The organism is Jeotgalibaca arthritidis (genome assembly GCF_011100465.1).
Taxonomy (GTDB): Bacteria; Bacillota; Bacilli; order Lactobacillales; family Aerococcaceae; genus Jeotgalibaca; species Jeotgalibaca arthritidis.
Genome location: NZ_CP049740.1, coordinates 1 through 57,671 on the forward strand (window position 1 = coordinate 1; position 57,671 = coordinate 57,671).

Here is a 57,671-nt window from a genome sequence, read left to right on the forward strand (position 1 = left end):
AATTACTAAGACTTAACTAGACTAATGACCCGTACGGGATTCGAACCCGTGTTACCGCCGTGAAAGGGCGGTGTCTTAACCGCTTGACCAACGGGCCTTGTTCTTTTAAAAACGGAGAAGGAGGGATTTGAACCCTCGCGCCGGTATGATCCGACCTACACCCTTAGCAGGGGCGCCTCTTCAGCCACTTGAGTACTTCCCCATTAAAAATATGGGCCTAAATGGACTCGAACCATCGACCTCACGCTTATCAGGCGTGCGCTCTAACCAGCTGAGCTATAGGCCCTACTTCCAAAAGCGGGTGAGGAGAATCGAACTCCCGACAACAGCTTGGAAGGCTGTAGTTTTACCACTAAACTACACCCGCATGGCGGTTCCGACGGGATTTGAACCCGCGATCTCCTGCGTGACAGGCAGGCATGTTAACCCCTACACCACGGAACCGTAAATCTTTTAACCATAATTCATTATGGAATGGAGACTAGCGGGATCGAACCGCTGACCTCCTGCGTGCAAGGCAGGCGCTCTCCCAGCTGAGCTAAGCCCCCATAATGTTGAAAATAAAATCGGGAAGACAGGATTCGAACCTGCGACCCCTTGGTCCCAAACCAAGTGCTCTACCAAGCTGAGCTACTTCCCGTAATTTTATGCACCCAGCAGGAGTCGAACCTGCAACCGCCTGATTCGTAGTCAGGTACTCTATCCAATTGAGCTATGGGTGCTTGTCAAAAAAATAAAAGCGGAAGACGGGGTTCGAACCCGCGACCCCCACCTTGGCAAGGTGATGTTCTACCACTGAACTACTTCCGCAGTTAATGCCGGCTAAAGGACTTGAACCCTCGACCCTCTGATTACAAATCAGATGCTCTACCAACTGAGCTAAGCCGGCAATATAAATAGTATTATGAAAATAATAACCATTTTATTTCATTTTTTTAAACAAAAAATGAGTCATGCAGGGCTCGAACCTGCGACCCTCTGATTAAAAGTCAGATGCTCTACCAACTGAGCTAATGACTCAACATTACGTTGATGTGTGAGTGTGACTCACTTTGTCATATTACTATGACTATGGAGGTTAACGGGATCGAACCGCTGACATCCTGCTTGTAAGGCAGACGCTCTCCCAGCTGAGCTAAACCTCCGAAATAAAAAAAATGCGCGGCAGCGTCCTACTCTCACAAAGGGAAACCCTTCACTACAATCGGCGCTAAGAAGCTTAACTTCTGTGTTCGGGATGGGAACAGGTGTGACCTTCTTGCCATCGCCACCGCACATATTGTCATGGCTGTTGCTGCTTTAGCAGTTTACAGACATGATACACTTGGGCTATGCCCACAGTGTTCTTTTGAGGTTGTTCCCTCAAAACTGAATAGTTAACACGAAACCTTTGGTTTGAAACCCATTTTACTTGATTACCGTTTTATTATTGGTTAAGTCCTCGACCGATTAGTACTAGTCCGCTCCATACATCGCTGCACTTCCACTTCTAGCCTATCTACCTGATCGTCTCTCAGGGGTCTTACTCATTTAAAATGATGGGAAATCTCATCTTGAGGGGGGCTTCACGCTTAGATGCTTTCAGCGTTTATCCCGTCCACACATAGCTACCCAGCAATGCCCTTGGCAGAACAACTGGTACACCAGCGGTGTGTCCATCCCGGTCCTCTCGTACTAAGGACAGCTCCTCTCAAATTTCCAACGCCCGCGACGGATAGGGACCGAACTGTCTCACGACGTTCTGAACCCAGCTCGCGTGCCGCTTTAATGGGCGAACAGCCCAACCCTTGGGACCGACTACAGCCCCAGGATGCGACGAGCCGACATCGAGGTGCCAAACCTCCCCGTCGATGTGAACTCTTGGGGGAGATAAGCCTGTTATCCCCAGGGTAGCTTTTATCCGTTGAGCGATGGCCCTTCCATGCGGAACCACCGGATCACTAAGCCCGACTTTCGTCCCTGCTCGACTTGTAGGTCTCGCAGTCAAGCTCCCTTCTGCCTTTGCACTCTACGAATGATTTCCAACCATTCTGAGGGAACCTTTGGGCGCCTCCGTTACATTTTAGGAGGCGACCGCCCCAGTCAAACTGCCCGACTGACACTGTCTCCCCACCCGATAAGGGTGGCGGGTTAGAGTGGTCCTGCTACAAGGGTAGTATCCCAATGGCGCCTCCATCGAGACTAGCGTCCCGACTTCAATGGCTCCTACCTATCCTGTACATGTAGCAGAAACAATCAATATCAACCTGCAGTAAAGCTCCATGGGGTCTTTCCGTCCTGTCGCGGGTAACCAGCATCTTCACTGGTACTATAATTTCACCGAGTCTCTCGTTGAGACAGTGCCCAAATCGTTACGCCTTTCGTGCGGGTCAGAACTTACCTGACAAGGAATTTCGCTACCTTAGGACCGTTATAGTTACGGCCGCCGTTTACTGGGGCTTCAATTCAAAGCTTCGCCGAAGCTAACCTCTCCTCTTAACCTTCCAGCACCGGGCAGGCGTCAGCCCCTATACGTCATCTTTCGATTTTGCAGAGACCTGTGTTTTTGATAAACAGTCGCTTGGGCCTATTCACTGCGGCTGACCTTGCGGTCAGCACCCCTTCTCCCGAAGTTACGGGGTCATTTTGCCGAGTTCCTTAACGAGAGTTCGCTCGCTCACCTTAGGATGCTCTCCTCGACTACCTGTGTCGGTTTGCGGTACGGGCAGTTGGTTTCTAACTAGAAGCTTTTCTTGGCAGTGTGACATCAGGAACTTCGGTACTTAAATTTCCCTCCCCATCACAACTTGTCCGTATAGTAGAAAGCATTTGACTCTCCACAAGACTTGTTGCTTGGACGTGCTCTTCCAATCGCACGCATTTCCTTAGCCTCCTGCGTCCCTCCATCGTTCAAACAAAAACAACTGGTACAGGAATATCAACCTGTTGTCCATCGCCTACGCCTATCGGCCTCGGCTTAGGTCCCGACTAACCCTGGGAGGACGAGCCTTCCCCAGGAAACCTTAGTCATACGGTGGACGGGATTCTCACCCGTCTTTCGCTACTCATACCGGCATTCTCACTTCTAAGCGCTCCACCAGTCCTCACGGTCTAGCTTCAATGCCCTTAGAACGCTCTCCTACCACTCAACCTATTGGTTGAATCCACAGCTTCGGTGATCTGTTTAGCCCCGGTAAATTTTCGGCGCAGGGTCACTCGACTAGTGAGCTATTACGCACTCTTTGAATGATGGCTGCTTCTGAGCCAACATCCTAGTTGTCTGTGCAACCCCACATCCTTTTCCACTTAACAGATACTTTGGGACCTTAGCTGGTGGGCTGGGTTGTTTCCCTTTCGACTACGGATCTTATCACTCGCAGTCTGACTCCCGGACTTGAATCCATGGCATTCGGAGTTTATCTGAATTCGGTAACCCGAGAAGGGCCCCTAGTCCAAACAGTGCTCTACCTCCACGATTCGTTTATCCGAGGCTAGCCCTAAAGCTATTTCGGAGAGAACCAGCTATCTCCAGGTTCGATTGGAATTTCTCCGCTACCCACACCTCATCCCCGCACTTTTCAACGTGCGTGGGTTCGGTCCTCCAGTGCGTATTACCGCACCTTCAACCTGGACATGGGTAGGTCACCTGGTTTCGGGTCTACGACCACATACTCATTCGCCCTATTCAGACTCGCTTTCGCTGCGGCTCCGTCTTTTCAACTTAACCTCGCATGGGATCGTAACTCGCCGGTCCATTCTACAAAAGGTACGCCATCACCCATTAACGGGCTCTGACTACTTGTAAGCACACGGTTTCAGGTACTATTTCACTCCCCTTCCGGGGTGCTTTTCACCTTTCCCTCACGGTACTGGTTCACTATCGGTCACTAGGGAGTATTTAGCCTTGGGAGATGGTCCTCCCGGATTCCGACGGAATTTCTCGTGTTCCGCCGTACTCAGGATACTGGTAGAGCTGCTTTAGATTTCGCATACGGGGCTTTTACCCTGTTTCGCGTGGCTTTCCAGCCAGCTTCTGCTATCCATTACAGTCTCACGTCCCAGTCCTACAACCCCAAAGAGCAAGCTCTTTGGTTTGGGCTTTTCCCGTTTCGCTCGCCGCTACTCAGGGAATCGAATTTTCTTTCTCTTCCTGCAGGTAATGAGATGTTTCAGTTCCCTGCGTGTACCTCAAACACGCTATGTATTCACGTGTTTGTAATATCCTATCAAAGATATTGGGTTTCCCCATTCGGAAATCTCCGGATCATAGCTTACTTACAGCTCCCCGGAGCATATCGGAGTTAGTCCCGTCCTTCATCGGCTCCTAGTGCCTAGGCATCCACCGTGCGCCCTTATTCACTTAACCTATGGTCAAGTTTCAGCCATTGCTGGCCTTTACTATCAAACTGTTTTCGTTAAAAAACTGTTCAACGTGTAACGCGGTAAAATGTTTTGGTTTCTTACTTTATATTTCATGTTATACTATTCAGTTTTCAAGGAACAATTGGTTTGAGAGTTAACCTCTCAAAACTGAACAAGAATGTGAACATCGGCAGGTTCCATATAATTTCCTTAGAAAGGAGGTGATCCAGCCGCACCTTCCGATACGGCTACCTTGTTACGACTTCACCCCAATCATCTATCCCACCTTAGGCGGCTGGCTCCCATAAGGGTTACCCCACCGACTTCGGGTGTTACAAACTCTCGTGGTGTGACGGGCGGTGTGTACAAGACCCGGGAACGTATTCACCGCGGCGTTCTGATCCGCGATTACTAGCGATTCCGGCTTCATGCAGGCGAGTTGCAGCCTGCAATCCGAACTGAGAATGGCTTTAAGAGATTCGCTTGCCCTCGCGGGTTTGCTGCTCGTTGTACCATCCATTGTAGCACGTGTGTAGCCCAGGTCATAAGGGGCATGATGATTTGACGTCATCCCCACCTTCCTCCGGTTTGTCACCGGCAGTCTTATTAGAGTGCCCAACTGAATGCTGGCAACTAACAATAGGGGTTGCGCTCGTTGCGGGACTTAACCCAACATCTCACGACACGAGCTGACGACAACCATGCACCACCTGTCACCTTGTCCCCGAAGGGAACGTCCTATCTCTAGGAGTGTCAAGGGATGTCAAGACCTGGTAAGGTTCTTCGCGTTGCTTCGAATTAAACCACATGCTCCACCGCTTGTGCGGGTCCCCGTCAATTCCTTTGAGTTTCAGCCTTGCGGCCGTACTCCCCAGGCGGAGTGCTTAATGCGTTAACTGCAGCACTGAAGGGTGGAAACCCTCCAACACTTAGCACTCATCGTTTACGGCGTGGACTACCAGGGTATCTAATCCTGTTTGCTCCCCACGCTTTCGAGCCTCAGCGTCAATTACAGACCAGAGAGTCGCCTTCGCCACTGGTGTTCCTCCATATATCTACGCATTTCACCGCTACACATGGAATTCCACTCTCCTCTTCTGCATTCAAGTTCCCCAGTTTCCAATGACCTTCCACGGTTGAGCCGTGGGCTTTCACATCAGACTTAAGGAACCGCCTGCGCTCGCTTTACGCCCAATAAATCCGGACAACGCTTGCCACCTACGTATTACCGCGGCTGCTGGCACGTAGTTAGCCGTGGCTTTCTGGTTGGGTACCGTCAAGGTAAGAGCAGTTACTCTCTTACTTGTTCTTCTCCAACAACAGAGTTTTACGATCCGAAAACCTTCTTCACTCACGCGGCGTTGCTCCGTCAGACTTTCGTCCATTGCGGAAGATTCCCTACTGCTGCCTCCCGTAGGAGTTTGGGCCGTGTCTCAGTCCCAATGTGGCCGATCACCCTCTCAGGTCGGCTACGCATCATCGTCTTGGTAGGCCGTTACCCTACCAACTAACTAATGCGCCGCGGGTCCATCTCCAAGTGACAGCACAAAGGCCGTCTTTCCTTCGGCTTCCATGCGGAAGCTGAAACTATGCGGTATTAGCACCCGTTTCCGGATGTTATCCCCCTCTTGAAGGTAGGTTACCCACGTGTTACTCACCCGTTCGCCACTAACGTCATAAGGAGCAAGCTCCTTAATCAATTCGTACGACTTGCATGTATTAGGCACGCCGCCAGCGTTCGTCCTGAGCCAGGATCAAACTCTCATGTTAAGTGTGGGCTCTTGTACAGAAACCCGACATGAAAAGCTGAATAGCTCTTTCTTGCTGACTTAATGTTTTTGCGATTACTATCGCGATTCGTTGTGTAATTCTTATAAATAAGAATTACCCTGCACGTTTGGTTCGTTCATTCTTTGTTCAGTTTTCAAAGGTCAAATCCGCTATCACGTGTTACGTTAAGTTCGTGTCGTGACAACTTCTATATATTAACACGGTGTTAATTATGTGTCAACAGTTTTTAAAAACTTTTTTAAAAAGTTTTTTATCGCTTGTTTGATAAGCTCTCGAAGCGACTTGAAAATAGTAACACGAAAGTAAAATAGTTGTCAACGATTTTCTTTCTTTTTTTCTTAACTCCCTGTAAGAAACACTATATCACAATAATGAAAGCCTTGTCAATTCTAAAAGTGATTAAAATAAAAAACATATCCGCTTCCTTATAAGCGGATATGTTCCTCTTCATTCTATTATAGACGTTCGTTTAATTCTTTAGCTAACTCTTCAAATCCAGGTTTACCTAATAGCGCGAACATATTTTTCTTGTAAGCTTCTACTCCTGGTTGATCAAATGGATTAACACCATTCAAGTAACCAGAAATACCTACAGCAATTTCAAAGAAGTAAATCATATATCCTAGCGTATAAGCGTTTTGTTCAGGAATTGTTAGAAGTAAGTTAGGAACATCACCATCAGTATGAGCTAATAGTGTTCCTTGGTATGCTTTTGTATTTACAAAATCAATTTCTTTTCCTTCTAAATACTTAAGTCCATCTAAATCTTCTTCTAAAGTAGGAATCGTAATGTTTTTACGAGCATTCTCTACTTTAATAACAGTTTCGAAAATGTTACGTTGCCCTTCTTGGATATATTGACCTAATGAATGTAAGTCAGTTGAGAAGTTAGCACTTGATGGGTAAATACCTTTCAAGTCTTTTCCTTCTGATTCTCCAAATAACTGTTTCCACCATTCTGAGAAGTATTGCATACTTGGCTCGTAGTTAATTAATAACTCTGTTACTTTCCCTTTACGGTATAACAAGTTACGAATCGCAGCGTATTGGTATGCACCGTTTTCTTTCAAATCTGGGTTTGAGTATGCTTCTTGAGCATCACGTGCACCTTCCATCATTGCATCAATATCCGCTCCGCTAACTGCAATTGGAAGTAATCCTACTGCTGTTAAAACTGTGAAACGTCCACCGATGTCATCAGGAATAACGAATGTTTCATAACCTTCTACATCTGCTTCGTGTTTAGCCGCACCTTTTGCTCGGTCTGTTGTTGAGTAAATACGTTTAACAGCTTCTTCTTTACCATATTTCTTAATTAGTAATTCTTTAAATACACGGAAAGCGATAGCAGGCTCAGTTGTAGTACCTGATTTAGAAATCATATTAACAGAAAAATCACGATCACCAATAACTTCAATAAGATCTGCTAGATAAGTAGAGCTAATGCTATTACCTGCAAAGAAGATTTGAGGTGTTTTACGATCAGCTGTATTTTGCACGTTGTAGAATGTATGGTTTAAGAAATCAATTGCAGCGCGAGCGCCTAAGTATGAACCACCAATACCGATAACAACTAACACTTCTGAGTCGTCTTGAATCTTTTTAGCTGCAGCTTTAATACGATCAAATTCTGCTTTGTCGTATTTTTCAGGCCACTCAATCCAACCAGTAAAGTCGTTACCTGCACCTGTACCTTCTCTTAATGCTTTATCAGCAGTTGTTACTTGATCTTGTAAATAATCAACTTCATGTTGACCGAAGAATTTCAATGCTTTTGAATAATCAAATTGAATATGTGCCATTCTTTTACTTCCTCCATCCATTTATACATTTATAAGTTATTGCAATTAACTTTTATACATTGGAACAATATTTGAATCACATTCGCTTAACAGTTCTGTTAAGTCTTTCGTTCTTCGCCATGTCACCAATCCCGATTGATTTAAGAGCGTCATTTCATCTTCAGGCCTTTCAACTAAATCAAAGACGAACAACGGTGATGTTTTATCTTGCCCTTTTATGTTAGTCAAATCCATCAATCGAATTGATTCTGAATCAACCGTTACAAACTCTAGCAAGGTTTCCATAATAATACCCATGGGAAGTTTCTCTGTTTCCTCAATTCGTTCATAAATAAATGAAGAAACACCATCGTTGTCTTTAACTAGAAAAAATGTTTCGCCTTGCTGGTTGGTTACCATAATCGTTCCAGCAACACGTTTGCTCTCTGTCATGCCTGTTCATCTCACTTCCATCAAATCTATTGGTTATCATTCATATTCGATAATCTATTTTTCTCATCAAGCTTCGCTTCTTCTATCCATTTCGGCATTTTATCTTGTAGGGTTTTAAATCCAATTTGAGGTGTATGCCGTCTTCGTCTTTGTTTCTTACGTTGCGGCTGTGTCGGTGCAATCAGTGTTTCCATCGCACGTAAGGAAAGACTTATTTTTTTAGTGTACTCATCAATATCAATGATTTTCGCCTCAACGTCGTCGTCCACTTGAATCATTGTATCTAAATCCGTTACAAACCCATGTTTGCATTCCGAAATATGAATAAGTCCTTGGGTATTTTTATCAAGAGCAACAAAGATACCATATGTCTGGATACCTGTTACTTTTCCCTTAATAATATCCCCTATTTTATAGTCCATAGTGATGTTACTCTCCTTTTTCATATATACATTCATTATAGCATGATTTTAGGAGAAAATGACAGACTGATATCGCCCTATCATTGAGTTGAAATAGTAAGACTCATTATAGTTCAATACCTAAAATGACAACATCTTCTACAGGCTTATCGTTTGCTCCTTTAGCGACACCTTCGATAGCATAAACAACATCCATACCAGCTTTCACTTGTCCAAAAACAGTGTGGCGATGATCTAACCAAGGTGTTCCACCATTTTCACGGTAATTTTCAACGATTTCTTCTGGCCAGCCGCCATCTTTCAGTTGACCTAACATATTTTCTTGAACATGTTTACTAGTCACGATAAAGAATTGGCTACCGTTTGTATTTGCACCAGCATTAGCCATTGATAAAGCACCATGCAAGTTAAACAAATCCATTGAGAACTCATCTTCAAAAGATTGTCCCCAAATACTTTCACCACCCATACCTGTTCCTGTTGGGTCACCACCTTGGATCATGAAGTCGCTAATAACACGGTGGAAAATTACGCCATCGTAATAACCTTTCTCAGCTAGTCCTAAAAAGTTCTCAACTGCTTTAGGTGCATGCTCTGGAAATAGTCTTAATTCAATGTCACCTTTTGTTGTTTTCATGATGACTGTTTTTTCATTCTCAATTGATTCTTGCAATTGTGGATATAAATTCATTATTTCTCCCCTTTAATTACCATTCTATCACATTGTATGAAAGTCATTCCACATCTTCTGTCATTTTTATTGTGTCAGTTAAAAGCTTTCGTGTTATCATATACCTATATTTCATTACTAGAGAAGGATGCTTATAAAATGATACTATTTAATAATTTCCCTTTAATATGTTCTTTAATAGCTATTATCTTTACCCAAGCAATCAAATATCCCATCGCCTTGTTACTGAAAGACAGTAAAACATCTGTTTCTATTGTCACAACAACAGGCGGCATGCCTAGCTCACACTCGGCTGGCGTAACGGCACTCATTACTGCTTTAATTTTAGAATATGGGTATTCTTCTGGTTATGTGGCGATTGCAACAACCTTTGGCGTGATTGTTATGTTTGACTCTATGGGGGTTAGAAGACAAAGTGGTGAACAAGGACTTGTTCTTGTTCAGATGATTAAGGAAATCCGAAACCTTTCGAATCAACAGGAGCACGGTTATGTTAAAGAGCCCATTCATGATACAAAAATGATTTTGAAGAAGTACCTTGGACATAAACCGTTGGAAGTCTTTGTTGGTTTACTAACAGGAGTTGCTGTGACTTTTGTTGTAAATATGATTTACGTTCGCCTAGGTTAATTGATAGATTTTGGAGGTTTTATTTTGACTAGTGAAAAAGAGATTTTTGATTTAACGATTATAGGTGGCGGTCCGGTTGGAATGTTTACAGCCTTTTATGCTGGACTTAGACAAGCAAAAGTAAAAATTATTGAAGCGCTCCCTCAAATTGGCGGTCAGCCAGGGATGCTTTACGCCGAAAAGAAAATATATGACATCGCTGGTCTGCCAGAAATTACTGGAGAAGACTTAATTAAGAACTTGAAAGAGCAAATGAGTCGCTTCGATACAACGATCCATTGTAATGAAGAAGCCTTTGACTTCCACAAGGATGAAGATGGGATTATCGAAATCCAAACTTCAAAACAAAAACATTATACAAAAGCAATTATTATTACTGCCGGGAATGGCGCATTCCGCCCCCGCAAACTTGAAATTAACCATGCAGACCAATACGAAGATGCTAACCTTCATTATTTCGTTAACAATATAGAAGGTTTCCGAGATAAAGTAGTCGCTATCTGCGGTGGTGGTGATTCAGCAGTTGACTGGGCTTTAACACTTGAACCAATTGCTAAAAAAGTCTACCTCATCCATCGTCGTCCGCAATTCCGTGCACAAGAACACAGTATTCACTTATTATCAAAATCTTCAGTTGAAATTGTAACACCTTTTGTTCCCATCGAAATAAAAGGAGACGGACAAACCTTATCCAGTGTCGTGCTACAAGAATCAAGAAAAGATAATACTCAAGAGATTGAAGTGGACGATTTCTTAATTAATTACGGCTTCTCTTCTTCAATTGGGGGATTAAAAAAATGGGGTTATGAGGTCAAAGGAAATTCGATTGTGGTCAACACTAAAATGGAAACGTCCATCTCAGGTATTTATGCTGTCGGTGATATTTGTACATACGATGGTAAAGTTAAACTTATTGCAACAGGGTTTGGTGAAGCGCCTACTGCTGTTAATAATGCCATGGCCTATATTAACCCTAACAATCGGGTTCAACCGATGCATTCAACCAGTTTATTCTAACTATGAAGGAGAGATCGATATGGTAAAAAGCGGTAGCGAATTACATCAACGTGCTCTGTTATTATTAAGTGAGCGTGGTGTGGAACTAGATGACATAGCAGAATTAGTATTATTTCTTCAAAAAGATTATGTAGAGGACATATCAATTGATTTATGTAGGGAAAATGTTCAGTCGGTTCTAACAAAACGTGAAGTTCAAAATGCTGTTATTACAGGTATCGAGCTTGATGTTCTAGCTGAAAAAGGTATTTTATCTCAACCACTTCAGGACATTTTAATTAATGATGAAGGGCTATACGGCATTGACGAAATCCTCGCCCTATCTATTGTTAATGTTTATGGCTCTATAGGCTTTACTAACTATGGCTACATCGATAAAGTTAAACCCGGCATCTTAAGCACTCTAAACGATAAAACTGATGAGCATTGTCATACCTTTTTAGATGATATTGTCGGTGCCATTGCTGCAGCTGCAGCAAGTCGTATCGCTCATGACGATCCCAATAAGAGTGACATTATGAAATAACAAAAACACCGTTCCTAAACAGAACGGTGTTTTTTGTTTGCTGACTTGGCCCAAAAATGAACAAACACTAGTCCAATTTCCAAGATAAGAAAGACAGCTATAAAACAATGCATGAAGAACTGCTGTGGCAAAGCGAGAATGATAGGATCTGTTCGCCAATCGAATAACCAGGCATCGTTATTAAAGAATAGTTCATGAAAAGTAGTAAATAGTGTTGAGAAATTTAAAGAAATAAACACTAAAACAACCACAGGTAAAACCATCATGATTTTAGTCGGTAAAATTAACCGCCATCTCATTCCCTCTTTTTTGATACGTTTGATAAAAAATATGCTGTAAAGGGCTGTTATAATCATAATAGTGTAGTCGAGTAAAAATAAACGTTTCACTTCATAAAAATGAAAGAGTCCACTTTCAGATGATGGAAAATTTGGCATATTCAATTCAGATACCCATGGAAAATTCAAATAATCTAAAAGGATACGATAATTAGTCATAATGACATCCTTAGAAAGACCGGTGGCCCGCTCAATATCTAAATAAGAGATATCAAAGGCATATAAGGGTGTAAAATTAATCGTAAAAGCAATGGCAAAGGATAAAATAAATAGAAAAATAGCCACTGAGCCAATAAAAATAAACAAGTTTGTTTTCTTCATTAGAGCACAACCCACTCTGTTAAGTCATTGACGATATGAGTTGGTTTTTCATCGATATAAGAGAGATCCTCTCGGCTTGTAAAACCGGTCAAAGTTAATATGGTATCCATATCATAATGAATCCCCGCTAGAATATCCGTATTATAATTATCACCAACCATAACGACATCTTCTTTAGCTAAACCTAAGCGTTCTAAAGCACCATCCATAATAAAGGCATAGGGCTTACCAATTACGATAGGTTCTTTTTGTGTACTTGTTTTTAAAAAGGCCGTTAATGACCCCGCTCCAGGTAGAAATCCTTTTTCAGTTGGAATGCTCGTATCAGGATTAGTGGCAATAAAAACTGCACCGTTTCGAATTGCTAAATTCGCAGTCGCGAGCTTGTCATAGGTCAGTGTTCGATCAAGTGCTTGAATAACCACATCTGCATCTTGGTCCGTTAACGCTAGTCCCTTAGACTCCGCCTCCTTAATTAGAGCCGATTCTCCAACAATAAAGGTTCTAGCCGCCGGGTGTTCTTTTGCCACATAGTCGACAGCAGCGATAGCACTGGTGTAAACATGATCTGCCGTTGTATCTATATCACAAATTTCTTTCAAATAAGCGGCCACTTCTTCCGGTGTGCGTGTCGCATTATTTGTTAAAAATAAATGCGGTATGTCTTTTGCGACTAAATTTTCAATAAATGGTTTCGCAGTTGGAATTGGTAGCGTTCCGCTATACATCGTCCCATCCAAATCAATTAAATATCCTTTATAAGCTTTAATCGTTACCACTCCCTTATCGTTTAATCTTTTTTCTCGTGAATTTTAAATGCCGTCTTTGGCTGAGCAGCTTTTTTCGGCTGATTTGGTTTCTTTTGGTTATGTTGCGGTTTTGAATCGCTATTTTTAATAGCAAAATTTTTCTTTTGTTTTTTTGCTTGTGGTTGCTGTTGCTCGTCAACAACCTTACCTCTCACTTGTCGTTTCTTCCGACGTTTGCTCTTACTTTTCGCTGGTTTATCACCTTGATCTTTTTCTAAAACAAAATATGCACAACCAAAATTACAGAACTCATACAAATAATCTTCTAAAAAGTTTATTTTTTTATCAAAAGCCGCTCGGTGATTACTATCATGGAAAAATCCTTTTAATCGAAGTTGATCATAGCCCCAGTCCCCAACGATATAATCATACTTATTTAAAATACTGTTATAACGACCTGCTAATGCTTCTGCTTGTACAGCATCACGATGATTGACCACTATGGTATAAATACTGTTCTCAATTTTGACTTTGTTTTCTTCTATCAATTCAACTTGACTTTGAGGAAGCTTTTTCTCTTCCTCTTTTTTTACCTCCTCTTCAGGAGTTGCAAGCGTCTCTAATGTTGTATCTAACTGCTCTTTTATACTATCTTTTTTCTTCTTTTGCTCACTCACGTTATCGCCTCATTTACTATATGAAATTGGAAAATTCTTCTCTAAATATTGACCTACGACATCCCTTAGAAAGTGAGGAAAAAGCAACTCACTTTCGCCTTTCTTTTCAATCAGAGGAAAGAAGGAAACATAGCGGTAATGATCGACTGTCACAAATTCAATGTTATCGTTATCTTTGATGACTGTTCCATTATAGTAGATAACTCCCATTTTGACATCAACTTTAATTCCTTTGTAACAGAGTTCACCAAATACCTTTCCTCTAAATCCCATTCCCATCACTGTTTTAATTCTTAATTCGTCGCGTTGGTCTTCCATATCGAAAACCATCCGACAAAAGTCTTTACCTAACATTTTACACCTTATTAAGCGCATCGGGTGAGGTAACATCCTGTGGAGATCGGCTTTTGTAACTACTCCTTTAGCAAGAGAGTCTAAGAATAAACCAGCATTCAATAATCCAATATCAATACTAGCAAATTCTGTAATGGCTTCAAGCCCTAATTGAACGAGATTGGTTGAATGGTACCAATCGGACTGGAATTCAATTGGCATGTCAGCTACAACTTGACTGGTTAATTGCTGAATCCCCTTCTGGTAAAGGCGGTCAAACTCACTTTGATCCAAAGGCCATTCTGCTAATTCATTACAATGAATAAGTTCCGTCTTTTTATCAATAACGTCATGATTAGGAGATACAGTCACAACGCTGTGACCAATATAAGCGCCCCACTTACCTCCTCCAGTTAACAGACAGTTGTCAATTAATTTCCCTTCTGGTAAAACATGATGAGTATGAGCTCCTAAAATCAAATCAATGTCTTGATACATTTCAGCCATATGTTCATCTTCAATAATTCCCATATGAGACAAGAGAATAATCATGTCTACTTGGGGAGCCAGCTCTTGTAATAACAGTGGTAGTACCTCAAACGATTCTTTAGGCTGCCAGCCATTGGGTAAATAACTGAGATACAATGGTGCTGTTATACCAACAAGACCGATTCTAAAGCCCTCTGGTGTAGACAAAACGAGACTTTCTTGTGCCCAATCAGGTTGCTTACTATCTTCAAGATCAACTAAATTGGCTAACAAAACCGGAAAATTAGCATCCTCATAAAGCCGGTTTAAAACGTCTTTTGTATTACCGATGCCTTCATTATTCCCTATTGTCACAGCATCAAAGCCAATTTGATTCATTAATTCAATATTAGCCTTACCATTTGTTGTTTCGGTTAAGGGATGAACTCGGTCAAGAAAATCACCAATATCGAAGATAAATACATTCTCTCCATTAGCCTGATGCTCTTCCTTTTTCTGGCGAAGAAATCGTCTTATTTTTGGCCAGTTCTCAAAATGAGAATGCAGGTCATTGATATGGTAGATATGGATCTGTTGATTCTCATTAGTTAACACTCGCTAACGCCCCATTCGTTTAAGTTAAACTTTAAAGGTTTATAACTTCCATTTTACCATATAATTTAAAAACCTCAGGCAATCCACCTGAGGTTTTTAAAAATTATTTATTCTTATTTAGAGTTTCTGCATGAATGCCTACTTTTTTTACAAGTTCGACATATTGCTCTAATTCACTTGGTTCAAGCGCTTGGAAGATCTTTTCAATATCTTTCTCATTCAATGGAAAAATCTCATCCATTAATTTGCGACCATCTTCTGTAATAGAAGTAAAAATAACGCGGCGATCTGTTTCACACGGTTTTCTAGACACCAAGCCTTTTGATTCTAGTTTATCAATCACATAAGTTAAACTGCTACTTGCTAGCAATATTTTTTTTCCAATATTTTGGATCGGTTGCTCACCTTTATGGTATAATAACTCAAGTACACCAAATTCAGAAGGATTTAAACCAAAGTTAGAGATACTACGTTTGATACTTTCTTGAACATGTTGGGACGACCGCATTAATACTGTTAATGCTTTCAAAGAATTAGTTGTACGATTCGACATATCGTTCCCTCCTATCTATGTCAATTATTTCGATTTCGAAATAATAATACCACCTTTTGTTTTGCTTGTCAAAAACAAACTTTAAAAAATAAATAATAGCAGCTACCGAACACTTTAGTTCTATAGCTGCTATTTTAATGACTTTAGCTTGGATGAGCATAGCAGATTGTTAAATCAAATCCACCATTTGCGCCAACACCCTTCATATTGTAATAAGTATTCATATAGAGTTGATTAATGGATAGATGATGATGAGCTAATGCTCGTTCAAGTTCTTTCTTAATATTTCCCCCTACTGTTTGATAGCGGAAGTTATAATCAGAACCTGTAATAAAATGTGTTAAACCATGCTTGGCTAATAATTCGGAATGCATAAAATCACCCTTACTGTTATTTAAACTTAGCGTGCTCCACCGCCGCCACCTCCACCAGCGCCGCCTCCGCCGCCGATTGAAGTTGAACCGCCACCACCATAGTCAGTTGATTGACTGGAGTGGAAGCCACCGCTTGATAAGCCTTGTGACCAAGATTGATTAAATCCTCTTGTACCATACCAATACCAATAATAATGATCGTAACTGTCATGATTATACGACTCTGATGGTTTGGGAACAAAGTTTTTGAATTCTTTAGTCAGCTCATCATTCTTATTATACAAACTATTCCAAATTAAGTAATCGTCCATTGATACATTCACCTGTTCCAACTTATCTAACTTAGTTTGACTTAAGTAGTTGTAGAATTGAATCAATTGATCAAATAATAGATCACCTTCTGGACTAGCAATTGCGATAGGTATCCGTGACCTACCTGCTTGAACTTCATCAAATTGAATGAGAGACTGTTCTTCAAGATAATGCATCGAATAGTCAGTTAAGAAGTCCGCAAAGGTTTCTACATCGCTAGCATTATCATTTGCCCATCTTTGAATAGCTGTATCTCTAACTAAACCGGTTTGATCTGCAGCTTCTAATAACATTAGCCACATACCTGTTTCGTAACGTTCTTTAGATGGATCTGCCATAATGTCATCAACGAATGATGCAAAGCTACGACCTTCTTTTTTTCGAGCTTCTTCAAAATCGTGTATAACAATATCCGTTTTTACTTTATCTTTAAACACACCTTTTTCCTCACGAGTAACCATATCAATTTTACCCTCTATTACCCACTCTAGTAAAAAGACTGAAAAATAATTTTCAAAATAACCTGTTGCAAACTGATTAAGTAAATACGCCAGCCCAGGATAATCACGGTCTTCGAACGGAACCTTATCATAAAGAAGGCCGCTATTTTTCTGAATACGTTTTGAACCAGATAGCATATCTCCTGCTTCTTCTTTTATTTTTTTCACTTTAAAGATATGTCTAAAAATGACACCTATCGTTATCGCACCACCCGCCAACATGGTTCCTATTATTCCAAATGCAATTTTATCATTGCTCTGACTTATATTTTCGACATTATATGCTGAACCTTCCTTTGCCATTTCTTCTTGCTCAGCTAATGTCATCGCTTCTGTCACTTGTGGATTAAACATCCCATCTTGAAATTGTAAAAGAACAATGGCATTTTGTCGGTTGCCGACTTGCTCATTGGCTAACCAAACAATCTTGCCATTTTCAATCGTCATATCGCCATTAAAACCAAATCCCCATAGCTTCGTATTTTCTTGACTAAAGGGTTGCGGTCCAGACAATTCAATGACTAATTGCTCGGCTGGAATATCAGAAAACGTATCAAAGTTCCAAAGTAAAGATTGACCATCTTCTAACTGTCTGACAACATCTGATAGACTATAATGCACCTCATAGTTATTTTGACCGTAGTCACCAATTCCCCATACGAGTTCTAAGCCATCTGATGTTTCGATGATACCGTATTGTCCACTTTTTTCAGCTTGGGAATCTGAAGAGTCCCAGTCAGTATTCTCATCAAATCCTGTTACATAAAAATCAAGCAATTCTGATTCTTGTAAATTATCCATCACGATATAAAGTTCCGTACCTTCGTCCATATCGGTTTGTCGATACTCAGTAACATCCACCGAACCATCTTCATTTAACTGAATATCAATACGTAAATCTAACAAACGATTTTCTGCCGATGCTTCTGCTGTTGACATCATATTCAGCATAAACGCTGAAAAGAAAATAAGCAGACACTGCCATTTTTTATCCATTTTGCCACCTACTTTTCACTATTGATTAGAAATATGGTTGATATAACTATTATACGTTAAAATTGAGCCGGTAGGGAAATCCTGTGAGACATTTTCAAAGGGCACGTAGGCATATTGGATGATATCTGTTCCAGATACAAAGAAATAAACAGCATTCAGTCCTGTGTGTTGCTGACCTTCAACTTCTTGACCCGGCACCATAATTTGACGAAGTAGTTCACCGTTAACCATACTTTCTGCAATCGTTAAAATTTGAGCGTTCGTTTGTTTCAATTCATCAACAGTATATAAGTTACCTAATACTTCGTAGGGCTGTGCTTGGTCAATATATAATTGATAAAGCCCAGGAGTCACCGATGAAAAAACAAGCGAATCGTTAATAAAATAAAAACTCAGTTCCGCTAAGAAAGAAGATACTTCGCTATATTCTCCGCCTTCTACATCAGGATAACGATAGAGAATAATTTTTTCATTTTCACTAATAACGGTTTCTACTTTCTCAATACTGCCGTCTAACATATCATCGATTTCAGCGCTGGTGCTTCCTGTTGTTGTGCCATCATCCAATTTATATGCTGCTGTAATGCGGCTATAATCTAACCAAGCTTGATAGCCATACTCATTTAAAAATGTTGTCTCGTCAACCAACAAGTCGAAAATATGAGTATTGGATTCAGAAATGACAGGTTCATCAGAACTTGACTCTACCGATGATAACTCACTCACACTCTCTTCAAATGAAACTTGTGAGCTCTGTGCAGTCTCCTCTTCTGCACCTTTAGAGCCACACCCTGCTAGCAAACTGATACAAGCCAATACAAGCAATTTATTTTTCATAACCCTTTCCTCCTTTAAAACTGTGTTAATTTAACTTTACCAGTAATCGAAAAAAAGAGTTAACGATATCCATATATTAAGCGACAAAAAAACCGAGAGCGTACAGTGTACGATCTCGGTTCGTTTATCTTATTGATTCCAAACGTCTTCTAATTGTGGAATAGAATTTTGGATTAATTCATCAATATCTTTATCAGTATTAACTAAGATATTTTCCATAATTGCGCGCATTTCGTTGTATGCTGGATCAGCATTTTCTTCAACTGGAATAGCGAACAATTCTTTTGTTGCTTCTGACAAATGAGCAGGTACTTTTGTTTCTGTTGAATTTTTGTATTCATCGCTGTTTACAACTGATTCAAGAATTGGCATGTAACCTGTCATGTTGGCCCAATACAATTGATTTTCAGCTTCAGCCAAGAACTTCATATAAGTAAATGCTGCTGTACGTTCCTCTGCAGTCGCGCTGTTGAACATGTAAATGTCTGTTCCTTGTTGCAAGTTAATTGCTTCTGGACGAGCTGCTACGTCATAATCAAATTTGCCTTCTGTATCTGCTTTAACATATCCTTCACCAGCAATTGAGCCGATAAACATTGCAACTTGTTCGTTTGCAAACGGACCTGACATATAACCATCAGACCCAGCAATACGGAAGTAGCCATCACGAACACCATCTGCATAGTAGTTAATCACTTCTTTAGACTCTTCACTGTCTAAGGCAATGTCTTTATTAAATGAAACACCTTTATTTTTCATACCAATCGCATAGTAGTTATTTAATGAGTCGAATCCAACCCCAACAACTGAACCATTTGATTTGTCATAGATTGTTTGAGATGCTTCTTTTAATTCATCGAAGTTCGTTGGTACATCAACACCGTATTCTTCTAACATATCAACGTTGTAGAACAACATTTCTGTTGATTTGTTGAAAGGAATACCATATAGCGTGTCATTGATTGTTGCACCTTCTAATAATGATGGGATAATTTCTTCTTGGTCTCCCCAACCAATTGTTGCGTCATCCATATACGGTTGTAAATCTACAAGCATCTCATCTTGTGCTGCATTCCAAAGCCAACCTGGGTATGCTTGAGTAATTGTAGGTAGATCTTTAGGAGATGGCAAAGTCGAATTAATTTTCGCTTGCATATCACCGTATGATGATTGGTTTTGCAATTCGATTTTAATATTTTCGTTTTCAGCCATAAAGTCATCTGTTAATTTAATTAATGCTTCTTCTTGCGCATTGTTCATTGCATGCCAAAATGTTACAGTTGTCTCCTCTGGCAACTCTGTTACGATTTCATCGTTGTTTGCTGTCTCTTCTCCATTGCTTCCTCCACATGCACCAAGCACTAGAGCTGTTGTTGCTAAAAACAGTTTTGTTGCCAATTTATTGATCTTCATCTGTATACTCTCCCCTTATCTTATCTCTATTATAAAATAATTTGATCGCCGCGGTTCGGCAGAATTCTGTCACCATACGGATTTTCCAGTTTTTCTGGTTTTAACGTATGGATAGGAACCAATAGCTTTGGTTCAATCATTTGAATGATTGCGTTTAAATCATCTTCAAAAGCATGTCCTGTTAATGAAAGACGAACAAATTCTACATTTGCTTCTTCCAAAGTGTTTAAGAACACGGCATATTGAGGATCGTAATCACCCAATGGCTGCGCATCACTATGAACGTATAGGCCTCCTCCTTGTAAGTTTTCAAATTTATTAACGACTTGCCACAAATACTCTGTCTCATCGTTAATTAAAACTTCGTAAGGTAATTCAAGCGATGGATCCAATGCTTGAATGATTGTATCACTTTCCGCATAGTAATAGCGGACATTTATATCTCGTACTTCTTTGAGTAAGGCAGCCATATTAGCTTCCAACACAACTGTACGTGGCGAGAATTCAATTAATTTAATAAAGCGTAGGATATTAGCGGGATAACCATTAAAGGTCATCTGGCGTTTTGGATAATCAGTCATCAATTGAACAAATTTTTGAATAAGCTCCTGTTCAGTTGATACTTTAATCTGTTTAGGATCTGGTTCACGTTCTGGGAAACTAATGCTAACACCTTCCATCATCAATAGGTCCGTATGTTTTGCTAGCTTGCAGAACGTTTCTGTCTTGTCTCTATCGTAGCCATGCAAACGTAGATCGCCTGAATAAACAATGAATTGATCTGGCGTACGAATAAGTAATGCAGCAGCGCCATAAGCATCATGGTCAACAGCAACAATTTCGACGCTAATGTCACCGATTTGGATAACATCATGATTATTAAGACCGATCATCTCGCGAGTAAAGCCTTTTTCTTCAAATGGCGACGGAATTAAAAAGTCACCATTACGATTTAATGAATTCAAAATTGCTTTTGTTTCCTTCATCGTATATAACGGAACACTTGGATCAAGATAATTAATCATCTTAGAGTGATCTAAGTGGGCATGTGATAAGAAAACAGCCGTATGAGCATATTCTTTTTCATCTTCGCCCTTATAGACATAGCCTAATCGGTGGTCATATAAGCCTTTCAGTTCAGGTACCAAGCGATTGCTCAGCAATGTTTCTAAGCTTTCCTCAGTTAGACCTAACTCTGGACGATATTCCGTTCCAAAGTCAAAGAAAATATGTGAATCTTTATAGGACACTTCGATTACCGTTCCCCCAATGGTCAAAATCCCACTGTGAAAGCTAACCGTTGTTTTATCCTTTGATACCATTTTTCGCCACTCCTTGCATAATTTCTTTTCTGAAAATTAAATAAATAATCAAGATTGGAATGACTGTTAAGGTCGCTGCAGCCATTTGCAAGTGCACAGCACTTCCACTTTCAGTTGTGAAGGCAGACAGTCCGTTATTCAATAGTCGGAATTTTTTCTCGTTGGTTACGAGTAACGGCCACAAGAATGAGTTCCAGCTTGAAATAAAGGTTAAAATCCCAACCGTCACTAAGGCTGGTTTCGACATTGGTACTAATATGCGAGTAATGTACTCAATATCAGATGCGCCATCAATTTTAGCTGCTTTGTAGAAGGTACTCGAGATACTTTGCAAGTAGCCGTATAAATAGTAAATATAGAAAATACTTGTTAAGAACGGAATGATTAATGCCGAATAGGAGTTCAATAATCCCATTCTAGAAATAGTATTGTAGTTTGTAAAAATAATGGATTCATAAGGAACCATTAGTAATGAAATCATGATTCCCATTACAACTTTTTTGAATTTAAACTCTAAACTAGTTAGGGCAAATGCCGCCAGAATAGATGTGAAGACTGTTGCGACAGTCGTCACTGATGAAACAAAAACTGTATTGAAGAAATAGCGAACAAAAGGTGCCGTTTCAAATACTTCTAAGTAGTTTCCCCACTGGAAGGTTTCTGGAATAATGGTTGGCGGAATACTTGTTGCTTCACTATAAGTCATTAAGCCAGCTAGCATCATGTAAATAAATGGAAAGACGGTAATGACTGCCATGATAGCTAAGAATGTCATTGATATAACTGTTGCGACATGTTTCATGCTTATCTCCCCACTCTCTTTAATAGTTGATTCTGAATAAAGGTCACTAATAAAATAAGAAGGAATAAGATAACCGTCGCCGCCATTGCTAAGCCAGGACGACCTGCAATATGGAATTTATCATAAATATAGAAGACAGCCGTTGTCGCACTTTTAGCAATCCCGGGTTGTCCATTAAATAAGGCATAAACTTGCGTATATACTTTAAATGATGATATCAAGTTTACCGTTAATAAGAAGGTAATGGTTGGAACAAGTTGCGGAAAGGTAATGCGTCTGAAAATCTCCCAATTATCAGCACCAAACATCTTCGCAATTTTATAGTGCTCTTCATCAATATTACGTAGGCCTGCTAGTAGAATAATGATATTGAAGGCTAAACTCGTCCAAACACCAAAAATAATTAATGTTGGCATACTAAGGCTAACATCATCTAGCCAATTCAAACCTGGGATACCAAATAATCCCAAAACATAATTGACAATTCCATATGACCCATTAAAGAAATAACGGAAAACAATCCCAATTGCAATCGTACTTGTTACATATGGAAGAAAGAAGATTGTTTCAAAAAAAGATTTATGTTTTACTTTTTCAAAAATAATCCATGCCACAATCAGTGACAATAGTAAGCCAATTGGAACAACAGTAAAGGCGAACAGCCCAGTATTACCTAAAGCCCTGTAAAAAACAGGATCTGTTAAGACACGTTGATAATTTTCTAAACCGGCGTACTGCGGATTAACCAACGTTCCTTTTTGGAAACTCATAAAAAATGAACGGAATAAGGGATAAATACTAAATAACATAATAACTGCTAAAGCTGGTAGAAGGAATAACCACGCTTTAAGCTGATTTTCAGGATTATAGCCTCGTTTAAACATTAATAGATACGCTCTCCCGTTTTCTTAAAGATAAAGGCTTTCGAATAATTCAAATCAAATGACACTGAAGTTCCTTCTTCTAATTCTTCTTCAATGCTAACAATTGATTTCATTCGATCTAAACCAAGTTGGAAGTTTAGAATTCTTTCTCTCCCGATTAATTCCACGTTGGTTAGTTCTGTCGTAAATAGACCTTCAGCCTCTGTTACTAACAGATCTTCTGGACGAATTCCTAATACATAATCGCCGTCTACTAACGCTTCTTTAAAGCGACTAGCTGAAAATTGACTAACTGGGAATTGGAACTGGTCATTGACGACCTGACCGTCTTTAACGGTTACTGGAATCGTATTAATAATTGGGTTTCCTATAAATTTCGCTACAAATAAGTTAGCGGGTTCTAAATATAAGTTTTGAGGATCATCATTTTGTTGAATAACACCTTCATTTAGAAGAATAATCTTGTCACTGATTGAGAGAGCCTCTTCTTGGTCATGGGTTACGAATATCGTTGTAATGCCCACTTCCTTCACTAAACGTCTGATTTCTTCACGAATCTTCAATCGTAAACGAGCATCCAAGTTACTCAATGGCTCATCCAGCAATAATACCTCAGGGTTTTGAACTAAGGCACGCGTAATCGCTACACGTTGTTGTTGTCCACCTGATAATGTGCCTGGCTTTTTATTGTGCAGCTCTTCAATGTTCGTCAATTTCATAAATTTTTCAGCAGTTACTTTTGCTTCTTCTTTAGAAATTTTCTTTTGTCCTACTGTTAATGGAAACATAATGTTTTCTAAAACAGTCATGTGCGGATAAAGCGCATAGTTTTGGAAAACAAAACCGATGTTTCGATCTTTTGGTTCTGTTTTGACAACAGACTGGTCTGCAAAACGGATATCCCCGTCTGTTGGACTAAGTAAACCTGCGATTAGGTTCAATATCGTTGATTTCCCACAGCCACTCGGGCCTAGTAAGCAGACTAAATCACCTTTTTCTATCGTAAAATTAACAGACTTTAACGCTTCAAATCCATTATCGAAAACTTTCTTTAAATCGATAACTTCTATCATAGGACAGCCTCCATTATTCTCATAATATATTTTAACAAATCCTTGTTTGGTAAATGAATATCATTACTTTTACTAAAATACAGTTTTAAACAAGTGTTATAAAATAAGAATATCAAAGATGTAATTCTTATACCAGAATTATATTATTTGATTTTTCTAATAATCGGAATTAAAACGTTTTAATCGTGACCTCTTATGTTTTATTGAATAAAAAAGAGCTGATTCGGCCAAATTCGTATCATTTTTTAGCACAAATTGAAACATCCCCTTATTAGCTGATTCGCCTTTAAGAGGATGTTTATTCTTAAGATAGAGCACCTGACAAATGTCGATTCGGTTTACTTCCTAGTTCACGAATGAGGCGCCCTTCACTATCGTAAAGGAAGCTTCTTGCTCGTTGGACATCTGCCATTGCTAAGACTAGTCGATCCCGAAACGGCTCTGCTAGCTCATCAAACAAGTAAAACTCTTCATCTATCATATATTTTGATCGTAAAGATTGAATTTCTCCAGCTTTTTTTAAACGATAAGAACGGGATGGTAACTTTTCAGAAATTGTTCGTTTCTCAATCCGATACACATAATCATGATTCCCATAAGTAATTTCTAAAGCGCCCGAATTAGTGCGATTATAATTAACATTAGCATGCTTTTCTTTATGCAATTCCCACCACGCTTTAATGCCGTCAATCGCTTCTTCTTCAGTCAAATAGCTACCGTGTTCTTTTCGAATGTCGTTGTATCTGCCTTGCCAATAGTTCGTATAAACGGTTTGTGTCATATAATCGCTCCTTTTTTAATCTATCTTTAATGTATCAGAATTAGTAAGCGTTTTCAACTTTATAATATAAGAAAAGCGCACAAGTCCGCCTTGGCCTATGAAAAAATAGGAAATTTGACCCTGAATTGTCAGGAGACTTCACGCTTCAGCGGGTTAGTCGAATGATATGCGTTAGCGAGCAGCGAAGCGCGCAATGGGGCAAATTTATCTTTTTTTCACTAGGTCAGGACTTGGGAGCTAGACATTGATGGCTGAACTTATAATCCCCTAGTCAACTAAAAAAGACTGATTGAACGCGTGATGGTTCAATCAGTCTTTTTGATTAGATTATTCCAGTTTGTGTTTTTCAAGTAATCTAGGTGATCCATTTGCCAAGTCATGCCTAATTTGGTTTCAACGTTCGGTTTGTGATTGATTTTTAAAACAAGAGGATTCAACTCCCCTTTTAAGGCTATGATGAGTTTATCATGTGACCATTTTTTCTTTAATTTAGTTTCTTTTATATCACTGTAGGGAATAAGAGCTACTTCCCCTGATAAGCTGCCATCTAAACGGATTTCTAATAGAACGAGTTGATGGTGATCAAAAATAACAATCATGTGGTTCATGGCTAATACAGCCAATTTGCCGTAAGCGATAGATACCATCATCGTTGGATCAGCATAGGCATAAATATAATTTTGATTGAGTTCTGTCGTTGGGCTAATCGTTTTCAGCTGTTTCTTAATCAGAACTGGCCAGTCCCAGTCGGTCATCGTTAATGCCCCCTTTTTCGTATTGTTTGCTAAATGTTACTTCAAATTTTATCATAAGATTAACAAAAGGAGGCGACATCTTTATGGAATACCCACAAGATTTGCTTAACGAAGTCAGCGAAAAAACGAAGTCATTTCAATTGGAAGGCTTCTTAGGAGGAAAAGGACCTCTTGATGCGGTCGCCATGTTAGTCGGTGAAGCTCCTGGTCAAACAGAACTTATTAGTCGCATCCCCTTTAGCGGTCAAGCGGGAAAAGAGTTGGATATGGAATTGAAACAGGTTAATCTCAGTCGATCGGATATTTACATTACGAGTTCGGTGCGAAGTCGCCCGTTTAAAATAAAAAGTAAGGTTGATAAAACAGGAAAAACGATTAATAGTTACCCAAACCGTACTCCTACGAAAGCAGAAGTAAAAGCGTCAGCTCCCTTACTAGATTATGAAATCCAAACCATACAGCCCAAAATTATTGCGCCCATGGGCAACATTGCCCTCCAACGTCTTCTCGGAAATGCCTATACTATTTCAACTTATCATGGTCAATTATTAGAGAGCCCTATTTATAAGATTTCTGATGATCGTTCTCGCTATGAAAAAACTGAAGAGAGTTATTTAATTTTTCCTATCTATCACCCAGCCGCTGTTTTATATAAGCGCTCTTTAAAAGAGACCGTTTCAACAGACTGGCAAACATTAGTTAAGCTAATTAGGGAACATACTGATAAAGAATAAAATCAACCCCATGTTGCTGATTGTTATCATTTGTTATATAATTACAACAAGAATGATAATAGAGGTGATAAAATGGAGCATAAACAAGATCGTCTACTATCGACAAATGAGGTTGCTGAACGATTACATATTCATCCTAATACCGTTCGTAATATGTTACGTGATGGTCGTCTTCAAGCTATCAAAACACGCGGACGCACAGGGCAATATCGGTTTAGACAAAGTGATGTTGATTTGTTTTTAGAGTCTGAAGGTGAAGTCGAATTATTTGAACCTAGCTTCCCTGTTCAAGTTCCTACTGTTGAAGCAGTCATCGAGCAAATTGAACCCCTAGACTACTTAAGTAAATACACCAATCCCTTTCATATTTTTGGTAGTTACCTTGAGCCCCTTTCTCCTGAACGCTATAGCAAGGAATTAACGGGTAAAGCTGCTATTTGGGTAGAAGAAAGCTTACGTCAAGTTCAACTTCATTTAAGTGAATATGGTTTTGCTACGGAAATGATGAAGCAACTAGGTGTCGGTGTTTCTTTGAAAAAAGATCGTTTAGGCAAATGGTTTATAACCTGTTCCCTTATTTTTAAAGACAACGACGGTATCTATATCCTTGATGGCACCCTACAACAGTTCCATCCAGAATTAGATAAAGGCCTTGTTCTTATTGATTGGGCAGACCGAGATAGCTACTACATTGGCTTAAAGGCCATCACACAAGATAGCTTCCACCAAGCTATGCGAGATTCTAGCGGTAGAGCCTTTAAGGAATTGGTGAAGGATATTAAACGGCAGTAAAAATGAGTGCAACCTTTTAACATAGGTTGCACTCATTTTTTTATCTTTGCTGCAAAGGTAAAATTTCCTCATTCATAATATCGTTTAATTCTTTTCGAACATTCTTCCAATAACGTAATTTAGGTACTGGGTCTTCTGCTGATAATTTATACCCTTCATAATCAGATGATTGTTTAAGTTCACTTTCTCCGCTTTGTTTCTCTTTTTTAGGATTATAGTTTGCCACTACATAACTAAGATCTTCTTCTTTTACGTGCCATTTTTTCGAGAAGCCATGTACGACATTTTCCCTTGTCTTTTCAACTCTATCTTGGAGTATATAAGAAATATTTTGATCACGATATCTTTCTGGCTCTTGTAAAATATCATTCCAAAGATTTCTCATTAACAATGAGAGTTTTGGATTTGTTTGTGATAGTTCATCTAAGTATTTATTAACTTCTTGGGTTGCTTTACCATCTTCCTTAGCAAGCAATTCATATTCATCATCACCACTAGGTACAAACGCTTGGATTAACATCAAAATATACTCATAATTTATCTCTTCTGTTTTTATTGACTCTAATTCATATTCAATATCTATTTCAATAATTTCAGCATCAACGGGTTCTGTTCTTATTTTTTCAATTGCATTTACATATTTGCCTCTTAACTCTTCTATTTTTGACATCTCTATAGGGAATATTGTTCCGAGCTGATCTTCTTCAAAATTAGAATAAACTTGCACTGCTGTAAATGTCCGATCTAACGTTTGGAAAGCTTTCACAAAACGCTTCAAACCAATCTTATTTAAGCTATCTACCTCCGATGGATCATTTACAATTTCTTCAAGCTCGTTAATAGCATTAATAAACCGATCTCTTGCTTCCTCCCAAGTTGGCGCTAAAACGTCATTCTCTCCTCCATTTGAATAAAGGATCAATGCTTCTTTCACACGTTCTTCAAACGTTTTAGGTATTTGGAATGTTACAACTTGGCCATATTTTTTATATTTATTAATTAAGCGATTTGTTCTGGAAAAAGCCTGTATTAAGTCGTGTGGCTTCATCGGTTGTCGATCAATAAATAATGTTGACAAACTTGGCGCATCAAAGCCTGTTAATAATCGGTCAACTACAATTACTAAATCAAGCTGTTCTGAACGAACTTTATATCGTTCCTTCTTGCGAGCTAATCTCTCATTTACATTACCGTTATATGCGCGTAGTGTTTCCATAGAAAAATTAGTATCAAATTCTTCATTATAATCTCTAATTGATTCTTTCATCTTTTCTTGATTCGTAATCGATGCTTCTTCGTTTTCAGATATTGAATAAGTGATGGCTACCTTAGGGAAATCCGGCAGCCTTTTTTTGGTCTGCTCGCTAATGGTAACGGATGTTTTTCCTGCTTTCACTTTTTTAAATAAGTCATAATATCTCTGTGCTTGGGCAATCGATGATGTCGTTAAAATTGCACTAAATGTTTCTCCTGAGCCTTGAATGTTGAACCCTAATTTTTTACGTGACTTATTGATAATTGAGTTAATAACTTCAAGCATATGCTGCTCATTTTCATAAATACTGTTAGGCAAGCGTGCTTCTTTCTCTTCTAGATCCATCATGCTAACATGTTCTTCACTTTTTCCTTCTACTGTACTGATAATCCTATCAAGCTCATCTTCTGAAAAAGTTGATTTGTACTCTACTTGAAAGCCTAATACTGCGCTGTCATGTATCGCTTCTTTTACGGTATATTCATGCAACTTTTCTCCATAAAGTTGAGCTGTAGTTCGAGCTAAGTTACCAACTTCTTTTTTAGCATTTTCTTTAAATATCGGTGTTCCTGTAAAACCATACCACAACGAATGGATAAAGAATTCTTCAATTTCTTGCTTCTTCATTGCGCTTACTGCACGATGGCATTCATCAACAACAAATGCAATTTTACGTTGCGTTAACTTTTCATAGCGCTTTGTTCCCTCTTGCTTAGCAAATCTCTTCATCACATGATTTAACTTTTGAATAGTCGTAATAATAAGAGTCCTATCCTCTGATAATAGTTTTTTTATGAGGTCGTTGACATTATCTGTTTCATTAATTTCAATGACATCATTTTTAGAATATGACGTAAATGAGGCGGTTGTCTGTTGGTCTAAGTCTACCCTATCAACAATAAAAATTGTTTTATCAATTGATGGAATTTGTAATAAGTTTCTAGCTACCTTATAGGATGTCAGTGTCTTTCCTGATCCCGTAGTGTGCCAAACATATCCAGACTTCATTTCTCCAGATGCTTTCTTTACAGCCTCTATTGCATGAATTTGGTATGGCCTTAAAACAATTAAATTCTTTTTATCATAGTCAATAACTGTATACTGTGTCACCATTTTATGCGCCATTGGGATAGATAACACATCCTCAGCAAACTCTAAATAATCTGTTACTGGATGATTATCCCCATCCACCCATTTAGTTAAAAACTGCTCGTTTAGCTTTGTACTAGCCGAAATATAACGTGTATCCGACCCATTTGTAACTACAAACATTTGAAGAGTAGAATAAATCCCAGTAAATTTAGCTTCTTTTATATATTTTTGTATTTGTCTAAACGCATCCATATAAGGATGGTTTCTATTCTTCAACTCTATATGAATCATTGGCAAACCATTGATTAACAGCGTAACATCGAATCTTCTATTTAAATCTTCAAATGATCGTTTATCTGATTTAAATTGATTAATAACTTCGTAAGATGATATTCCACCTGCAACATCTTGACGATTAATGACTCTTAGTCGAATTATTCCTAGACTAGCATCTTCACGTTGGACTTCAACTTTTGCGATACCATTCTCTCCAGTTAACCACTCAGCAGCTTTATAAAAGCTAGAAAAATTCAACTGGTTTTTTATTTGATAAAATTCCTGTTCAGTAAGAGGTCTATCTTTTAAAATATCTTTATTATTATTTTCTAGTTTTTGGCGGAAATTCTCCCATAAATCTTCTTCAGTACGTAAGTCTTCTCGATAGGTCCACTGAGAATCACCATTTATAAGCTTATTAATTAATGTATCTTCTAATACTTGCTCAGGCGTCATTTTAAGCAACTAAAATCCCCCTCTTCTACTTATAGTCTATTAAAATAAGTATATCATTTTAGTTATGAATTTAGTGAAGAAAGTTACAAAATCATTATTATTTCCCTTGGGAACAGCGTAAGTTGGGGGAAGTAGCAGAAATTGTTGGTGGTGGAACACCAAGCACTGGAATTTCTGAATATTGGGGTGGTGATATTGATTGGTATTCTCCAGCTGAGATAGGTAATCAAATCTATGTGACAGAGAGCCAAAAGAAAATTACTGAGTTTGGTCTTCAAAAGAGTTCAGCAAAAATTCTTCCTGTTGGTACCGTTCTTTTTACATCAAGAGCTGGAATTGGAAATACAGCTATTTTGGCTAAACAAGGCTCGACAAATCAAGGGTTTCAATCAATATTGCCTAGGGAAAATATTCTTGATTCATATTTTATTTTCTCAAGAACTAATGAATTAAAAAAATATGGTGAAGTAACAGGAGCTGGTTCAACATTTGTAGAAGTTTCTGGAAAACAGATGGCACAAATGCCAATTCGTATTCCAAGTTTTGATGAACAGAGAAAAATCGGCACCTTTTTCAAACAACTAGATGACACCATCACCCTTCATCAGCGTAAATTAGAGCAATTAGAACTGCTTAAACGGGCATTATTACAGAAATTATTTCCGAAAACAGGCGAGACTGTTCCTGAATTACGATTTAGAGGTTTTAATGAATCTTGGGAACAAAGCAAGTGGATTGATACAGTCGATATGTCTACTAATATGGTTAATCCAAAGACAGGTGAATATGACAATCTACCACATATTGGTCCAGGAAATATAGAATCATTTTCAGGAAGATTACTAGATAATGTGAAATCTGTAAAAGAGGATAATTTAATTAGTGGAAAATTCAAGTTTTATTCTGGAGATATTATTTATGGGAAAATTAATCCTCAGTTAGCAAAATATGTTCATATAGATTTCGAAGGATTAGCAAGTGCAGATGCGTATATTTTAAATTCAAAAAAAGGAATGGTTCAAGAGTTCCTATACACTATTTTACAAACAAAGAATTTTTATAATTATTCAGTTTCTGTTTCTATGAGAACAGGAATGCCTAAAATAAACAGAGATGAATTAAATCAATATAATTTTCTTTCTCCTTCTAAGAGTGAGGAACAAATTAAACTAGGTGATTTGTTCAAAAAAATTGATGAGACTATCGCACTTCATCAAAGAAAAATAAACGGTTACCAACAATTTAAAAAATCTCTTCTAGCAAAAATGTTTATCTGAAAAAGCATCATATTCCCTTTCTACATGGGGGAATATGATGCTTTTTTAATTTAACCTAACATAGCTAAATGTCGTATAATCTTGTCATTATCCTGGTTCTCTAATTCTTGGATAATATGCAAGTAGGTTTCTTGAGTCGTGGACATACTGGAGTGTCCCAATCGTCTAGCGACACTGGCTATTGATACACCTGCAAATAATAACAACGAAGCATGTGTATGTCTTAAACTGTGAAGGGTAATTATGGGGATGCTGGCCTGCATGCATAATATATTCAATCGTTTGTTAATGGTAGAATTAAAAACTCTTGTTTCAACAAATATGGGTTTATCTTTTTCTAGATTTTTAACTAAATTAGAGAATTGCATTGTAATCTGCCAATCAATCGGTATTTTTCTTACTGAAGATTTGTTTTTGGTTGGTTGGAATGTCCCAACAGATGTTTTATAGTTCCATGTTTTATTAACTGTCAGTGTTTGATTAAAAAAATCAAAATCTTCTGGTGTAAGTGCTAAGGCCTCAGAAAATCTAAGGCCTGTCTTTGCTATTAATAATATAAACCAGTCCCAATTTAATTCTTGTGTAAGATTTAATTGTTTTAGTAATGCTTGTAGTTCGAATTGATTTAAAAATTTCTGTCTCTTTTCTTTTGGTTCTTTTCCTTTAATAATTATTTTTCGTGTTGGGTTTGAAGTAATTAAACCTTCTTCCACAGCATCGAGAACCGCTCCTTTTATTTGATGGTGGAAGTCCATAGTCGTTTGTTTCTCATGAGTAAGTGCATAATCATTTAGCAATGTTTGATATGTTGTTCGTGTCAACTCACACAATTTGAGATCAGGAGCCAGCTCTTGAATTTTCTTTTTTGTCATATAATATTTATTTAAAGTAATATCTCTAACCGCCCCAACTTTATATAATTCCACCCATCCCTCAAAATATATATGAAATAATTTACTTGATTCATCTTTCTTGTTCAATAAAAAAACCTCCTAATAGTATCTAGGTGCAAGACACCTAAACACATATTAGGAGATTAAGAGTAAATATAAAAATCAAATAAACATTTTTTGCAGGAGAGAGTTTTTTATTTTTGTTAAATTTTTTATTTTATTTTGATTAAGAGTAATAATGCGATCGAATTGACTAAACAATTCTCCAATCTTCACCTGTTCAGTACTGTTTTTAGTATAATAGATTACCTCACTTTTAAGGATTGATAAATGTCTTTTATAACCTTGAGATTTAGGCTTAAAGCGCTCTAACATTGTATATAAGTATTTTCCGTTAAAATCTTCTCCACTTAAAATTTTTACTCCATCAGTGGCTATAAAGAAAGGTTTTGATGGTTTATATAAAGAAACCGTATGATCGCCAAATAATGTCACACCATCAAAATTTTGAAAAGGTACGCCATTTGCGTAACCAATAATAGGGTTATCTCCTTGCTGAACAATTTCATACCTGCCATTTTCAACAGATTCAGCCAAGTACTGACGGAAAGGGTGTATTTTAAGCACCTTTTCAAACTTCTCCTGTCCCAAAGGTTCATTAAAGCCCCTAAGCCTTAGTTCAGGAATGGTTTCACCTGCTTTGGGAAATAACTTCTGTAATAATGCCTGTTTAATCAATTCTAATTGTTCTAACTTACGCTGATGAAGAGCGATAGTATCATCAAGCTGCTTGAAAAATGAACCAATCTTAGTCTGTTCTTCTATCTGAGGCACACTAGACTTTATTTGAGATAGTGTTGGAAATTGAACTCGCTGTCTCTCAATCAGCGAACCAGTTGCATATAATTTATACATTTTTATGGCTAGGGGTGACTTTAACCATATACTAAAGTATTTACTATCGAATCCATCTTTAGAAAGCATAGTAATGTAATATCCTGATACAGCAACAGTCTTACCAGTTAGATTTAAATCAACTGCACCTAATGTCATATTCATAGGATTATATATGAATTCATTGTGGTCAACTGATTTAAATTGATCTTCTTTCTTCACCAGAAACTCTCTATTATATCGTTCAGTTTTAGGTGTTAATCCATTCTCAACTGTTAAACTCCATAATTCCAGATTTGACTCTTTCGGATTGACATATTTGGATGTCTGAAAGAATACTTCTCCTAACTTACGCTGTTCCCAATCATCTTCAAACCCTTTAAACCTGATTTCTGGCGCTTTTTTAGTCACTGAAAGCACCACCTTTTGAATCTATACTTGTTAAAAATTCAATAAAGTAGTCTAATTCTTCCTGTGCCTCAGGTGTTGCGGCTGTTAGTTCTTGAGCCATTTTAGCAAGTTCTGCATTGGTTTCGGCAATTTGTCTATCAATATCAGCTAATTCTTTTGAAACTTCTTTTAAGGAGATTGGTTCCTCCTCTTCAAAAGTATCAACGTAGCGAGGGATATTTAAATTGTAGTCATTCTCTACAATCTCTTCAAATGTTGCAAGATGGGCATACTTTTCTACATTATTTCTATTTTTATAAGTTTCTAATATTTTCTGGATATGCTCTTCTTCTAGATTGTTTTGATTTTTAGCTTTAGTAAAGTCGTTTGAAGCATCAATAAAAAGAACATCTTTGCTCTCTCTATTCTTTTTAAGAATAATAACAGTTGTTGGAATGCTTGTACTAAAGAAAATATTTGCTGGTAAACCAATAACTGTATCGATTGCGCCATTTTCTAATAAGCTTTGACGAATTTTACCTTCAGCTGCTCCCCTAAATAAAACACCATGTGGTAGAACAATAGCCATAACACCCGTATCTTTTAAGTGATAATAGCCATGAAGTAAAAATGCAAAATCAGCTTTTGATTTTGGTGCTAAAACGCCATACATAGAGAAGCGAGCATCATCCAAAAAGCCTTTATCTGCAGACCACTTTGCACTATATGGCGGATTCATTAATACACCATCAAAGTTTGTTGGTTCTTCTGTTGGCCAGTCAGCATCCAATGTATCTGCATTATGTAAATGTTGGTTAGCGACGTCTACTCCATGCAGAATCATATTCATACGCGCTAAATTATAGGTAGTTGTATTTAATTCTTGTCCAAAATAATTTATCGTTCCTGGTTGGTTGGATAATTTTTTTACGTTTAATAATAGTGAACCTGATCCCATCGTAGGGTCGTATACACTAAATCCTTTTTGATTCTCTTTTCCTAACAATACAATCTGTGTCATCAATGTTGAAACAGATTGTGGTGTGTAGAATTCACCTGCTTTTTTACCAGAATCAGAGGCGAATTGACTAATTAAATATTCATAAGCATCGCCTAATGCATCACCTTGATGAGCAAGCTCAAGGCTCGCTAGTTCTTTAATAACAGCTGATATGGTCTGATTTTGCTTTTGAGGAGTTGCACCTAATTTTTTAGAATATAAGTCCACGTCTTCAAAAAGATTTTCAAACAATTCATCGCTTTGTTCAATATTTCTAAATCCCTGAACAAGCTCTTCCAATTGGAATTTACCTTTATTAACTCTTTGAACAATAGCAGTAAAAGTCAATTCTGGTTCTAAAGCATATGAATAATCATATTTTAAAGTATCAATCAGATCATCTTTATCTTCTGGGTCATTAAAGGCATCGACATATACTTGTTGAGCCTCATCTAAATTATGAACCTCTTTTTCTAACAGGTCAGCCGCATGATAAAGCATACGATCTGATAAATATTTATAAAAAATAAGTCCTAGTAGATAGTCCTTATACTCACCTGCTCCCATTTTTGAACGCAAAATATCAGCACTATTCCATAGCGCTTGATAAAGTGTTTTTGATTGTTGTTCTTGCATTATTATACCATGCTCCTTTAATTTCAATATGTTGTAGTCAGATAACTATTATTATAACTTACGCTGTGGACAAGCGGAAGTCTTCTAGCAAAACTTTCCTTTTTGTTCCCCTTTACAAATCGAACGTACGTTCTTATAATATGGGTAAAGGAGGATTGATGGTGATGTTCGATTATTCGTCTGAGAGGAGCGACGATATTTTGTGTATCGACGTGAAATCATTTTTCGCTTCTGTTGAGTGTGTGGATCGTGGTTATCATCCGCTAAGAGCTTTACTAGTCGTGATGAGTAATGCTGAAAATGATGGTGGCATTGTCTTAGCTGCCTCTCCCAAGTCTAAAGAAATTCTCGGAATTAACAATGTCACGCGTAAATACGATATACCGCCCCATCCTGATCTCATTGTTGTTCCACCTCGAATGACACGTTATATTGAGAAAAATAATGAGATTAACCAAATCTACCGTCATTTTGTCAGCGATGAAGATTTATATATTTACAGCATTGATGAGTCCTTTCTATCGATTCGCCCTAGTCTAGCCTTATTCAAGGAAAAAACAGCTTACGATATGGCCCGAACTATTCAAAAACAGGTTTATCAGCAAACTGGCCTGTATGTCACCATTGGGATTGGCGATAATATGTTACTAGCTAAGTTAGCGCTAGATATTGAGGCCAAGCATAACCGCGACTTCATTGCTGAATGGCGCTATCAAGATGTTCCCAATAAAATCTGGAAAATAAATGACTTGAGCGATATGTGGGGAATTGGCAGTCGAACAGCACTGAAGCTCAATAAAATGGGCATTCACACGGTTTACGACCTGGCTCATAGTGATTTTTATCAATTAAAAGAAAAGATGGGTATCATCGGTGAGCAGTTGTTTGCCAACGCATGGGGAATTGATCGTAGCAATATTCGCGAGCGCTATAAGCCTCTGGAGAAAAGTTATGGTAATTCGCAAATTTTGCCCAAAGACTACCTTTACCGACATGAAATTAAACTTGTCATTCGTGAAATGGCTGAACAAGTTGCGGCTCGGATTCGTAGGCGACACTGCCAAACGGGATGTGTGAGTTTGTATGTTGGTTACTCTAAATATGAAACGGCAGAAGGTTTCTCTCGTCAACTCAAAATACCACCTACTTCTCATTCTAAAAAATTGGTTGCTTATTGTTTAGAACTGTTTGACAACTATTATGGTGGACAAGCGGTGAGGCGAATTGGAATTTCCTATTCTAAACTAAGCTATAGTTCTGATATTCAATTAGATCTATTTGAGGACCCAGAAAAGCAAATCGCCGAAGAACAACTCGATTATTTGGTAGATAAAATTAGAGAAAAGTATGGCTTTCAGTCACTTGTACACGCTAGCAGTTTACTGGATGGCGCAACTGCCATTCACCGTAGTAGCTTAGTTGGTGGCCATGCTGGCGGAATGGAGGGAATTCAGTGATGAGTAAATATTTAAATGACCACTACCGCGATCGTGGTATGAAAAAATGGGCAGGCTTTTACCTGTCTGAACATTCGTTAGAGCAGGAAAAATATGCTGCAGCGCAGTTAAACATCAATAGACAAAAACCACAAATGGACCTCTACGATATTGGTCAAGTTTTGGAAGAAGCGAGGCTCAAAAACAAACAAGTCGCTATCCAACTGGAAGCAGTTGACAATGAAGGCAATTATTTTGATGATGTGGTTGGCTATCTTAAAGGTGCTGATGCCATGGGTATTTATATTAACCAAGAAAAAATCCATTTTGATGAAATCAGGCACGCCTGTTTATTAGAGAGTCGAAAATGGAGCGCACTATAAGAAAAAGCGCCAAGCTAAGAAGTGATTTCTTAACTTGGCGCTTATTTGTTATTTACGAGCTTTTCTTACTTTTAATTGTTTACCTTTAATCGTTCTGTCTTGCATTTCTGAAATGACGAAGCTACCCTTGCCATTTAGAATTTCGATATAAGTCACGTTTTCTTGAATGGTAATAATGCCAATATCGTCTGCATCCACACCCTTAATATTCGTCAGAGTCCCTACAAAATCAATGGCGCGTAATTTTTTCTTTTTCCCGCCGTTAAAATAAACTTTGGTAATGCCTTTGTTTAAGTCTTTGTTACGTGGTGCTTTTGGTGTCAGGCGACTTTGGCTTTTCTTTTCAAAGGCAGCTTGCATACGCGATACAAGACGTTGGCTCGGCGGAAAGACTTCCGTCAGCTCATCCGTTTCGTCAAAGGCATAATCACGAACCGTTTGCCATTGGTAAGTGTCTTTGTCAGACACCATGGTTAGGGCTAGGCCTTTTCGACCGGCACGACCCGTACGTCCTGTTCGATGAGTGAAGCTTTCTTTTTCAAAAGGAACATCATAGTTAATGACGTGTGTAACAGTGTCTACATCAATTCCTCGTGCAGCAACGTCTGTAGCTACGAGGTACCGTAATTTCCCTAATCGGAAATCACTCATGACAGCTAGGCGATCATCTTGATCCATGCCACCATGTAATTTATCAACAGTTATGCCCTCTTTGCTTAAGAAGGTCACTAAGTCGTCAACGGCACCTTTTGTATTACAGAAAATAATACTCGCATCAGGGTTTTCAATCGTTAGTAAATTAAGTAAGAGTTGTGGCTTATCCATGTCTCCTACTTTAATAAACGATTGCTGAATAGCTGGTTTTGTTTGCTTTGATTCTAATGACAATGCTAGACGGTCAGATTTCATATAAAACTCAGCTAATCGCTCTACTTCAGATGGCATGGTTGCTGAAAACAGCATGGTTTGGCGGTCTGTTGGTAAATAGTCAATAATCGCTTCTACTTGATCAATAAAGCCCATATTTAGCATTTCATCGGCTTCATCCAGTACAAGGCTATTCACTTTATCAACCTTCAAAGTGCCTTCTTGCAAGTGCTCGAGTAAACGACCCGGTGTTCCAACAACAATATGGCTCTTTTGTTTGAGCTCTGATTTTTGGATTTTAAAGGGAGACTTCCCAAAAACAGCTGTCACTTTAATACGTTTTAGGCGGCCGATATTTGTTAATTCTTCTTTAATTTGTAGCGCTAATTCACGTGTGGGTACAATAATTAAAGCTTGTGGCTTATTTTCTTCCCAGATAATTTGTTCGCATAGGGGAATACCAAAGGCAGCTGTTTTCCCACTACCGGTTTGTGACTGAGCCATAATATCTTTTTTAGTTAATGCTGGTGCCAGCACTTCTTCTTGGACAGCTGTTGGTTTGCGGTAGCGCAAGCTAGCTAGAGCTGTCAAGATTTCATTGCTTAGACCGAATGATTCAAATGTTTTGTTTTCCATAATGTCCTACTTTCTTTTTCATCGCTGAATTAGTATAACAGTAACGTCAGAGAAAAAGAACACTTTTAATGATACTATCATGCGATTGCTTAATGGCTTTTCTAAAGGGTATAATGGAAGTAACGATAACGATCGAGCAAATAAAGGAGTGTTGGCATGTTTTTTCTAGTTGAATCATTCATCCCGATCATCTTTATCATGGTAATTGGCACTATTATTTTCCAAGCGGTCAGAGGCATCATAACATGGAATAGCAATAATCAGTCACCGATTCGGTCTGTGGAGGCGCGCGTCACGTCAAAACGGGCAGACATTAAGCGGCACAACAATGTTAATCATGGTCCAGGAGGCATCCATCACAATCATCCGTCGACTTCGACAACTTATTATGTGACCTTTCAATTCGACAGCAACCAGCGTCTTGAATTTCGAATAAGTGGCAAAGAATACGGGCAATTAGCTGAGGGCGATAGCGGCAAATTATCTTATCAAGGTAGCAGATACTTAGACTTTGAGCGGAGATAATAAAAACAAAGAGGTTCGAGCGCTTTTAATGGCTTGAACCTCTTTATTTTTGAGAAATCCAGAGGTTCGGGCGACTTTTTAGTTCTGAACCTCTTTATTTTTGATTAATTCAGAGGTTCGGGCGACTTTTAGGCTCTGAACCTCTTTATTTTTGAGTAATCCAGAGGTTCGGGCGACTTTTAGGCTCTGAACCTCTTTATTTTTGAGTAATCCAGAGGTTCGAGCGCTTTTAATGGCTCTGAACCTCTTTATTTTTAAGTAATTCAGAGGTTCGAACAGCATTTAGGCTCTGAACCTCTTTATTCTATTTAACTAACGTTATGTTTAACCCAAGTTGCAAAGAGTTGCGGCCAAACGGCAACGGCTTCGTCACGCTCGTAATCTCCTCTGCCGCCTGTTTCATGTGTCGCTAAACTTAATCCGTGGCCTCCTTTAGGGAAGATATGTAATTCGTAAGGGACACCCGCTTTTCGCAAAGCATCTGCAAAAAGCAAACTATTTTCTGCTGGTACAAGACCGTCTTCTAGCGTGTGCCACAAGAATGTTGGTGGCGTTAATGCACTCACCCGTTTCTCCAGAGATAGCTCGTCTTTTAAGCTGGCATAATTGTCTGCCAGCAAAGCCTTAAAGGATCCTTCATGGGCAAATTCGCCACTTGATAAGACAGGATAAGCTAGCAATAAGCCATTTGGTTGCCAGTCTTCTTTCTTTCCACCTAATGCTTGCACTAAATGGTCGTCTTGCCACAAGACACCTAAGCTAGCAGCTAAATGACCACCAGCTGAAAAGCCAGCTACAATAATTCGCTCTGGATCAACGTGCCAGTCGTCACTATTTTGACGGACTAATCGTACGGCACTGGCTAATTCTTCAAGAGCTTTTGGATAAACTGCCGGTTTTACGCTGTATTCTAGCACAAACGCCTGATAACCGTAGCTCATCATCTTCACTGCGATTGGCTCTGCCTCTCGATCGGATAAAAATTCATAGCCGCCACCGGGACAAATAATAATCGCCGGCCGTTTACGATTTATATCAATCTCAGGCGAATTTTCAATAACATAGGTCGTTAAACGTGCGGAACTTTTTTCATAAAATGAATCAATTGTTTGATGAATCATGTGACACTCCCCCTAATTGGCGCACATAAATATCTTTATGCGTACCCGAATAATAAACCGTACCATCATCATCGACAAAAAGTGATGGGTCAATGCCCGGTGTGTCTAGCCAAATCGGATCAGACCATTCACCGCGAATATCGTCCGTCCAAATCAAAAAGTTCCCTTGGGCAAAATCATCATCGGCAACATTGGTACAGACCATATAAAAACGGCCGTTAATCTCCCGAATGGTTGGCGCATAAAGACCAAAGGCATTCGGAATTTTACGTGATAAGGTCATTTGTTCCGGTCGTGATAGGCCGTGACTAACCAGTTCCCAATCAATTAAATTTTTACTGTGATAAACAGGTAATCCTGGGAAAAATTCAAAGGTACTCGTTGCTAAATAAAAATCATCCCCAACACGACAAATACTGGGGTCAGGGTTAAACCCTTTAATAATCGGATTAGTATAGGTATAAGTGGTCATAGCAGACTCCTTTCATATAAAACGCTTACACCCTATTATAAATCATTTATAAAAAGATATACCATCATATTTAGACCATTCACCTTTAAAATTAGACTTTCGTACTGAAAATATATTTATTCAGATAAATTCACTACAAAAATAGTATATTTAGCCGATAACTATACTATAATAAACTATAAAAGAACCAACTCTTTTAAGATGGAGGTGTGAAATGATTAGCCAGGAGGAGTCCCTAAAAAGCATTATCGAAGAAAAACGAATACGGAGTGTCTTTCAACCAATAGTATCGCTAGAAAATGGTGATATTTTGGGCTATGAAGCACTGAGCAGGATTGTTGGCGAAAGTGCGTTTGAGAATACGGAGCAATTATTTGTGGCTGCTAAACAATATGACTTATTATGGCCACTAGACTTATTGTGTCGAACAAGAGCTTTTGAGGCTGTTCAAACCTTTATAACACCTGATTTTAATAAGAAAATATTTGTAAATATTAATCCTAATATTATGACGAACTATTCTTTAGAAGAGAGTTTTTCTAAATCGTTTTTAGAGCAGTATGGTATCTCTCCTACTCATATCATTTTCGAGATAACAGAACGAACGGTTATTGATGATATGAGTGGCTTTAAAGCGACGATTGAACATTATAAAAATCAAGATTATAAAATCGCAATTGATGACACTGGCGCTGGCCACTCCGGCCTTAATCTGATTAGTGATGTTGACCCCAACTACATTAAGTTGGATATGAATTTGATTCGCAATATTCATTTGAGTAATATCAAGAGTGCCCTCGTTAAAGGAATGGTTGAATTTTCTAAAGTTTCAAATATTAAATTAATTGCAGAAGGCATTGAAACCTATCCCGAACTTGAAGCGATCATTAAATTAGGTGTTCACTACGGCCAAGGTCATTATTTCCAAAAACCTGAAACGGCTATTCAAGCTATCCAACCAACTGTCATTAAAACAATTGAAACGCTTAACGAGAAATCGCAGCTGAGTCAACAGCATAAACAGACGATTGACAGTCTATCTACTCAAACAGATGTCTTTTCACCGGATGATACGATTGGTGAGGTCTATACTTATTTTATGAACGATCCGGAATGTTTAGCCTTAGCAGTTGTCAAAGACAAGCGACCGGTTGGGTTGATTAGTCAAAAGGCTATTTTAGAATGGATGGAAGAAGAAAACCAACACTCTACAAAAATTGCGAATGTGATGAATAAGCAATTCTTATCTGTGGACCGCTGTACACCTATCAATACGGTTTCCCATTTAGCAATGGCTCGCTCAAACCATAAAGTTTATGAGCGAGTGATCGTCACAGAAAACAATTTGTTTTATGGTACTGTTACGGTCAAAACGATTCTCGAAACACTAACCGATTAAACGAGCTAAAAGGAGCAGGGAAATGATTCCCCTGCTCCTTTTTTAGCCTTTATTTTGCTAATATACGATCAATTTCTGCTAATTCTTCTGCTGAGAAATCAAGATTTTGAAGGGCTTTTAAGTTGTCCTCCAATTGGCTGACACGCGATGCCCCAATTAACACACTTGAAACCACAGGCTGACGCAAGTTCCAAGCTAGAGCCATTTCAGCCAATGTTTGACCACGTTTCTCTGCGACCGCGTTTAATTGGCGAACCGTATTGATGGTGTTATCGACATTTTCTGCTGACAAGAATGGGCTATCTGAACGATGCGCACGAGAATCTTCCGGAATACCATTTAAATAGCGGTTGGTTAATAACCCTTGTGCCAATGGACTAAAGACAATCGCACCCAATTCTTCTTCGGCTAATACATCTGTTAAGCCATCTTCAATCCAACGATTAAACATATTATAAGCAGGTTGATGGATAATAAATGGCGTATGCCATTCTTTAAACCATTTCGAAATCTCTGCTGTTTGTTCAGGCGAATAATTTGAAACCCCAATATACAAGGCTTTTCCTTGTTTAACCAATAAATCAAGTGCTTGAGCTGTTTCAATAATTGGCGTGTTTGGATCTGGACGATGGTGGTAGAAAATATCAACATAGTCTAATCCCATCCGCTGTAAACTTTGATTACAGCTAGCGATAATACTCTTTTTAGAACCCCACTCACCATAAGGACCTGGCCACATATAATAACCTGCCTTAGACGAAATAATAAGCTCGTCACGATAAGCTTTAAAATCTTCCTTAAACAAACGACCAAAGTTTGTTTCAGCCGACCCAGCTGGTGGACCATAGTTATTAGCTAAATCAAAATGGGTAATGCCATTATCAAAGGCAGTTCTTAAAATAGCACGTTGGTTTTCGAGTGAATCAACATCGCCAAAGTTATGCCATAAGCCTAGTGAAATTGCCGGTAATTTCAAACCAGACTTACCCACTTGACGATAACTCATATTCTTATAACGGTTTTCATTTGCTTGATACATCATCACGCCCCGTTTCTTATTTGTCTTTCTCTATTATATCACTTTGGAAAGAACAGATAAAAGACTAGTCAAAGGCTAATTACCCTTTGACTGCCCCTGAGGTAATACTCTTGATGATGTGCTTTTGCATGGCTAGATAGAAAACTACCACTGGAATAATCGCTAGAACAAGCAGTGCCATGAGAGAACCATAGTCGGTATTGCCGTATGAACCTTGTAGGTATTGAATGGCGATTGGAATGGTCTTGTATTCAGTTCCTAGCAACAGGTACGGCAATAAGTAGTCATTCCAAATCCACATGGCATTTAAAATAGCTACCGTAATAACGGTTGGTTTCAAAATCGGCAGGACAACTAAGAAGAAGGTGCGTATCGGTCCGCAGCCATCAATAATAGCCGCCTCTTCAATTTCTTTAGGAACGGACTTAATAAAGCCCGTGAAAACAAAGACAGATAAACCCGAACCGAAACCCAGATAGATGAAAATAATGCCTATTGGATTGTCTAAACTTAACTGGTTGGCAAACCACGTGAGTGTAAACATCACCATTTGAAAAGGTACAATCATCGAGAAAACAAACAGATAATATAAAGATGAAGTGAATTTATTTTTAACACGGACAATAAACCAAGCTGTCATAGATGTCAATAAGACAATCGTTCCAACTGAGAAGACCGTAATAAAAATAGAATACATAAAGGCGTGCCAGAAGTTTACGGTGCTAATCCCACGTGTATAGTTTTCTAAGCCAACAAAGGTTGTTGCATTCGGTAGCGAGAACAGGTCTTCACTAATGAACAGTTTCCCCTTGAAGGAGTTAATTAAGATAAGGAAAATAGGCGCTAAAAATAGAATCGCTAGTGCCGACACAATAATGAACCAGACCTTATCGCTGAATTTTTTGGATGATGTATTCATTAGTTTTCTACCTCCTTACTACGCGTTAAATAAACTTGGGTAATGGCGATAATCCCAACGATGATGAAGAAAATGACCGCTTTGGCTTGTCCAACACCTTCCCAGCCCATACGACCGTAAAATGTCTTATAAATATTCAATGCCAACATATTCGTTGTTTCTGCGGGCGCACCATTTGTTAATGCCAAGTTTTGATCAAATAGTTTAAATGAGTTAGTTAAGGTTAAGAATAAACAAATTGTTGCGGATGGAATGACTAAGGGAATAGTCACGTCTTTTAAAATTTGTAGTTTGTTCGCCCCATCAATTCTGGCTGCTTCGTACAAATCATTTGGAATATTTTGAATACCAGAAATATAAATGACCATCATGTAGCCTATTAATTGCCAATTCATCAAGATAACCAAGCCCCAAAAGCCATATTCGGGACTATAGGTAATCGTCACACCGAAGTTATAAAGAATAGAGTTTATAATAGCTAACCACACATAGCCCAGTACAATACCCCCAATTAAATTGGGCATGAAAAAGACCGTTCTAAATAACTTCGTTCCTTTAATTGCGCCTGTCAGTAGCAAGGCTAAGAAAAAGGCGATCACATTAATCGTCATGACAGAGACGATTGTAAATTTCACTGTAAACCACAAGGCACTCATAAAGCCAGGGTCCGCAAAAGCTTTCTTATAGTTTTCAAAGCCAACCCAAGCTGCATCGACGACTGTATTAAATTCAGTGAATGATAGATAAACACCCAATACAAATGGAATTAAAAAGGCAATAATGAAGGCGACCAGTGTCGGTAAAACGAATATGGGAAAATATTTCTTTAGTGATTTGTGCAAAACCATGACCTCCTATTCAAAAAATTCATTGTTACTTTAGTTGTTTGATTGCTGTACAGCCTTCGTAAAAATAATGAGATTAGTCTTCTTAGAGACTCTAAGAAGACTAATCTATTCAGTATCATTATTGTGTTAAGGATGCTTCACGAGCCCATGAATCGATAACAGTCTCTGTTACTTCGTCCCATGTTGCTTGCTCTTGTGCATACATTAATAACGCGCTACCGAAATCATCCTTGAACTGTTCACTTGGGAATGTTGTAAATGACCACGGTACACTGTATTGCATTTCATCATTCATTGAAGCAAGGACATCTTGTGCTAATGGATCAGTTGGGAATTCATCTTCAGTAAAGCTGTTAAAGGTTGGAATGAACCCAAATTCATTAATCACATAATCTTTACCTGTTTCTGAGCTGTACATCCATTCAACAAAGTCAATTGAGGCTTGAATATCTTCTTCAGCGGCTTGGCTGTTGATTGCTAAGAAGTTTTCTGTCCCAATCGCTAGCCCTTGACTCTCTTCACCTTCAGCTCCAATATAGATTGGCATAAAGTGAACATCTTCTTCGTTTACAACGTTCCCTTCCGTACCACTAATTTGGCCCCAGCCCCAGTTCCCGTTTTGAACCATTGCTGATTTTCCTAAAGCAAATTCAGTCATTGAATCAGTCGTTGTTTTGCTTCCTAGCAATCCAGGTGCTGTTGTTGAATTGTTCAAGTATAAGTCAAAAATGTTTTGGTACTCTTTTGAGTGGGTAAAATCAATTTCACTTAAGCTATCAACATCTTTATCTTTGTATTCATAGTAAATCGGTAAGTTAGCTAAGTGAGTTTGGAAGCGCCATTGCTCACCAGATGCTAGAGATGTTGAAGAGAATACCCCTTCAATACCTAATTCATCTTTCAAGGCTGTCATATCTTCTACAACCGCTTTCAATGCATCAAAATTATTAATGTCATCAACTGATGTATAGTCTGTTTTCTTATTTGCTGAAGCAAAGTATGCGTCCATAACCGCGTTGTTGTAAATAATACCGTATCCTTCTACCGTAATTGGTAAGCCGTAGACACTCAAATCTTCTGTAATGGCTAAGTCTTTATCAACTAGCCAGCTGTATAAGTCTGTTTGACTTAAGTCTAATGTGTAGTCTTTCCAATTATTGTAGCCAATTGGTCCATTAATAAAGAACACAGTTGGCGGTGCTGATTTGGTGATTTCCGTTTTCAAGGTTTGCTCATAGGTACCACTCGCTGCCGTTACCATTTTCACTTCAATACCTGTTTCTTCTGTATAAGCTTCTGCTAAATCTTCAATCGCATCTGCAATTTCAGGTTTAAAGTTTAGATAGTAAACAGTCCCTGCATCGGCTGTTTCGCCACCGTCATTTCCTGAACCAGCATTAGAATCAGATCCACCACATGCTGCCAATAATGTTGCTGCACTCATCATTGATAATAAAGAAAGTAAAGATTTTTTCATATTAATCTCCTCAATTCTCTTAAATTTTTCCTTGCTCATATAAAAAAATAAAAGCTTGTTCATGATAATGAAATTATTGCCCTTTCCACCCCTCCTTAGTAGCAGAGCACCCGATTGGAAAACGATTACACTAAGCAAGTAGAAATAACTCGCAAAACGATGACGGCAACAAAGCCAGTAATCATCGATAGGCAAGCGCTTTCGCTATATATGAAGAATATCACTATTCATTAAATTGGACAATAAGAATTTCAGTTAAAAAAAAGACAGTTTGTCTAATTTTCCCAGTCTTATCGCATTTGATACCGATAACAGAATTTCAAAGAAAGTAGGCAAACTGTCTTACTTCTAACGATCCATTACTGCAACCAAACGACCTGTCACTTTATTATCTTCTAACAACTGAATCCCTTCTGGAATTTCATCAAATGTAATCTCTGTTATTTTTGGATGGAGCTGTCCTTTAGCAATCATATCGTAGACCGCAACAATATCTTCCTTCGTTCCACCATTACTGCCGACTAGTGTTGCCTGTTTGGTAATCATAGACGTCACATTAATGGTCGTTTCTAATTTACCCATGCCGACCAGCACCACTTTACCTTGGAAGCCAACTGATTCTAGCGCTTCCCGAGTCGTAATATCAAAGCCAGCGAAGTCAATAATTACGTCTGGCTGATAATTCGAGATTTCTTTCACATTTTCGAACACAGCAGTCGCGCCTAATTCCTCTGCCAAAGCTCTCGCATTTGGATTCGTATCGATAGCATAAACCTTCGCTCCTTTAGCCAGAGCTGCTTCCAGCGCAATCTGTCCAAGACCGCCAATCCCAATCATCCCAACAGTCATGCCCGCTTCAACGCCACCCTTTGTAAAGGTTGCGTTGTAAGACGTCATCCCAGCATCCGTTCCAGCTGCCGCTTGAGCAAAAGACACCCCATCTGGAATCAAAATTAAATCCTCTGCCGGCGCCAATACTTTGGTGCCAAATCCACCGTCATAATGATAACCCGGTGTCGTTTTACTAGGGCCAGTCGGGCAAACCGCTACCTTGTCACCTACCTTAAAGTCGCTAACCCCTTCACCTATTTCAGAAATAACACCTGCTACCTCATGTCCCATAATAATCGGTAAATCACCAAGTAATTCTAACCAACCTGGATCCCTCAACACACCCACATCAGAGTGACACAAACCTGCAACCTTGACATCTATTACAACCTTACCAGCTTCAACAACTGGATCAGCCTTTTCAATCAGTTCTAACGGTTCGTTTGTTCCTACAAATTGCCAGCCTTTCATAGCGATTCCTCCTTTTATCTTGATACATTAAGTGTATAGGAGTTATCGGGATTTTGCAACGCAGTTTGTGAAGGTTAGAACTTTTTGGTTTGGTTGCGCTGTTTGAGAGGTTCGAGGTTAAAAATCGGAGTGAAGCTCTTTATTTTGGAAAAATTAAGAGGTTCAGGCGTGGAAAGTCGCTTGAACCTCTCTTTTTTGGATAAATCCAGAGGTTCGAGAGCCGAAAGTCAGTTGAAGCTCTGAATAAAGAAGCAAAGGTAAAAAAACTCCAAAATTAATTTCCTTAATTCTCATTGACATGACTCTTAATAATGCACTCGTTTAAAAATGATAATGTTTTTTTCTCAATATTCCCCTCAACTGTCTTAAGTCTAAGCAAAGGAATGTCTGTTTTCTGCAAAATAGCATTTTTTAGTACATCTCGCTCTTGCTGCACCCTATTTTCATGACTACTACCATCAATTTCAATGACACCTATTGGATTCTTCCCGACCTTATAATAAATGACAAAATCACAACTTGCTTTTTGTTTCATAAATTCTAATTCTCTTTCATTAAATAAATTATTCTTAACTGAGACAAGCTGAATTAAATCAATCTGCATATGAAATTTTAAAGACATAAATTCTTCTTTCTTTAAAATGTCCTTTAATACGGCAGCCATAATCCGCTCAGATTTAAAATATGAATCTTTTAAATTCAATCTATCATTTAATTTTTCTAGAGAACGATCGTACTCATTATACAATAAATCAAAAGCTGAAATTACAGGACTATCATGAACATGGTCATCAGGAGCATAGTATTTAATATACCTAACTAAAGCCGCTAAGCTTCGATTGTTCCTTGTAAATACATCATCGCCAGTTACTAAAGTGAACTTATTAATCGCTCTTGAAACGGCTACATTAACTAGATGTGGATCATCTACAAAATTAATAGAGTTTTGATTATTTTCTTTCTTATCCAATACTGTTGAAAAAATAATCTCTTTGCATTCTCTTCCTTGAAATTTATGAATAGTCGCTCTAGCATACTTTTCTGGTAAATAAGCTCCTGCCAAGTTGACTTGATTATTATAGGGTGCAATAAAACCAATATCTATTTCATCAGACCTACCAACTTCAATTAGAGACTCGATTTCCCTCAAATTAGTTCGTTTTCGGGCATGATTTCCTTTAGATGTGGTAATAAGCTGAATCGAAGATTCTCCTTCATCTATAGTCATCGGTATTAGTTTATTATTATAAAATTGCTGATTACAAAACTGGATGATTTTGGGATGACAACGGTAATGTTCTTTCAATAAGGTTATTGGAACTTGATCATTAAATAACTTAACAAATGAATCTAACAAACTATACTTTGTACAATCATAATATTTAGAAGGAACCGCAATGTCTGTTTTTTCTGGTATATGTGGAAGTTGCTTACGATCACCCACAACAATAATATTTTTTGCACATCCCAAACTTAAAATACCTGGAACAATGTCTTGTTGAGATGCTTCATCAATAATGACATAGTCCAATACAGCTCCATCCGCTATTGAATTAATAATCGAATGTGTGCTACTACCAATTACAGGAAATCTCTTGATAAAATTAGAGAAATCCTTTTTGTAATTATCGCTGGTAAAACTCGAATTCAATGGAATTGTCTTGGATAATTCTTGATTAAGATATCGCATTGATTTGTCAGTTAAGTCTTCTAATAATTGTTTGAAGTTATCTTTCTTCAAATCATTCTTATACTTTTCTAATTGCTGCTCTTTTTGTTGTAGCTTTATTTCATAATAATAATACTGTAAAGAATAAATAAAATTTATTCGTTCAGTATAAGTATCTAAAAATTTAGTTCTAAATATTCGAAAATCTAATAACAGACGAACCCTCTCTTTGAAAGAAAGTTTTTTTGGAGAAAGGAAGTTCATATAGGCAAGTAAATCAGAAGTTTTCTCTGGACTCAATTTGTATCTACCAACATTCATTAAACTTCCACGTTCATTTTCCTCATACCATTCTTCTAGGTGTTTTTTCTCAATAGATAGCTCACTGATTTCTGCTATCAATTGTGCCACTATATTTTGTGTAGTTAGGCCTGTTCTCACCTTTACCAAAATCTCGTCAATTTCCTCTATAGTAATAGCTTCAGAATCCGAATTATAAAGTGGCACTTCCTTCAATGCTGAAAAGAATTCTGTTTTATTATTTGAACTCCCTAGTTTGGCAACAAGGTAATCTAATTCTTTTTTTTTCATCTTTTCATATACATTTTCAACTGCTGGATTGTTATTTGATACAATCGCCACTGTTTTTTTATTCACTAAAATATTTGCAATGATGTTCAAAATAGTTTGTGTTTTTCCAGTACCAGGAGGGCCTTCAATAATGCTAATTTGGGAAGAAAAAGCATTTTCAACTGCTTCCAATTGACTCTCATTTAAACCAAACGGAAAAATATAATGCTCCAAAGAATCTCTAATTTCGTTCTTACCATAACAATAAGCATGTAGAGCAGTTCCTTTAAAAGGAATAACTTTATTCAATTGTCTCTCTATATTTTCGGCCATAGGTTTATTCTTTGGACTAGCCTGATTAACACGCTCTTTCACAATTTTAGTAAAATAAGAAAATATATTTTCGTTTTTCAAGCTAGAATTCTCAATAATATTTACGTTCTCCGACTTCATAACATACTTTTTTGGATCATTTGGATAGTTTACAACAAGATATTTATCACCATATTCAGTCGCTTTATCTATTTGATGATAAATGTTTTCTTCGCTAGATAAAAGTCCTGCCTCTATTTCATTTTGCGGTGTAATCTTACATAAGTCTAACGGTTGTGTAAATGATTTACCTGAGGGAAAATCTACGGTCACCATCAATTGGTTTCCTTTACTCGAGAGTCTCCAGTCTGTTATTTGATTCGTTTTATCCTGTTCATTCATGTATATTGAAAACATTCGATACCGCCTCAATTATAATTTATATAAAATAAATTATATCAAACAAAAATAATAATAGATGATAAAAGAATATTTTATTTGGTTAATTTTATAATTTTTCTACGCTTAGGACATCTATACGAAAAAAATATAAAGTAATTACCTGTTTTGTTTACTAGTATTCTTAATCGTTTTTTATTTGCCATATTACTAAATTCTCTACTATGGTGAATTATAAAAACTACTCACCTAATAGTTTCAAGAAAAACTCATTCAGTGGTTCCCAATTGATATCATTTTTATCTAGTGAACTTTGAGCCTTCTCTTCTAGATTATCAATATTCTCTTCGATATATTGATTTAAGACATCTATTCTATCCACTAAATCTAGCTCGTTAATTGATTTCTTCTTTTCTAAAAGGTCATATACAATAGGCTTTAGATCAGAGCTTAATTGATCTTCAATTAATTTTTCAAACTCCATAGGTGGATTGCTATTATGTTCTAGAACCCAGTTAGCAGCTAAAATTGGTCTTAATACATAAAAATATTTTTTAGCCGTTACTTTATTGTTCTTCAAGTATTCACGATAGTTAGATTTTGCCATATTCCAATAATGATAAAGTAGCTTCTTATCAGAAAAGTAAGATGGTAATAGCTTTCTTAATTCATCAGCCTCAGACGTTTCATAATAAACGATTGGGGATGAGCACCACTCAAATAATGTAGGATTCGATTTATACAGTAATCTCAAAGCCTTTTGAATATCCCACCCGTTAATGTCTAATGTTTCATCAAGTTGCCACTCTATAACATCTCTTAGACCTTCCAATTTCAAATAATCATCTTTTTCTCGTAGATAGATGAATCTCACGTCATAATCACTATCTTTTGACTCAAAGCCCCATGCTCTGCTACCCGACTCAACCGCTAGGATAACTTTAACCTTTTCTCTTTTTTCAACTTCTTTAATTTTCTGTTTAATTATTTTATTCATAATTCCACCTTCTATTCTCTGAGATGATTGAAAAACAAATGAACTTCCAAACTCTCCCAATCTTTTTGATAATATTTTCCAAGTAACTTAGGTGATTTATTCATTTTTTAGAGTTAATATTCCTTATATTTATTGTTTAGATCTCATGTTACTAAAATCAAAAGAAGACGTAACTCAAAAGTTTGCTGATTATATCAACTTTTAAAAATGGTATTCAATAAGAATCTTAGACAAAAAATAAAAAAGCTAGAACGCTATATATCAACGTTCTAGCTCTACTTTTAGATTTTTACCCGACTGACCCTTCCATCTCATATGCAATCAGTCTGTTCAACTCAACTGCATATTCCATTGGAAGTTCTTTGGTGAATGGTTCAACGAATCCCATGACAATCATTTCTGTTGCTTCTTGTTCGCTTAGTCCGCGACTCATCAAGTAGTATAATTGTTCTTCTGAGATTTTTGATACTTTGGCTTCGTGCTCGAGTGCGACGTTGCCGTTGTGGATCTCGTTATATGGGATGGTATCTGATGATGATAAGTCATCCATAATAATGGTATCACATTCGATATGTGAAATTGATCCTTCTGATTTTTTACCGAAGCGAACTTGGCCACGGTAGTTTACTGCGCCACCATCTTTGGCAATTGATTTTGAAACAATTGAGCTTGATGTTTGTGGTGCGTTATGGATCATTTTTGCGCCTGTATCTTGGACTTGTCCTTCTCCTGCAAAGGCAACAGATAACATCGTTCCACGAGCGCCACGTCCGTTTAGGTAAACACTTGGGTATTTCATAGTCGTATGGGCACCTAAGTTACCATCGATCCATTCCATTGTGGCGTTCTCATAAGCGTGAGCACGTTTGGTTACCAAGTTATAAACGTTGTTCGACCAGTTTTGAATGGTTGTATAACGGCAGTAAGCGTCTTTCTTAACCACAATCTCAACGATAGCTGCATGTAAACTGCTCTCTGAATATGTTGGTGCAGTACAGCCTTCTACGTAGTGAATGCTTGCGCCTTCGTCAACAACGATTAAGGTACGTTCGAACTGTCCTGATCCTTCGTTGTTCATACGGAAGTAAGTTTGAAGTGGTACTTCACACTTCACGTTTTTGGGCACATAGATAAAGGTTCCACCTGACCAAACAGCTGAGTTTAGGGCTGCTTCAAAGTTATCCGTTGGTGGGACAACTGTTCCGAAGTGCTCTTTAAAGATTTCAGGATAGTCTTTTAAGGCCGTATCTGTATCAGTAAAGACAATGCCTAATTTTTCAAATTCTTCCTTCATGCTGTGGTAAACGGCTTCTGACTCATATTGAACCGTTGTTCCCGCTAGGTAAGCACGTTCTGCTTCTGGGATTCCGATACGTTCAAAAGTATCTTTAATTTTTTGTGGCACATCATCCCATGTGCGTGCCACACGGTCTGTTGCGGTTTGGTAATAAGTAATATCGTCAAAATCAAGGCCTGACAAGTCTGGTCCCCAATCTGGCAATCCTTTTTTACGGTAAACGTCTAATGCTTTTAGACGGTAGTCTAGCATCCATTGTGGCTCATTTTTTTTCTTAGAGATTTCATGAACGATCTCTTCAGACAAGCCTTTTCCGGTTGTGTAGATTATCTCGGCATCATCGGAGAAACCAAATTTATAATCGTCCACTACAGGTACTTCACTCATTATTTATTCCTCCTTTATGATCACTGGTTGTTTAGTAGTTGTTCTAATGCTTTCCATGAGAGTGTGGCGCATTTGATTCGCGCTGGGAATTTAGAAACGCCGCCTAACACTTCAGCGTCGCCTAAGTGGTGGTGTTCTGTTTCGAGTTTCCCTTGAACCAATAGCAAGAACTCTTCAATCATCGTTTGTGCTTCTGGGATGGTTTTTCCTTTTATCTGCTCAGTCATCATACTGCCGCTAGCAGTGGAAATCGAACAACCGTGTCCTGAAAACTTCACATTTTCAATTCGGTCGCCGTCCATTTGCAAATGAAGTTGAACGACATCCCCACAGGTTGGGTTATTCAATTCAATCATTCCCGTTGCTTGTTCCAATTCGCCGAAATTGCGCGGATGGGATGAGTGGTCGAGAATGACATGACGGTATAAATTTTCTAGTCTAGATAAAGCCATTAGTGAAAAACTCCTTTATGGTCTTGAGCGACACAACGAATTGGTCCACATCTTCTAAGGTATTATAAAAATAAAAACTGGCACGGGCAGTTGCCGGCGTGTCTAAGTGTCTCATTAGTGGTTGGGCACAATGGTGTCCGGCACGAATGGCAATGCCTTCCATATCAAAGGCGGTTGCTAAATCGTGAGGATGAACGCCATCTAAGTTAAAGGTAACAATCCCTGAGCGCTTGCGGTGGTCTTTTGGTCCATAAATCGTCAGCCCTTCAATATCCGCTAGTTGCGGCATTAAATGAGCTATTAGAGCTTGTTCATGGGCTTCAATCTGATCCATTCCAATCGCTTCAAGGTAATCAATGGCTGCTCCTATTCCAATCGCACCAGCAATATTAGGTGTCCCTGCTTCGAACTTCCAAGGAAGCTCTGTCCAGGTTGACTCTTGGTCATAGACGAAATCAATCATCTCGCCACCAAACTCGACTGGTTGCATTTGTTCGAGAAGCGTTTGTTTGCCATATAATACACCAATTCCCGTTGGTCCGCACATTTTATGCCCACTAAAGGCGAAGAAGTCCGCTTCTAAAGCTTGAACGTCTACCTTTTTGTGTGGTACACTCTGCGCCCCATCAACGACAATATAGCCGCCGACTTGGTGAATGAGTTCAGCTAAATCGGGAATGTTGTGGGTTGACCCCATCACATTGGAGGCATGACAAATCGCCAAAATCTTTCCTTTTTCAGAAATGATGTCCTTAGCGGCTAGGAGGTCAACGACACCGTCTTCCGTAATCGGTAAATAGACCAACTTGGCTTGCTTGCGTTTGGCTAATTGTTGCCATGGCACCACATTAGAGTGGTGTTCCATTGGTGTAATATAAATCTCATCGCCTGCCGACACAACTAAATCGCCAAAGCCACTGGCCACCCAGTTTAATGCAGTGGTCGTTCCTCTTGTAAAAAGGACTTCTTTTGTAGAGGCTGCATTGATGAATGACCGTACCTTTTCACGACTGGCTTCATAAGCTTGTGTCGCTCGTTCTGCCAGAGTATGAACGCCGCGATGGACGTTGGCATTGTCGTTTAGGTAGTAGTCTCGTAATTGATCCAAGACAGCAGTCGGCTTTTGTGTAGTCGCTGCATTATCTAAGTAGATCAATGGTTCATCATTGACAGTTTGAGACAAAATAGGAAAATCTTTTTTTAATGTATGAGAATCGAGCACTGCAATCAGTCCTTTTTTATCGCTTATCGGCTTGCGGTTAGTTTTTTGTCAATCACATCAACAAGTTCATCACGGATTTCTTTTAGTGGAATAGCTGCAATAACAGTTCCGAGGAATCCACGAATAACCAAACGTTCTGCTTCTTCTTCTTGAATCCCACGACTCAATAAGTAGAACATTTCTTCTGGATCCACACGGCCAACGCTGGCAGCATGTCCTGCGGTTACTTCGTTTTCGTCAATTAATAGAATTGGGTTAGCATCACCACGAGCTTGTTCAGACAACATTAACACACGGCTTTCTTGCTGTGCATCTGCGCCTTTCGCTCCTTTGATGATATGGCCAATACCGTTAAAGGTTAAGGTTGAACGGTCTAAAATAACACCGTGTTGTAAAATATGACCGATTGAGTGGTTACCATAGTTGGTTACGCGTGTATCAATCCCTTGAATTTGACGACCAGTTGAGATGGCAACAGCTTTAATTTCGCTGTGTGAACCGTCTCCCATTAAGTCAGAATCAAAGTCACAAATCACGTTACCGTTATTCATAACGCCAATTGCCCATTCAATAGAAGAATCTTTCGCTAAATGGCCACGGCGGTTAATGTAGGCTGACGTTTTTTCACCTAGGTGGTCAACAGCAGAGAACTTCACTTGTGCGCCTGTTTTGGTAATCACTTCAACAACGACGTTAGCTGTGTTTGCTTCTGAGCCTTCTGTTTGTAGTTTCTCCACATAAGTAACCGAGCTATTAACATCAGCAACAATTAAAACGTGCTTAGCAAATGTCTCGTTGACATGGCTGTTTTGAATGAAAAGTGATTCAAGTGGTTCAGAAATATGAACATTCTTCGGTACATATAAAAAGACACCACTGTTCATATAAGCTGCATGGTAAGCAGTCAAATTGTTTTCATCTGCTTTTACTGCTTGCGTCATGAAGTGTTTTTCAACTAGCTCAGGGTGCTCCTTCATAGCAGTAAAGATGTCCGTAAAAATAACACCTTGTTCGACTAATTCTTGTGGCAGTTGTTCAAATAAGGTTACTTTACCGTATTGAACAATCTTACCGTTATCACCTTGTGCATATTGGTGTTGCTGGCTATTAATTAATTCTTCACCATATTCAGTATCAATCTTCTCGTCCATAAGTGGCCAACGATGGAAGTTTACTTTTTCAATTGTTGGGAATGGCAAGTTTTGAGCTTTTTCCGCCATATTTAGGCGTAATTGACTCATCCAAGTAGGCTCTTCTTGGAAAGCCGAGAAGGTTTGAAGATGGTTCAACTTTTCGTCTTTCATTCTCTCGTCCTCCTACTCTTCTTCTTCGATTGTAATATCTAGTCCTAGTTCGTCACGAATACCGCGGTAGCCTTCTGCTTCCAAACGTTTCGCTAAGTTTGCATCACCAGATTTTACAACGCGACCATCCATCATAATGTGAACGTAGGTTGGTTCGATATAGTTTAATAGACGTTGGTAGTGAGTGATCATTAAGACACCAAAGTCACTGCCATCTGATAACATCGCATTAATCCCTTTTGATACAACTTTTAGGGCATCGATATCAAGACCTGAATCAATCTCATCTAATAGCGCGAATTTAGGTTCAATCATCATTAGTTGAAGAATTTCATTACGTTTCTTCTCTCCACCTGAGAACCCTTCGTTCAAGTAACGCTCTGCCATTTCTTCTGGCATGCTTAATGTATCCATATGTTTATCTAATTTTTTAATGAAATCCATCACTGACATTTTATCGTCTTCTTCACGGCGAGCATTAATCGCTGCGCGCATGAATTCAGCATTAGTAATTCCTGTAATTTCGCTTGGGTATTGCATCGCAAGGAAAAGACCGGCACGTGCGCGTTCGTCCACTTCCATCTCTAATACGTTCTCACCATCTAACAATACTTCCCCTTCTGTGATAGTATAGCTTGGGTGTCCCATAATTGATTGAGCTAGGGTAGATTTCCCTGTACCGTTAGGCCCCATGATAGCATGGATTTCTCCTGTATTCATAACAAGGTTAACACCTTTTAAGATTTCTTTATCTTCAATTGAAACATGTAAGTTTTTAATTTCTAAAGTAGACATGAACGCTTTCCTCTCCTTCTTATCTTTACAGCAATTCTCATTTCTTTATCATTGCATTATAATCATTCTAAACTAACTGAGAATGATTCGCAATAACTTCTCGCAGAAGTCTTGTATAATAGGCTATTTTTGGTTATTTATAATCATTCTTATTTACATCAGACAACAGTCTTTTTAAAACTGTTGATTTGTGGCATAATAAAAAAGACTATTATTTAAAGGAGCTGCATGTTTAACATGAAAAAAATTATTGGAATTTCTGGCAATCAACTCTTACAGGTCACAACTGCCTTTGAAGGAAATTCCGTTTCCTATACACCTCATAATTTCGTTAGCGGCGTTCAAGCTGCTGGAGCTAGTCCGCTGATCCTACCAGTTGGAAGTGAAGAAGAT

48 protein-coding genes, 12 tRNA genes, 3 rRNA genes and 1 pseudogene (1 of these 64 running past the window's edge) are annotated in these 57,671 nt (G+C 38.4%); 11 read left to right on the top strand and 53 right to left on the bottom strand.

Features of this window, described 5'->3' with window-relative positions; genetic code table 11:
* Positions 1 to 25: 25 nt before the first annotated feature.
* The 19 genes from G7057_RS00005 to G7057_RS00095 form a co-directional block, all read right to left on the bottom strand.
* Positions 26 to 97, bottom strand: a tRNA-Glu gene (locus tag G7057_RS00005).
* Between the two features lie 15 nt (positions 98 to 112).
* Positions 113 to 202 (bottom strand) — tRNA-Ser (locus tag G7057_RS00010).
* Between the two features lie 10 nt (positions 203 to 212).
* A tRNA-Ile gene (locus G7057_RS00015) sits at positions 213 to 286 on the bottom strand.
* Between the two features lie 10 nt (positions 287 to 296).
* Positions 297 to 367, bottom strand: a tRNA-Gly gene (locus G7057_RS00020).
* 1 nt (position 368) lies between these two features.
* Positions 369 to 444: transfer RNA gene (locus G7057_RS00025), tRNA-Asp, on the bottom strand.
* A 31-nt stretch (positions 445 to 475) separates the two neighbouring features.
* Positions 476 to 548, bottom strand: a tRNA-Ala gene (locus G7057_RS00030).
* Between the two features lie 18 nt (positions 549 to 566).
* A tRNA-Pro gene (locus tag G7057_RS00035) sits at positions 567 to 640 on the bottom strand.
* An 8-nt stretch (positions 641 to 648) separates the two neighbouring features.
* Positions 649 to 722 (bottom strand) — tRNA-Arg (locus tag G7057_RS00040).
* A 16-nt stretch (positions 723 to 738) separates the two neighbouring features.
* Positions 739 to 810 (bottom strand) — tRNA-Gly (locus G7057_RS00045).
* 6 nt (positions 811 to 816) lie between these two features.
* Positions 817 to 889, bottom strand: a tRNA-Thr gene (locus G7057_RS00050).
* A 58-nt stretch (positions 890 to 947) separates the two neighbouring features.
* Positions 948 to 1,020 (bottom strand) — tRNA-Lys (locus tag G7057_RS00055).
* A 52-nt stretch (positions 1,021 to 1,072) separates the two neighbouring features.
* Positions 1,073 to 1,145, bottom strand: a tRNA-Val gene (locus G7057_RS00060).
* A gap of 14 nt (positions 1,146 to 1,159) precedes the next feature.
* A 5S ribosomal RNA gene (gene rrf / locus G7057_RS00065) occupies positions 1,160 to 1,275 on the bottom strand.
* A gap of 154 nt (positions 1,276 to 1,429) precedes the next feature.
* Positions 1,430 to 4,345 (bottom strand): 23S ribosomal RNA (locus G7057_RS00070).
* A gap of 210 nt (positions 4,346 to 4,555) precedes the next feature.
* Positions 4,556 to 6,111 (bottom strand): 16S ribosomal RNA (locus tag G7057_RS00075).
* Together the 16S, 23S and 5S rRNA genes with 12 tRNA genes alongside form the textbook arrangement of a ribosomal RNA operon.
* 476 nt (positions 6,112 to 6,587) lie before the next feature.
* The gene (locus G7057_RS00080; RefSeq protein WP_076765783.1) at positions 6,588 to 7,934 is read right to left on the bottom strand and encodes a glucose-6-phosphate isomerase; all 1,347 of its coding nucleotides are present in this window, start codon (positions 7,932 to 7,934) and stop codon (positions 6,588 to 6,590) included.
* A 45-nt stretch (positions 7,935 to 7,979) separates the two neighbouring features.
* Positions 7,980 to 8,366, bottom strand: a complete 387-nt coding sequence (locus G7057_RS00085; protein WP_166160487.1) for a hypothetical protein — start codon at positions 8,364 to 8,366, stop codon at positions 7,980 to 7,982.
* A 26-nt stretch (positions 8,367 to 8,392) separates the two neighbouring features.
* The gene (locus G7057_RS00090; RefSeq protein ID WP_166160488.1) at positions 8,393 to 8,788 is read right to left on the bottom strand and encodes a CvfD/Ygs/GSP13 family RNA-binding post-transcriptional regulator; all 396 of its coding nucleotides are present in this window, start codon (positions 8,786 to 8,788) and stop codon (positions 8,393 to 8,395) included.
* A 106-nt stretch (positions 8,789 to 8,894) separates the two neighbouring features.
* Positions 8,895 to 9,479: a peptidylprolyl isomerase gene (locus G7057_RS00095; protein ID WP_166160489.1), complete on the bottom strand. Its 585-nt coding sequence runs from the start codon at positions 9,477 to 9,479 to the stop codon at positions 8,895 to 8,897.
* A 138-nt stretch (positions 9,480 to 9,617) separates the two neighbouring features.
* Between G7057_RS00095 and G7057_RS00100 the strand changes: the two genes are divergently transcribed.
* From G7057_RS00100 to G7057_RS00110, 3 genes are read left to right on the top strand one after another with little or no spacing between them, the layout of a single operon-like run.
* Entirely contained in the window at positions 9,618 to 10,109 is a 492-nt protein-coding gene (locus G7057_RS00100; protein WP_166160490.1) for a divergent PAP2 family protein, read from the top strand.
* A 24-nt stretch (positions 10,110 to 10,133) separates the two neighbouring features.
* On the top strand, positions 10,134 to 11,126 hold the full coding sequence (locus G7057_RS00105; RefSeq protein ID WP_166160491.1) for an NAD(P)/FAD-dependent oxidoreductase: 993 nt from the start codon (positions 10,134 to 10,136) through the stop codon (positions 11,124 to 11,126).
* Between the two features lie 19 nt (positions 11,127 to 11,145).
* On the top strand, positions 11,146 to 11,652 hold the full coding sequence (locus G7057_RS00110; RefSeq protein WP_076765771.1) for a phosphatidylglycerophosphatase A family protein: 507 nt from the start codon (positions 11,146 to 11,148) through the stop codon (positions 11,650 to 11,652).
* Positions 11,653 to 11,666: 14 nt separating this feature from the next.
* Here G7057_RS00110 and G7057_RS00115 read toward each other — a convergent pair whose 3' ends face one another.
* The 15 genes from G7057_RS00115 to G7057_RS00185 all read right to left on the bottom strand — a co-directional run bounded on the left by G7057_RS00115 (position 11,667) and on the right by G7057_RS00185 (position 25,755).
* The gene (locus G7057_RS00115; protein WP_166160492.1) at positions 11,667 to 12,311 is read right to left on the bottom strand and encodes a TIGR01906 family membrane protein; all 645 of its coding nucleotides are present in this window, start codon (positions 12,309 to 12,311) and stop codon (positions 11,667 to 11,669) included.
* On the bottom strand, positions 12,311 to 13,090 hold the full coding sequence (locus G7057_RS00120; RefSeq protein WP_227004605.1) for a TIGR01457 family HAD-type hydrolase: 780 nt from the start codon (positions 13,088 to 13,090) through the stop codon (positions 12,311 to 12,313). Before G7057_RS00120 ends, G7057_RS00115 begins: the two co-directional genes overlap by 1 nt.
* Positions 13,091 to 13,101: 11 nt before the next feature.
* A complete protein-coding gene (locus G7057_RS00125; protein WP_166160493.1) occupies positions 13,102 to 13,737 on the bottom strand; it encodes a YutD family protein in 636 nt (211 codons plus the stop codon).
* Between the two features lie 9 nt (positions 13,738 to 13,746).
* The gene (locus G7057_RS00130; RefSeq protein WP_166160494.1) at positions 13,747 to 15,153 is read right to left on the bottom strand and encodes a bifunctional metallophosphatase/5'-nucleotidase; all 1,407 of its coding nucleotides are present in this window, start codon (positions 15,151 to 15,153) and stop codon (positions 13,747 to 13,749) included.
* A 103-nt stretch (positions 15,154 to 15,256) separates the two neighbouring features.
* Positions 15,257 to 15,706 carry a MarR family winged helix-turn-helix transcriptional regulator gene (locus G7057_RS00135; RefSeq protein WP_076765762.1) on the bottom strand — a complete coding sequence of 150 codons (450 nt, stop codon included), beginning with the start codon at positions 15,704 to 15,706 and terminating at the stop codon, positions 15,257 to 15,259.
* A 143-nt stretch (positions 15,707 to 15,849) separates the two neighbouring features.
* Positions 15,850 to 16,080 carry a hypothetical protein gene (locus G7057_RS00140; protein ID WP_166160495.1) on the bottom strand — a complete coding sequence of 77 codons (231 nt, stop codon included), beginning with the start codon at positions 16,078 to 16,080 and terminating at the stop codon, positions 15,850 to 15,852.
* 26 nt (positions 16,081 to 16,106) lie between these two features.
* Positions 16,107 to 17,888: a DUF2207 domain-containing protein gene (locus G7057_RS00145; RefSeq protein ID WP_166160496.1), complete on the bottom strand. Its 1,782-nt coding sequence runs from the start codon at positions 17,886 to 17,888 to the stop codon at positions 16,107 to 16,109.
* 18 nt (positions 17,889 to 17,906) lie between these two features.
* Positions 17,907 to 18,725 carry an LptM family lipoprotein gene (locus G7057_RS00150; protein ID WP_166160497.1) on the bottom strand — a complete coding sequence of 273 codons (819 nt, stop codon included), beginning with the start codon at positions 18,723 to 18,725 and terminating at the stop codon, positions 17,907 to 17,909.
* A gap of 129 nt (positions 18,726 to 18,854) precedes the next feature.
* Positions 18,855 to 20,138, bottom strand: a complete 1,284-nt coding sequence (locus G7057_RS00155) for an extracellular solute-binding protein (RefSeq protein WP_076765752.1) — start codon at positions 20,136 to 20,138, stop codon at positions 18,855 to 18,857.
* 29 nt (positions 20,139 to 20,167) lie between these two features.
* On the bottom strand, positions 20,168 to 21,460 hold the full coding sequence (locus G7057_RS00160) for an MBL fold metallo-hydrolase (RefSeq protein ID WP_166160498.1): 1,293 nt from the start codon (positions 21,458 to 21,460) through the stop codon (positions 20,168 to 20,170).
* On the bottom strand, positions 21,444 to 22,262 hold the full coding sequence (locus tag G7057_RS00165; protein ID WP_166160499.1) for a carbohydrate ABC transporter permease: 819 nt from the start codon (positions 22,260 to 22,262) through the stop codon (positions 21,444 to 21,446). The genes G7057_RS00160 and G7057_RS00165 overlap by 17 nt, the downstream gene beginning before the upstream one ends.
* 2 nt (positions 22,263 to 22,264) lie before the next feature.
* On the bottom strand, positions 22,265 to 23,146 hold the full coding sequence (locus G7057_RS00170) for a carbohydrate ABC transporter permease (protein ID WP_166160500.1): 882 nt from the start codon (positions 23,144 to 23,146) through the stop codon (positions 22,265 to 22,267).
* Positions 23,146 to 24,219 carry an ABC transporter ATP-binding protein gene (locus tag G7057_RS00175; protein ID WP_166160501.1) on the bottom strand — a complete coding sequence of 358 codons (1,074 nt, stop codon included), beginning with the start codon at positions 24,217 to 24,219 and terminating at the stop codon, positions 23,146 to 23,148. The genes G7057_RS00170 and G7057_RS00175 overlap by 1 nt, the downstream gene beginning before the upstream one ends.
* A 304-nt stretch (positions 24,220 to 24,523) precedes the next feature.
* Positions 24,524 to 25,000: a hypothetical protein gene (locus G7057_RS00180; RefSeq protein WP_076765742.1), complete on the bottom strand. Its 477-nt coding sequence runs from the start codon at positions 24,998 to 25,000 to the stop codon at positions 24,524 to 24,526.
* 305 nt (positions 25,001 to 25,305) lie between these two features.
* Positions 25,306 to 25,755, bottom strand: coding sequence for a hypothetical protein (locus G7057_RS00185; RefSeq protein WP_166160502.1), 450 nt, complete (start codon positions 25,753 to 25,755; stop codon positions 25,306 to 25,308).
* 83 nt (positions 25,756 to 25,838) lie between these two features.
* Between G7057_RS00185 and G7057_RS00190 the strand changes: the two genes are divergently transcribed.
* The gene (locus tag G7057_RS00190) at positions 25,839 to 26,489 is read left to right on the top strand and encodes a uracil-DNA glycosylase (RefSeq protein WP_166160503.1); all 651 of its coding nucleotides are present in this window, start codon (positions 25,839 to 25,841) and stop codon (positions 26,487 to 26,489) included.
* A 72-nt stretch (positions 26,490 to 26,561) separates the two neighbouring features.
* A complete protein-coding gene (locus G7057_RS00195) occupies positions 26,562 to 27,281 on the top strand; it encodes a helix-turn-helix domain-containing protein (RefSeq protein ID WP_166160504.1) in 720 nt (239 codons plus the stop codon).
* Positions 27,282 to 27,321: 40 nt separating this feature from the next.
* Here G7057_RS00195 and G7057_RS00200 read toward each other — a convergent pair whose 3' ends face one another.
* Entirely contained in the window at positions 27,322 to 30,360 is a 3,039-nt protein-coding gene (locus tag G7057_RS00200) for a type I restriction endonuclease subunit R (RefSeq protein ID WP_193566106.1), read from the bottom strand.
* 107 nt (positions 30,361 to 30,467) lie between these two features.
* Between G7057_RS00200 and G7057_RS00205 the strand changes: the two are divergent.
* Positions 30,468 to 31,637 (top strand): annotated as a pseudogene (locus tag G7057_RS00205) (restriction endonuclease subunit S); the annotation flags it as partial.
* 50 nt (positions 31,638 to 31,687) lie between these two features.
* Here the strand turns inward: G7057_RS00205 and G7057_RS00210 are convergent.
* The 3 genes from G7057_RS00210 to G7057_RS00220 form a co-directional block, all read right to left on the bottom strand.
* Positions 31,688 to 32,617, bottom strand: a complete 930-nt coding sequence (locus G7057_RS00210; RefSeq protein WP_193566090.1) for a site-specific integrase — start codon at positions 32,615 to 32,617, stop codon at positions 31,688 to 31,690.
* Positions 32,618 to 32,692: 75 nt separating this feature from the next.
* A complete protein-coding gene (locus G7057_RS00215) occupies positions 32,693 to 33,835 on the bottom strand; it encodes a restriction endonuclease subunit S (protein ID WP_166160507.1) in 1,143 nt (380 codons plus the stop codon).
* The gene (locus G7057_RS00220; RefSeq protein ID WP_166160508.1) at positions 33,828 to 35,450 is read right to left on the bottom strand and encodes a type I restriction-modification system subunit M; all 1,623 of its coding nucleotides are present in this window, start codon (positions 35,448 to 35,450) and stop codon (positions 33,828 to 33,830) included. The genes G7057_RS00215 and G7057_RS00220 overlap by 8 nt, the downstream gene beginning before the upstream one ends.
* Positions 35,451 to 35,605: 155 nt before the next feature.
* Here G7057_RS00220 and G7057_RS00225 point away from each other — a divergent pair, with 155 nt between their 5' ends.
* Positions 35,606 to 36,907 (top strand): Y-family DNA polymerase, encoded by a 1,302-nt coding sequence (locus tag G7057_RS00225; RefSeq protein ID WP_227004606.1) that lies wholly within the window; start codon positions 35,606 to 35,608, stop codon positions 36,905 to 36,907.
* On the top strand, positions 36,907 to 37,269 hold the full coding sequence (locus tag G7057_RS00230; protein ID WP_166160509.1) for a hypothetical protein: 363 nt from the start codon (positions 36,907 to 36,909) through the stop codon (positions 37,267 to 37,269). The genes G7057_RS00225 and G7057_RS00230 overlap by 1 nt, the downstream gene beginning before the upstream one ends.
* 48 nt (positions 37,270 to 37,317) lie before the next feature.
* Here the strand turns inward: G7057_RS00230 and G7057_RS00235 are convergent, their stop codons facing one another.
* Positions 37,318 to 38,772, bottom strand: a complete 1,455-nt coding sequence (locus G7057_RS00235) for a DEAD/DEAH box helicase (RefSeq protein ID WP_166160510.1) — start codon at positions 38,770 to 38,772, stop codon at positions 37,318 to 37,320.
* 156 nt (positions 38,773 to 38,928) lie between these two features.
* Between G7057_RS00235 and G7057_RS00240 the strand changes: the two genes are divergently transcribed.
* A complete protein-coding gene (locus G7057_RS00240; RefSeq protein WP_166160511.1) occupies positions 38,929 to 39,297 on the top strand; it encodes a DUF2500 domain-containing protein in 369 nt (122 codons plus the stop codon).
* 308 nt (positions 39,298 to 39,605) lie between these two features.
* Here the strand turns inward: G7057_RS00240 and G7057_RS00245 are convergent, their stop codons facing one another.
* Complete coding sequence (locus G7057_RS00245; protein ID WP_166160512.1) at positions 39,606 to 40,418, bottom strand: alpha/beta hydrolase; 813 nt, start codon at positions 40,416 to 40,418, stop codon at positions 39,606 to 39,608.
* A complete protein-coding gene (locus G7057_RS00250; protein ID WP_166160513.1) occupies positions 40,399 to 40,890 on the bottom strand; it encodes a family 43 glycosylhydrolase in 492 nt (163 codons plus the stop codon). The genes G7057_RS00245 and G7057_RS00250 overlap by 20 nt, the downstream gene beginning before the upstream one ends.
* Before the next feature lie 214 nt (positions 40,891 to 41,104).
* On the opposite strand from G7057_RS00250, the gene G7057_RS00255 reads away from it, so the two are divergent.
* Positions 41,105 to 42,289, top strand: coding sequence for an EAL domain-containing protein (locus G7057_RS00255; RefSeq protein WP_166160514.1), 1,185 nt, complete (start codon positions 41,105 to 41,107; stop codon positions 42,287 to 42,289).
* Positions 42,290 to 42,338: 49 nt separating this feature from the next.
* Here the strand turns inward: G7057_RS00255 and mgrA are convergent, their stop codons facing one another.
* From mgrA to sufC, 12 genes are all read right to left on the bottom strand, one after another.
* Positions 42,339 to 43,328, bottom strand: a complete 990-nt coding sequence (gene mgrA / locus G7057_RS00260) for an L-glyceraldehyde 3-phosphate reductase (RefSeq protein WP_166160515.1) — start codon at positions 43,326 to 43,328, stop codon at positions 42,339 to 42,341.
* 79 nt (positions 43,329 to 43,407) lie between these two features.
* The gene (locus G7057_RS00265) at positions 43,408 to 44,247 is read right to left on the bottom strand and encodes a carbohydrate ABC transporter permease (RefSeq protein WP_166160516.1); all 840 of its coding nucleotides are present in this window, start codon (positions 44,245 to 44,247) and stop codon (positions 43,408 to 43,410) included.
* Positions 44,247 to 45,089, bottom strand: a complete 843-nt coding sequence (locus tag G7057_RS00270) for a carbohydrate ABC transporter permease (RefSeq protein ID WP_166160517.1) — start codon at positions 45,087 to 45,089, stop codon at positions 44,247 to 44,249. The genes G7057_RS00265 and G7057_RS00270 overlap by 1 nt, the downstream gene beginning before the upstream one ends.
* Positions 45,090 to 45,213: 124 nt before the next feature.
* Entirely contained in the window at positions 45,214 to 46,572 is a 1,359-nt protein-coding gene (locus G7057_RS00275; protein WP_227004607.1) for an ABC transporter substrate-binding protein, read from the bottom strand.
* Positions 46,573 to 46,920: 348 nt separating this feature from the next.
* Positions 46,921 to 47,874: a zinc-binding dehydrogenase gene (locus G7057_RS00280; RefSeq protein WP_166160518.1), complete on the bottom strand. Its 954-nt coding sequence runs from the start codon at positions 47,872 to 47,874 to the stop codon at positions 46,921 to 46,923.
* Positions 47,875 to 48,157: 283 nt separating this feature from the next.
* The gene (locus G7057_RS00285) at positions 48,158 to 50,842 is read right to left on the bottom strand and encodes an AAA domain-containing protein (RefSeq protein ID WP_166160519.1); all 2,685 of its coding nucleotides are present in this window, start codon (positions 50,840 to 50,842) and stop codon (positions 48,158 to 48,160) included.
* A 223-nt stretch (positions 50,843 to 51,065) separates the two neighbouring features.
* Complete coding sequence (locus G7057_RS00290; protein ID WP_166160520.1) at positions 51,066 to 51,821, bottom strand: nucleotidyltransferase domain-containing protein; 756 nt, start codon at positions 51,819 to 51,821, stop codon at positions 51,066 to 51,068.
* A gap of 289 nt (positions 51,822 to 52,110) precedes the next feature.
* Entirely contained in the window at positions 52,111 to 53,505 is a 1,395-nt protein-coding gene (gene sufB / locus G7057_RS00295) for a Fe-S cluster assembly protein SufB (RefSeq protein WP_076765697.1), read from the bottom strand.
* A 20-nt stretch (positions 53,506 to 53,525) separates the two neighbouring features.
* On the bottom strand, positions 53,526 to 53,957 hold the full coding sequence (sufU, locus tag G7057_RS00300) for a Fe-S cluster assembly sulfur transfer protein SufU (protein ID WP_076765695.1): 432 nt from the start codon (positions 53,955 to 53,957) through the stop codon (positions 53,526 to 53,528).
* Positions 53,944 to 55,179 (bottom strand): cysteine desulfurase, encoded by a 1,236-nt coding sequence (locus tag G7057_RS00305; protein ID WP_166160521.1) that lies wholly within the window; start codon positions 55,177 to 55,179, stop codon positions 53,944 to 53,946. Before G7057_RS00305 ends, sufU begins: the two co-directional genes overlap by 14 nt.
* A 23-nt stretch (positions 55,180 to 55,202) precedes the next feature.
* Positions 55,203 to 56,483 (bottom strand): Fe-S cluster assembly protein SufD, encoded by a 1,281-nt coding sequence (gene sufD / locus G7057_RS00310; RefSeq protein ID WP_166160522.1) that lies wholly within the window; start codon positions 56,481 to 56,483, stop codon positions 55,203 to 55,205.
* 12 nt (positions 56,484 to 56,495) lie between these two features.
* Entirely contained in the window at positions 56,496 to 57,278 is a 783-nt protein-coding gene (gene sufC, locus G7057_RS00315; RefSeq protein WP_076765690.1) for a Fe-S cluster assembly ATPase SufC, read from the bottom strand.
* 237 nt (positions 57,279 to 57,515) lie between these two features.
* On the opposite strand from sufC, the gene G7057_RS00320 reads away from it, so the two are divergent.
* On the top strand, positions 57,516 to 57,671 hold the beginning of the coding sequence (locus G7057_RS00320) for a gamma-glutamyl-gamma-aminobutyrate hydrolase family protein (protein WP_166160523.1). 564 nt of this gene lie beyond the right edge of the window; the window shows 156 of its 720 coding nt (coding positions 1-156); its start codon is at positions 57,516 to 57,518; the stop codon falls past the right edge of the window.

Coding starts and splice junctions, on each gene's coding strand:
- G7057_RS00080 (WP_076765783.1), bottom strand. CDS start 7,934: ATGGCACATATTCAATTTGATTATTCAAAAGCATTGAAATTCTTCGGT.
- G7057_RS00085 (WP_166160487.1), bottom strand. CDS start 8,366: ATGACAGAGAGCAAACGTGTTGCTGGAACGATTATGGTAACCAACCAG.
- G7057_RS00090 (WP_166160488.1), bottom strand. CDS start 8,788: ATGGACTATAAAATAGGGGATATTATTAAGGGAAAAGTAACAGGTATC.
- G7057_RS00095 (WP_166160489.1), bottom strand. CDS start 9,479: ATGAATTTATATCCACAATTGCAAGAATCAATTGAGAATGAAAAAACA.
- G7057_RS00100 (WP_166160490.1), top strand. CDS start 9,618: ATGATACTATTTAATAATTTCCCTTTAATATGTTCTTTAATAGCTATT.
- G7057_RS00110 (WP_076765771.1), top strand. CDS start 11,146: ATGGTAAAAAGCGGTAGCGAATTACATCAACGTGCTCTGTTATTATTA.
- G7057_RS00115 (WP_166160492.1), bottom strand. CDS start 12,311: ATGAAGAAAACAAACTTGTTTATTTTTATTGGCTCAGTGGCTATTTTT.
- G7057_RS00135 (WP_076765762.1), bottom strand. CDS start 15,706: ATGTCGAATCGTACAACTAATTCTTTGAAAGCATTAACAGTATTAATG.
- G7057_RS00140 (WP_166160495.1), bottom strand. CDS start 16,080: ATGCATTCCGAATTATTAGCCAAGCATGGTTTAACACATTTTATTACA.
- G7057_RS00145 (WP_166160496.1), bottom strand. CDS start 17,888: ATGGATAAAAAATGGCAGTGTCTGCTTATTTTCTTTTCAGCGTTTATG.
- G7057_RS00150 (WP_166160497.1), bottom strand. CDS start 18,725: ATGAAAAATAAATTGCTTGTATTGGCTTGTATCAGTTTGCTAGCAGGG.
- G7057_RS00155 (WP_076765752.1), bottom strand. CDS start 20,138: ATGAAGATCAATAAATTGGCAACAAAACTGTTTTTAGCAACAACAGCT.
- G7057_RS00160 (WP_166160498.1), bottom strand. CDS start 21,460: ATGGTATCAAAGGATAAAACAACGGTTAGCTTTCACAGTGGGATTTTG.
- G7057_RS00165 (WP_166160499.1), bottom strand. CDS start 22,262: ATGAAACATGTCGCAACAGTTATATCAATGACATTCTTAGCTATCATG.
- G7057_RS00170 (WP_166160500.1), bottom strand. CDS start 23,146: ATGTTTAAACGAGGCTATAATCCTGAAAATCAGCTTAAAGCGTGGTTA.
- G7057_RS00175 (WP_166160501.1), bottom strand. CDS start 24,219: ATGATAGAAGTTATCGATTTAAAGAAAGTTTTCGATAATGGATTTGAA.
- G7057_RS00180 (WP_076765742.1), bottom strand. CDS start 25,000: ATGACACAAACCGTTTATACGAACTATTGGCAAGGCAGATACAACGAC.
- G7057_RS00185 (WP_166160502.1), bottom strand. CDS start 25,755: ATGACCGACTGGGACTGGCCAGTTCTGATTAAGAAACAGCTGAAAACG.
- G7057_RS00190 (WP_166160503.1), top strand. CDS start 25,839: ATGGAATACCCACAAGATTTGCTTAACGAAGTCAGCGAAAAAACGAAG.
- G7057_RS00195 (WP_166160504.1), top strand. CDS start 26,562: ATGGAGCATAAACAAGATCGTCTACTATCGACAAATGAGGTTGCTGAA.
- G7057_RS00200 (WP_193566106.1), bottom strand. CDS start 30,360: ATGACGCCTGAGCAAGTATTAGAAGATACATTAATTAATAAGCTTATA.
- G7057_RS00220 (WP_166160508.1), bottom strand. CDS start 35,450: ATGCAAGAACAACAATCAAAAACACTTTATCAAGCGCTATGGAATAGT.
- G7057_RS00230 (WP_166160509.1), top strand. CDS start 36,907: ATGAGTAAATATTTAAATGACCACTACCGCGATCGTGGTATGAAAAAA.
- G7057_RS00235 (WP_166160510.1), bottom strand. CDS start 38,772: ATGGAAAACAAAACATTTGAATCATTCGGTCTAAGCAATGAAATCTTG.
- G7057_RS00240 (WP_166160511.1), top strand. CDS start 38,929: ATGTTTTTTCTAGTTGAATCATTCATCCCGATCATCTTTATCATGGTA.
- G7057_RS00245 (WP_166160512.1), bottom strand. CDS start 40,418: ATGATTCATCAAACAATTGATTCATTTTATGAAAAAAGTTCCGCACGT.
- G7057_RS00250 (WP_166160513.1), bottom strand. CDS start 40,890: ATGACCACTTATACCTATACTAATCCGATTATTAAAGGGTTTAACCCT.
- G7057_RS00255 (WP_166160514.1), top strand. CDS start 41,105: ATGATTAGCCAGGAGGAGTCCCTAAAAAGCATTATCGAAGAAAAACGA.
- mgrA (WP_166160515.1), bottom strand. CDS start 43,328: ATGTATCAAGCAAATGAAAACCGTTATAAGAATATGAGTTATCGTCAA.
- G7057_RS00265 (WP_166160516.1), bottom strand. CDS start 44,247: ATGAATACATCATCCAAAAAATTCAGCGATAAGGTCTGGTTCATTATT.
- G7057_RS00275 (WP_227004607.1), bottom strand. CDS start 46,572: ATGAAAAAATCTTTACTTTCTTTATTATCAATGATGAGTGCAGCAACA.
- G7057_RS00280 (WP_166160518.1), bottom strand. CDS start 47,874: ATGAAAGGCTGGCAATTTGTAGGAACAAACGAACCGTTAGAACTGATT.
- G7057_RS00285 (WP_166160519.1), bottom strand. CDS start 50,842: ATGTTTTCAATATACATGAATGAACAGGATAAAACGAATCAAATAACA.
- G7057_RS00290 (WP_166160520.1), bottom strand. CDS start 51,821: ATGAATAAAATAATTAAACAGAAAATTAAAGAAGTTGAAAAAAGAGAA.
- sufB (WP_076765697.1), bottom strand. CDS start 53,505: ATGAGTGAAGTACCTGTAGTGGACGATTATAAATTTGGTTTCTCCGAT.
- sufU (WP_076765695.1), bottom strand. CDS start 53,957: ATGGCTTTATCTAGACTAGAAAATTTATACCGTCATGTCATTCTCGAC.
- sufD (WP_166160522.1), bottom strand. CDS start 56,483: ATGAAAGACGAAAAGTTGAACCATCTTCAAACCTTCTCGGCTTTCCAA.
- sufC (WP_076765690.1), bottom strand. CDS start 57,278: ATGTCTACTTTAGAAATTAAAAACTTACATGTTTCAATTGAAGATAAA.